Raw genomic sequence first — 57,671 nt, forward strand, 5'->3', positions numbered from 1 at the left:
AGATAATTTTGGTTTAATTGGTTTGAAATAAAAATTTTCTTTGATGGTTAATTTTCTTAATTCCTTTAAAATAAAATCGTAAATTGCATCTAGGTTATTCATAATGTATTAGATTGGTAGTCAATACAATATACGAAATTTTCGTATTATGAGTAACCTTTTTTATAATGCACTACGGGTTATATATACGATTTTCTAAAAGCAAATGATGATGCATTTACAACAGAATTCGGTTATCGCTTAGAAAAGTTTTTCGAGCTGGGATTGAAAGAAATAAATATTCCTTATATAACAGAATCTGAATTAAAAAAGCAATTGCCAGACAAATCAAACTTGTTGACTTTGTTATTCCTTACCAAAACATATATATAGAATGTAAAGCGACCGAATTACAAGCATATCCCTACGTAAATCCTTCAGACGAGCTTCTTTTCAACTCTTTAAAATCTTCCATATTCAAAGCTTATTTTGAGCAGATGGTAAGCGTCGCAAAAAATATGAGCTTAAAATATGACAACTGGGGAATTATTATAACTTATAAAGAATTTTATTGGAGTCATTTTAAAAAGCTATACGATATAGGTGCTAAGAATTATGAAAATGTCGAGACGTCACATATACCTCCAGAAAATGTATTCGTTATCGATATTTACACTTGGAATATAATAGTACAAATTATAAAAGATGAAAAAATTACACTCTTAGATATTTTGAAAAAAGCAAAAGCAAATAATTCAGATCCTCAAACAGCTAAAATGCTTTTTAAAATGCATCTGGATGATTATAAGTCCTCTACGCTTAGCTTAAAATATTTCGAAAATGTGAATCCATTATTTGAGATTAAAAATCCAAATTAGACCTATTGACTTTTTTAACAAAATATTTTAAAAAAAACAAAATCAAAAATGAGCACACTTCTACAATTTATAAAAGATGTAAAGTTAGATTTTACCCAAGCCTTCTTTAGTGAAAGTTCCGGTCAAGAATTAAATTACACGAATTTTGAAATTGCTCCAAAAGATTTTCTAAGATTTGCGAAACTTGATTTTGCAGAAAATGATAATAGAGGATTTATAAACTCTCTTACAAACTCAAAAAGAGCGATTGATTGCCAAATTGAAGAAGTGTTAACATCTCTATCCTTAAATGCCGGACGGGAAAACAAACACATTGAAAAGTTTATAAATCAAATCTATAAAGATTCTGACACACATTACAATTTGAAAATAATCCACTCTTTAAATTTAGCGCCAACAATTCTAATATCTAAGACAAGAAATATTCGTAATAAATTAGAACACTTTTATCAATATCCAACAAATAGTGAGGTTCAGGAGGCGCTTAATATCACAGAATTATTTATTAAAACAATAAATGGTCAATTCAGAAATTTATTGGGAGAGTTTACTTTGAGTGATGAAAAAAATTACAATTATAAAAAAAAATGGAATACAATAAATGGGTTAGGATTTAGAGTAACTGCAAATCTAAATAATCTTCATTTTGAAGTATTAAAAATAATTAACTCATCAATAGTTGACAGGATTATAATCAACAATCAAAATTTTGAATTTTTATACTTGTTGCGTCTAATATTTTCTACAGGTGATTATTTTGAACTAACCAATAGCATTAAACTAATGTTAGAGGCCATCAAACACCCTGTACCATTAAAACACGTTATGTAAGCCATCGGCTTCATTTGTATAGCCGAAAACTTATAGATTTCTGCATCAAACAACAGGCGGGTACACTTATTCTTAAAAATCAGGAAGACAAAATAGGAATTGCAAAACAACAGGAATTTGTGCTTCGCAACTGGAGCTATTATGAATTGCAGACCAAAATAAAATACAAAGCAGAAAAAGCAGGTATCGAATTGATCATCGGATAAAGAAAATAATGAGGGTGCTTGTAAACCCGCAGGGTGAGGTCTTGAACACTCACTAAATACTTAATAGTATATACAACGGCGTGGGCTTCTTTTTTATAATATAGAATAGAAAATTCATCAAGGAAGAAACATTAAACGTTAGAGAAATGTTGGGTAAAGGTCGCTGTTTTTCAGCCTTGTGTTGCCCAATTCATCTTTGTATTGGTAAAGATTTAAACCACATAACTAACTGTCAAAGAAAGTCGTGGCTATTGCACTGTATGCAATAAATTTACGATTTTATTTTATTGATTATATACTCGACAAACCAGTTTGGCATATTCTCTTGGTCAACGTGTAAAGTCATCACTTTATTATCAACTTCCGCAATCATCCTCATTGTGTTAGAATTATCAAAAAGATAAACCCGGTCTGCCAGCTGAATAGCGTCAAAGACATTTTCTAATGTTGATTTATATCTTGATATTACTTTTTCTTTATCTACTTTGTGACCACCTTTTGCAACTCTGTTTTCTACGCGAGAAACATTGATTTCAGGATCGTCAATACATACAAAATAAAGATAGATTCTATAGCCCCTTTCTCTAGCCAGCTTAAGTTCATTCAGTTTGGAAGAATGACTCATAACACTTTCAAAAGAAAAAGTGTTTTCATTTTCTATCAACTCTTTTCTGATAAAAGACGATATTAAAGAAGCTTCATAGCTATGTGTATCTTTTGATTTATCAACTATAATATTTTCTTCTAAAGAAATGTCAATAGAATGATTTGATTCTTCTGCTTTACTAAGAAGTGTCACAGAATCGTCTTCTTTCAGAAAGTCATTAAAATCGTTCTGGCTTACTTTTAAATTGAATGTATCCAGGTCTAGGAAACCTGTTTTAAGAATTTCTTTTTCTATTTCATCGGAATTGATGTAAACTCCGGAACTATAATTATGCTTTTTAAACTCCTCATACAAACTCGACTTTCCTGAACCATTGGGACCACAAAAAAGGCGAAGTTTCATTTTTACAGACATAGCTTACTACCTTTTCTAAGACCAGGCTTTTCAGAAGTAATTTTATCCACTTTCCCCTCTGCTACCCATTTATCTTTGAGGACAGTATAAATTACACCATCTTTGATAACATTATACGGAATGTCTAAAACTCTTGATGCTCTCTGTGCATTAAGTGATGCTCTCCTTGCTGTTCTCCTCAAACTTCTGTGACCAGAAGCGGAGATTATCCTTTTTCTGATTTGTTTTCTTTCTCTATTAGTCATTGCAAGTATCTTTTACTACACGAATATACAAAATATTAGTGATATTATTTTTTTGAGCTGAATTATGGAATTTCTCTTTCCCAATGTGATCCTTCGATAATAGGAATGTCATCTTCAGGTATTATTAAAAAATGTTTAGGAATTGGAAGAATAGGATTAATAAGTGAAGTAACCACATTGACAGTCTCGTCAAAATACCAATCTTTATCTGATCTTGTATAAGATTGAAAATAATGACAATAAATCCAACATAAAGTATTGTCTAAAGTATTAAAGTTTTCCATAGTTCCTAAAATTTTCTCTAATCTAGCTTTTTCGACTTCTGGCCCGTCAAAAGTTTCAATACCAATATAAATTATACTTCCTGTTTTGTTATCAAATTGTTTAATAGCGCTATAAATCTGCTTTTTTATGTCTCTTGCTTTTGCATTAATAGAAGCTTCCGCATCGCAATAACATTGCACACCAAAAACATTTGCAATTTCTGCTAAATAACTATTATTAACATTACCCTCGCCCAAAAAAAACTGAACACTTTTAGTTCCGCACGTAAAGCTCGAATAGTCTACAGCTTTTCCGGCTATCAGTTCCAAGAGCTGTGGAGAATGATTTTTTACATAATATTTTTCAAGATTTTTATTGATTTTGACAGTATCTACTCTAGATATTTTTATATCAACTTCCACATTTGAAACTATGGTTATTTCATTATCCATAGTAGGAATGATATCGATTAGTAAATCCTTCAGATAGGTATCTGATAAAGATTTTAGTTCGACGTGGAACTTTATATCAAGCAGGATATTGTTTTTTAGCAATAGATCTTTAACTTCATTTATAAGTGACAGTCTTTTTTGGGTTTCATTATAAGTGTAATCTGCTGTTTTGCTTTGTCTTTTACATTCGACCTGCCAGCTTTCATTACCTTTTGTCATTAAAAAATCCGGTTTTTTTCCAGTTTCTCCTTGTTTTTCTTCAATAATAGTCGCTTTCCAACCATTTATTATCCATAACAGACCTGTCAAAATTTCAAAAAGAATAGCATCTGCTTCAGAAGATCTTTTACGAAGTAAATCCCGCATTTTCTTATCAATACCCTCAATAGATTTTACTAGCTCTAGATTTTTCCCCAATCGTTTAAATATCGGCAAAATACGCGCACCTTGAAAGTACTCATACTTGTGGTGTTCATAGATATAGGTGTAAGCAAGATATAGATACCAACCCATTTTGTCGTCTTCAATCACAACACGAGGTGAGCTTGCTATATTGGTCGAAATGTCTACAGGCTGTAAACAGCCGGATAGATAGCTTTCGATAGTATTCTTCTTTTTAAGCCAATCAGATTGTGAAAGATATGAGCGAAACCATTCGTATGCTGCAATAATATCCTCGTCATCACATTCAACTGTCGGGAATCTTGAAAGAGGGATTCGATTCACATTTTCCATATTTTAATAATTAGCGACAATTTTAATTTCATTACTCTTGACCTCAAATGAAGAAATCAAACCCTGGTTGTTAAGATTGTTAACAAACTCACGATTGTGGCTGTTTAAAGGGATTGTAGGTCTTTTTCTGCTAACAGCGATATCAGAATAAGGATAGGGTAAGGTTTTTACCATATTACTAATTTCTTCGCTAGATAGTTTGCTAAATTGAATGTTAAGCAGTTTTATTCTATTTTCTAACGAAGTGGTATTTTTAAATAATCCCTCAAGAACCTGGTATTCTAAAGGAATATAAGAAGAGTTTGAAAGTATGGCGCAGACAATAATCGAAATATCCTTACTATTGATAATTACATCAGAATCAAGCATTTTTATGATTTCAATTTTAGTTTGATGATTTATTTTAGTAAAATTGCCTAACAGTAAAATAATATCTTTTTCGTCCAAAGGATATTTTTCAAAATCTTCAATGAATTTATTTTGATGATTGGCTATAAGGTCGATATGTTGATGGGGAAATTTTTCTTTCAATAGACTATAATTCTCTTCAGATAGGGTCAGAATATTTTCAACCAGATATTTCACCTTTTCAATACTCAAATTTTCGAAGGCAAGCTGGTCTCTTGTGTATAAACTATTTTCCAGCAATTTTTTATAGCTTTCGTCTGACAAATCATTGCAAAGTAGAATATTTTTTCTAAACTCTGCATAACCAAAATCTCCCTCCTTATCCATTTTTTCCTTCGAAAGCTCAAGATAATTTTCACCATTATTCAAAAAGTCTATCAGGGGTTTTTCCAAAGAAGAATCCCAATCAATATAATAATCAATTACATTTTCCCAATTTGGCGCAATTTTATTGGACTCCACCAGCATTGTTTTTATTTCCGAATCTTCAATATCTGATATACTGGAGATTTTAAAGCTATATTTATTTATCACATCCTGTTTTAATTTTTTTTCCAAAATATGATTATTCAGAAGTATAAGAAATGACTCTTCTGGTTCTTCAGAATTTCCTTCTAATTTTAAAAATACATTTTTAACATATGTACTTATATATCCTTTTACATAGCCAATAAGATGTTCGCACTTTGAATGAAGAACAGAATTAAAATGAGCTTTTCCTAAATCGCCTGCTTGTATATCTTTACTGTACTCAAGCATCATAGCTTCTATATTTTCCGCATTTATCTGATAACTATCATTTTCATAAACATAATCGAACAATCTTTTGGTATCATCTTTAACAGGATCTAAATCCGAAAATTTCACATCTAATTTTTTAAACAGCGAAGAGACCTTTTCAAAATAGTCAATTTCATCAGTATTCTTTATCATCGACAAGAAATATGGCTTTTCTTCAATCAAATCCTTTAACAAATAATTATTTTGAAATTCCACGATATCTTCGTTCGGAACAAACTTTATCAAAAGCTCTAGATAAAAGTTCTCTTTTTCCTCAGTATAATTGCTATCATTGTATAGATAATCGATCAATCCCAGCCAAGACTTACAAATGGACGACATAAAAATTTCTTTCGGAAAATCTTCTCGGTGTATATACGAATCTATAAATACGATAGATTTTTCCTTCTCGTTGCCCAATAAGTTTATGATACTATCATATAAAGATTTATATTTAGTATGATTTTTAGCAAGAAAATCAAGTAAATCAAAATTCAAAATACTGTCTCGTCTGAAGTATTTTTCGGGAATTTTACTAATTATAGTCTCAACATTTGTCAAGTTATAATCGAACGCTAGAAACTCTCCACTCTTGACTTTCTTCTCGAAAATGAAATCTTCTTTGGTCAAACTTACCTCGTGGAATAAAGAGATGTAATCATTATAATTTTCATTGAGATAACCATTTATCAGTAAATTACGCATCAAAGGACTCCCGGCAAAAACATCTAAATAAGTATTTATATCAATTTCTTCAAAAATCTGCTTTACATCCCAAGATTTGACTTCTTGTCTTTTGTTTTTGAGTTTTTCAATCTCCAATTTGAGAAGTTGAACCTTATCGTTGGTTTTATCTAAAATAAATTGTTCTCTTTCCGAATAGGTGAAATCTGAACTTATCTCCCTTTCAATATCAGAAAATTTGAAATCTAGTTTGGATGTTGTTTGGCTGTATCTATAAGAATCATATCGTGTATAGACGTTGTAAGTGACATTATCATTAATGATATAATTTTCGAAATTTTCGTCATCTGTAAGTTTGTTAATGGGAGCCTCTATAAATAAAGTTGCGTTTTGTGGTAAAAGACATAGAACAGCATTAATATAGGTAATTCTTAAATCTTTTACACTTTTAATAACTTCATCTTCAATTTTTTTGATATCTTTTTCATTCTTTCGAATCTGTTCATCAATTTCTTTTATTATTCCTGAAACATATTTGCCCTTATTATTTATAAATTGATAAAGCATTCCTTCTCTTCTGTGTAACTTCATAAAATCGTTAGGATACAGATTTTTGTAAGTAATGATTGCAAAAAGTTCCTCCGGCTTGGTTACAAATTCTGGGTTGAGGGCCTCTCTGTATAAAACAAATTCGTGGAAGATATTGATGAGCAAACGCATATCTATATCATCAATAAAAGTGATGACGTCACTGATAAATTCTTGGGATAGAACAGATTCCAATTTTGCTTCCCTAATAAGCTTGGATAACTGTTCATCGGCGTTGGATGGATTAATGAAGGGTATTATCGGAATTATATATTCAAAAAACTTAACCCTTTCGTTCTTATCTTTAAACATATCATCCTTAATTGCATATAAAAAGTTTATCTTCTCGTAACCTCTTTTACTTTGGATGGACTTGGAATTATTCAGCAGAATATTTATTTCTCTAAGTTTTGTGAAAATATCCGTGTTCTCAAATCTGTCTAAGTCTTCAATCACGATTACATTATAATCTGTCCTTTCAAAAAAGTAAAGAATCTCTTCCAAATGTTCATTAAAAACAGATTTATCAATATTATCGCCTAATTCAACTTCTCCCTGAATATTTAATTTATTGATTTTGGAATTGCTGAATAACCGAACAACGGTTTTAGAAAACATTCCGATTCCAAAAAAGAATATAAGATATACTAGTAAAGCTATCCAATCTATATTTGTCCATGCCAAGATCCAAGTATCCGGATTAATTTTCTTTATGTAGTCAAATTTGAAAAGTATGAAAATACTAGAAATCCATAAAACCAACCCAATAGCTATAGACCAGATTTTCCCGGTTGTATTGTTAATAATACGCTTGAATCTTGAATCAGGAATTTCATCTGGCTTTACGTGATAGAAAATCTGTTGCAGTATGCTTACTTCGAGTAATCTTTCCATATCATCCGTATTATTAGAATCATTGAAAGATGCTAGAGAAATATTGAGATATTTATTTTCTGGATTTAGATGCTGAAATGTTTTGATAATGGTACTTTTGCCAGAACCGTAAGCGCCTGTAACAGCAATGTTAGTTATCGCAGGTTCATCAATTGCATTTTTAATAGCCGTAAGATAAGGCTGAACTCTTGCAACTTCTTTCTCATCTGTCAGCACTTTAGCTGCTAAAGAACTCAAACTCTTTCTATCTGGTGCCTTTTGATCTTCTTTTAATCCTATTTTATGAAGTATAGATTTCAGCATACATAAACTTTTTATCTAAAACTCAAAAAACATTCCTTTGACAATATATAACTAATTGTCAGAAAGTTATATAATTAGTAATTATAAACCTGCCATTATGACTCGCTTTTCAGATTTAACTTATAATTAAGCGGAATAACAAATTCAGTTACGTTCTCCCAATATTTACGGTAGTCCCATTCCAATTTAAAATTAATCGGAAATTTTGAATCAATTATTTCGAAATTTAATTGTTCAACATATAATTATTTTTTAATTCAGATTTTTATAAATTCTTGCTAACTTCCAAATTAACGCATTACGTCAATCTGATTATAGCTTGCGTAAACTATTTCTACTGATAATATAAAATTTACATCTATTATTTGATTGCTAGGTAGTTATATTTATATCATCTTATATATTCTTTGGATTGAGGAATGAAATAAACTCCACTGCTCACACAAAAATTGAAACATCAACACACAGTAAGTCGACCATCAAAACATATTTCTTAATTTCATAATTAACATAGTAAAATCTTCCGCTTTTTTTAATCCAAAGTTGTATCATCCTAGTCTATTTATCCAATATTTTTCATTCAATCTTCGCCATATTTTTTTCTTTTCACCAGCAATTTCTTCTATGTATCTACACAAAATCGATAGTTTTTTATTCTTTAAAAAAATTATTTCCAGAATAAAAAAACGAGTTCCGAAGTTTTTTTCACCCTTTTCCCAGAAAAGGCAAGAGAGTCTAGGTAGTATAAAATGTAAATTTTGTACGTACAAAGACACATCTTGCTATATAGTTTTCATAAATTAGAAATTATATTTTAGTCTACCTTAATTTAGACTAGTGGTCATAGATGATTTTAGTCTAGTTTAGGTCTGTTAATAATTGGAAGATTAGATAGCGAAGAACTTTTGTAAGAGTGTGAAAATTCAAGTGTATTTATATTTTTTTCGAGAGTAGACTGCCAATTCAAAATAGGTCTTCCAAGTGAATTTTTCCACTCTGTTTCTTCCCATTTGTGAAATTTTTGAATCAATAGATCATCTAATTTTTCTGAATAGTCTTTTAAAGTTCTAGCAAAATCCATAAACTGGTTTAAGCTAGGATATTTGGAAGATGAATTCTCCCCGACAATTGTCGACTCTAGAAACTGATCTAATTCTTCAATCGGGTTTTCAATAGTTTCAAGAGTCTTTGGTGCTACTTTGGGCAATTGATTTCCTTTTAGAATGAAACGATTCGGAAAACCACGATTTCTATTGTAATCTAAAAGTCCTAAAACTTTGAGTTTATTCTTCGCAGTAATAATCGTTTGTCTGGAAAGTCCAAGTTCTCTTGCCATTTGATAGTCTGATAACTCAATTTCCTTTCGCAGATCTTCACATTTATAAAGGATAAAAGTGAAAACCACTATGGTATTTGCACCAATTTTATTTTTTGAATTTAAATCAAAAATTTTTTCAAATAAGTTTGCATCAAAAGTTTTAGAATTTTTCATCGTTTAAATCTCGTCTTAGATTGGTTTTCAACTTCGCTGGTTTGTTGATTAAGATATTCATTCAAATCTTTAAAATCTGAATATAAAACCCGACAATCTTTCGCATTTTGTATCTCACTACAAATGATTTCAACAGCACAATTCCCAGCTTCATCATTATCTAAATAAAGCTCCACTTTTTCATATTTTCCGAGTGAATTTTTAATATTATGAGTCATCGAAACGGAATTCAAAATGAGATAATCAGAAGGTTCTTTTTCTAATTCATTTTCTAAATTTTTAAATGAAAGAAAATCGAAAAAGCCCTCGAAAATCCTAACTGAATTTGAATCGTTTTTAATTGTCGAAATATTTTTTTTGCCCAAACAAATTTTGGAGTATTTGTTACGAATTTCGTAACCGCCAGAATCGTTTTTGAAACCAATTCCGAAATAGTTTTTGTCGTTCATAGAGTAATGAATTTCGTGTAAAAATTCGGTTTGATTTTCAACTTTTCTTTCTTTTAAATACTCCAAAAGTGCAGGATGCTGAATTTCTTTTACATCAATTATCTCATAGTTCTTTGAAAGATTTTCTAATTTACTATAGGAAATATTTTGCTGATGAAAAGAAGAAAAATCCTTATTTTCTGCCCAAACTAAAACTTCACTTACTGATGCATTCAAATATCTTTTCATAAAATCAATATTTTTTCCGCCGATTCCTTCAGAGTGCAAATACCAGTAGTTTAGATTTTTATTAATTTTAAAAGAGGCGTGGTTCTCTTTGGCAAATGGATTGAGAAACCACGCTTCTTTTTCCGATTGTTTCGTGGGAAGGTGTCCGAGAGAAAGGAGGACTTCTTCCAACGGGATTGTATTAAATTGTTTGCAGTTCATTTTTAAATTTTTCTGTGATTTTTGTTAAAATACTTACCTAATTACCAAAATCCTGATAATCAAAATATTCAATTCAATTATTCACCCTACCTTTAATCACCTACTTACCAAAATTTTATTTTATAGGTAGTTTCAGGTAGTTCTAAATAATTGGACATACCTAAATAATAAATTGGTTTTCATATACTTAAAAAAATTTAGGTAAGTAGGTAAATGATTGTATTGTATTAAAATTAATTTGTGATTTTTGACCGAATGAGGTAACCGTATATTTGCCTTTGCGGATGTTTAACTCTAGGAAATTTGAAAGACGATAAAGCTCTTCCGATTTTCAAATGATTGAGGCGAATTCCGTGAGAATTAAGATCAATCATTACTTCTGTCGCGGTTTTAAATTCTTCCAGATTGTAAGATGCTTCATAGAATTTACTCACCATTTCCTGTTCTAAAGTCATTTGTGTGAATCGCTCATTGCGTTTTTCATTTTCGGAAATATCTGCTAAAGTGAGTTCAGGATTGTAATTTTATCGTTTGTAAGCGTTGAAATAAGCTTGAGCCCAAACTTTATCAATATCAATTTCAGATGAATAATTGAAGTTGATTTTCTCGATGACTTCAAAAATAATCCAACGAACACTTCCGGATTCATCTGTTAGAAAATCTGTTTTGTTGGTAGAACCAACGAAACTGCAAATTCTTTCCAGATATTCGGCTTTCCTTGCATAAGGCAATCTTTCGTTAATATGCGTTTTTGAGATCATCGCTTTCAAAGAATTGATATCAGCCTTTGCCAAAACCGAAAGTTCATCTAAATTGATAATCAAATTTTTGCACAATTTGATTCTACTATCTTTATCCAAACCAATATCTTCCGAGAGGTAATTCGTTAGTTTTTTAGGAATAAAAAATCTTAAGAATGTTGACTTTCCACTATTCTGAATTGTATTTGCCAAAACCAAACAATGCTTATTGATTTTCTCTTTTTCCAAAGCACATAAGACCGCTCTGGTAAACCATTTTTCAACGTGATACAAAAATTTTTCATCATCGTTCGTCTTCACATAACTGCATAATTTTGCGATATGATCTTCACCATCCCAATCCTTCAAGCTTTCAATATATTCTGAAATAGGATTATACTGTTCTATCAAATGGCTTCTGACCAAGATCTCCAATTTATTAATCGGTATATTAATTCCAGATTGAATGAGCTCTATAAACAATGAGTTTAAATTTAGATCTACCCATTTTTTATCTTGTATCAATTTGATTTCAAACTCCAGAGAGATGGTGTTAAATCTTAATGAATACTTCGAATTGAGATAATTTAGAGTGCGATCAAAAATGGTTTTGCCTTCTGTACCATTTTGATACAGAGTATTTTTCTCTTCCATAAAAACATCTGGGTATTGTGGAAACAGAAACAAATAATTATTATATTTGTACTTTACTTCCAAGTAAAACAAAGATTTTAAGCCTAACTACTGCTATAGTTAGGCTTTATTTTTTGCGTAAAGAAAATTCTATCGCTTCTTGTTGAATTTCATCATTTGATTTATGACTGTTTTTTAACAACCATTCGTCAATTTTTTTGCGTTCAAAAAAGAGAACTTTCCCGTTGGGCTTAGAAAAAGGAATACTGTGCGAATGAACTAATTTGTAGATGTAGGATTTCTTAAATCCAGTGTAATCTGAAAGTTCTTCGACATTCAGAATTTCCTTTAAACCGAAAATATGTCTTTCAATTCGGTTGAGTTTGTGGAGAATGATTTCGTTATTTTCCATTGCTTTCGTTTAACAAATTTAATGAAGCAAAAGTCACCATAGAAAACCATAAAAACAATAGAGTCAAACACTTAAAGGCGAAATAAGAATGATATGGATTAATCTGGAATGTTCAAAAGTCTAAAAAAGAATAATCTGGATTAAAATAGATTCAGTACAGTTTTACCAACTAAAATATTACTCTACCTAAAAATATATTTTTTACAGTTCAATATTTAGTTCCGGGATAATCTCAGCAGCTTCTTTCATTTTACTATCCACAATTTTTGCATAAATCTGCGTGGTTCTCAATTCTCTATGTCCTAATCTTTTGGAAACTGTATAAATATCTGCTCCATTTTCCAGAAGTAAGACAGCATTCGTATGTCGAGCTGAATGAAAAGTTATATGTTTCGGAACCGCAGCACGATTGCACCAACGGATAATTTCTGTATTGTAGGTCATTCCATATTTCAAACCTTTAAAAACTCTTTCTAGTGGATCTTGTCTTTCGCCCAACAATTCTCTGGCCTGTTTTGAGATATAAAGATATTCTACACCCTCTGTTTTTTCTTGTCGGAAATTGACTCTGGAAATATCACCTTCATCACGGACTTCTTTCCAAATCAAAGTATTGATATCCGACCAACGTAATCCGGATAAACACGAAAAAAGAAAAGCTTTTTTCAAAACCGGATATTTACATTCCGCTTTTGCTAAACGTTGTAATTCATCAAAAATCAGATATTCTCGCTGGCTTTCAGCCTGCTCAAATGATTTTATTTTTGAAGCATAATTTACCGTCAAATATCCATTATCGAAAGCATTTCGAAGTGCAGCTTTAAACTTGTTGAAATATGAATATTTAGAATTTTGAGAAAGTGGAATTTCACTTCTAGTAAGAGCGTCCTTTTCAAAATATCGGTGAACTTTTTTGACAAACTTTTCATCAATTTCATCGAAAGTCATATTCTTTGAAACGATTTTTTTTAGATGTTGCAAAGTAGAATACCAGTTGCCGTAATTATTAGAAGAATCTTGCAATCGTTTTTCATCTGTCAACTCTTCAAAATATGTTAAAAAAGTTCTTTTACTTTTCACCGTATCTTTTAAGTCGTAACGTCCTTGGACATATTCAGCTTTTTTGATTGCCAAAATACTTTCGGCAAGAGCCATAGCTTCTTTATTTTCTTTTTTTTCCTTAGGCGTTTTAGGTTCGGGGTGCAAATATAGTTTCAAGTACTCAAAATCCCGCAAATGAATTCTTTTTCCTTGTACATTGGTGGAAGAACCTTTGTAATACTCAATGAAAAGACTAATCCTTCCATCAGCTAAATTTTTCTGTTTTAAAGTGATATTCATACATTTTATTTGAGGTGTACATTTGTACACCTCGTGGCTAATTTTAGTAGCTCAAGGTGTACACCAGGTGTACAAATATATAAATAAACTCCAAAAAGAGAAAATAAAAATTATATAAATATCTGATAGTCAACTAAAAGGCAGAAAAAGAAATCAAAGAAAAGCTAATTTATTTCCCGATACAAAACTTAGAAAAAATATTCCCCAAAACTTCATCATTACTAAACTCACCAGAGATCTCACCAAGATATTCCAAAGCATTTCTAAGTTCATAAGCCAAAAGTTCTGTTGTAATCTGAGAACTAACCGCTTCATCGACTCTTTTAACCGAATTAAGAGATTTTTGTAAAGCTTCATAATGACGTTGATTGGTAATAACAACATTTCCTTCTTCAGATTTCAAATGTTCAACGTAAGATGATAATTCATTTTTAAGGTCCTGAATATTCTGATTTTCAACAGCTGAGATTTTAATAAAATCAAACTCTGTAAAAATCTCTTTTCTGAAAATTTGTTCTAGTTTTTCATATTGAGTTGGAATTACTTCATCAATTTTTGTAGCACAGATAATCAATTTCAAATCTTCTCTTAGCAAAGATTTAATCATTTCGATATCTTCCGAAAAATCTTCTGTCCCAGCATCTGCGAGATAAACCAAAATCTCCGCATTTTCAACTTTTTCCTTAGCTTTTTTTACACCAATTGCTTCAATTTCGTCAGCAGTTTCGCGTAAACCAGCAGTGTCAATTAATCGGAAAGCATGACCTTTGATATGGAGAATTTCTTCAATCGTATCACGAGTGGTTCCTGCGATGTTACTTACAATTGCTCTTTCTTCTTTCAAAAGTGCATTCAGAAGTGTGGATTTTCCGGCGTTAGGTTTTCCAATTATTGCAACGGCAGTTCCATTTTTAATTGCATTTCCGTATTGGAAACTCTCAATCAAAGAATTTAGTTTATCTTCTATTTTATAAAGTAACGATTTAAGCGCGGTTCTATCGGCAAATTCAACATCTTCTTCGGCAAAATCAAGTTCTAGTTCAATTAATGAAGTAAAGTTCAATAAATCATTCCTCAGGAATGAAATTTCGTTCGAAATTCCACCTTTTAATTGATTAAGAGCTACTTTTCTGGACGCTTCGTTTTCGGAGGCAATCAAGTCAGCTATAGATTCAGCTTGAGACAAATCAATTCTGCCATTCATAAATGCACGCATTGTGAACTCTCCTGCTTTCGCCATTCTTGCCCCATTTTTAATTAAGGCTTCAAGAATTTTTTTACCAATGTAAGGCGAGCCGTGGAAAGAAATTTCTACGGAATTTTCTGTAGTGAATGTCTTTGGTGCATGGAAAACAGAAATCATCACTTCATCAATCGTTTCATCTTCATCTTTAATAAAACCGTAATGAACTGTATGAGAATCTACTTTCTCCAGATTCTTCCCTTCAAAGATCTTGTTGACAATTTCAAAAGACTGATTCCCGGAAACTCTGATGATTCCAATCGCCCCGATTCCGTTAGCTGTTGCCAGCGCACAAATAGTGTCCTGATTCATGCATACAAAGTTACGTGATTAATATTCAAATCAACTTTAGAAAAAATAAAATAAAAGGTTTGAAATTATTAATAACTCCAAAAACTCCATTGATTTCCGTTATAAAAAGCCAGTGTTTCGATTCCTCCATCATTCAGTAAAACCATCATTCCTGGCGCAGGATTGATAATATTTTTGTAAGAAGAAACGGTTGGTAAAACCATAGCCTTGGTATTAGATTCTAAAACCAAAATTCCGTCTGCAGCAGAAGTATTAGCACCAATAACAACTTTAGCATTGGTATTTTCTTTGGCTGTTGGCTGAATTCCTAAATATGAAGAAACATTAGCAGTCTGAATGCTCAAATCAACCCAAGTAGTACCGTTGTAATATTCTACTTTGGCAGCAGTAGGTGTAGTTGCATTCAGGATCATGCTTCCTGGCGTGTTCAGTCCTGTTTTATCTGTAATGTACGGAAGAATAATTCCTTTATTCTGAGTGCTAGAAAATTCTAAAAGAACAGAAGTCTTATCCGTAGCTGTACCAACATTATCTCCAATTATGACCTGCGAAAAACTGAGTTTACAAATTGTAAACACCAAAGCGGTTAAAATCTTTTTCATTATTACGGACAAGTTTTTTTATTGAAACACTTCCAACCAATTGCTGCATTCACGTAAACTTTCAAACAGTTTTCAGTTGTATCATACACCATCATACCTTCAACTGGATTAGTAATATTAGCAAGACCTGCTGTACTTACTCTACTAATAACAAAAGGTTTTTTATTAGATTCTAATGCAATATAACCTCCTTTTCTTACCATTGGCCAGTTATCAGAACCAGTCTCAGAACCTGCTCTTGCCAGAGAAGTAATTCCCATTTTTGTATCAGAAGTTGTTCCAGATGTCATTGCATTTTCTAGGCAATAAAGAGATAAAGAATTGGTACTATAAGCTGAGAAAGCAACATCACTATCTCCAGATAAAACCTGTACAAATCTTACTGCACTTGTATAATTGGTTGATGTAATTCCAAAATCACTCAGTTTGAATGTTAAAATTCTGACATCCCTAGTCGTACCAGAAAAACCAGAACCACTATTGTAATCATGTGGACAATTACCTGCATAATAAAAACTCCAAAGAGCCTTTCCAGAAGGTGATACAGAAGAAAAATTAACATCTTTCTGAACACCTACAGTATTACCATTGGCATCAGTAAATTTAAAAACATCGAAACTTGAACTAGGCGCACCGACCTGCGTTACGATAATATCAGGAATATCATCTGTGATACAATTTGGATTAATATCAGCCAAAACATTGACCAAAAAAGTTAATTCTTGTTTAGGAATATTGAAAACTGCTGTACTTAAATCCAGACCATTAATTCCATCTCTTAAATAATAACCTAAAGAAATACTACAGCTTAAGGAAGGCGTATTAGTTTGATCTTGAAGAACACCATTCACATACCTTGGAATACCAATCAAAAAGTTGGTAGCCGTGCTAGTTGTATTAATTGATGTTGGAAAAGATCTGTAGCTTTCATTCACAAAACTGACTCCATTAGCTGTCAATCTTGCATTATTGACACCCGTAGAATAGGTCACTCCTCCAACCGTAAACCCAAGAAGATTATTGGTATCTTGTGCAGTAACATAAGTTGCCGAGTTATTTTGGGAAGTCCAATAAGTATTGTAATCACCGTAGATGACACTTGGTCTCAATTGTGAATACATTAAAGAACAGAAAAAAAAAGTAAGAATTAAACATACTTTTTCATTAAAATTTTTATTCATTTTCGCTCATTTTCATTATAACAGCCGCCTTCAGCAATGTGTGTTAACGACAAAATTAGGGATAATTATCGAGAATACAGTTTAATTATGATTTAAATCATTATAATCATTTGCTAAAATATATTATCAATTTAAATTAATTTAATCGAAACTAAATAGCATCTCGCATTCAACAATTTTAAAAGTTAAACCCATTTACAACTTGTAATTCTTATCTTTGTCCGAAATTTTTTAAGACAATGAATGCATTTATAGAGGAGCTAAAATGGCGCGGACTTTTTTCTGATATGACGCCGGGAACGGAGGAACAACTGGATAAAGAAATGACAAAAGCTTACATTGGGTTTGACCCAACTGCAGATTCTTTGCATATCGGAAGCCTTATCCAAATCAAAATTCTTGCCCATTTCCAGCAGCACGGTCATCAGCCGATTGCTTTGGTTGGAGGCGCAACAGGAATGATTGGTGACCCTTCCGGAAAATCTGCGGAACGTAATCTTTTGAGCGAAGAAACACTACTCTATTATGTGGATTGTCTGAAAAATCAATTATCCAGATTCTTAGAATTTGATGGAGAAGGCGATAACAAAGCCATTCTTGTCAACAATTACGATTGGATGAAGAATTTTACTTTCCTGGATTTTGCAAAGAATATTGGAAAACACATCACTGTGAATTATATGATGGCAAAAGATTCTGTAAAAAAACGTTTCTCCGGAGATTCTGGAGTTGACGGTATGAGTTTTACAGAGTTCACTTACCAGCTTTTACAAGGTTATGATTACCTTCACCTTTACCAAAACGATGGTGTGAAGCTTCAAATGGGAGGTTCTGATCAGTGGGGAAATATCACAACCGGAACAGAATTAATCCGAAGAAAAGCGCAAGGTGAAGCTTATGCTTTAACAGTTCCCTTGATTACGAAGGCTGATGGATCCAAATTTGGAAAGTCTGAAAGTGGTGAAAATTATTGGTTGGATGCAAAGAAAACTTCACCTTACAAATTCTACCAATTCTGGTTGAATGCAACTGATGACGATGCAGAAAGATTCATTAAGTTCTACACTTTCCTTCCAAAAGAAGAAATCGAAGCTTTGATTGAAGAACATAAAACTGCAGCTCACGAAAGAAAACTTCAGAAAAAACTGGCAGAAGAAGTTACAGTTTGGGTTCACGGACAAGCAGAATATGAAAAAGCTTTGAAAGCTTCTCAGATTCTTTTCGGACAATCTACAGCAGAGGATTTGGTAAGTCTAGACGAGGAATTATTCCTTCAGATTTTTGATGGTGTTCCTCAAAAAGAGATTTCAAAATCAGAAGTTGTTGGAAGCAATATTGTAGATTTGATTTCAGAAAAATCTGGTTTCTTAAAATCTAAAGGTGAGGCTAAAAGAGAATTAGCCGGGAACTCTATTTCTGTCAATAAAACCAAAGTTAGCGAAGATTATTCGGTTTCCGAAAGTGATTTGATTGATGGCAAATTTCTTCTTCTTCAAAAAGGAAAGAAAAACTACTTCATTGTAAAAGCTATTTAACCCTCCAATCTTTAATTATATTTTACTTACATTTTAATAAATGGTCATTATTATTTTTATCATTGTACTTTGGTACTCCGGTTTGTTTTTTCAAACATTTTTCCTGCACCGTTATGCAGCGCATCAAACCTTTAAAATGTCAAAATTTGGTGAGAAATTATGTTATGTTTTGACTTGGATCACCCAAGGTTCTAACTATCTTTCCGCTTATGGTTATGGAGTAATGCACCGATTGCATCACGCTTATGCAGATACAGAAAAAGACCCACATTCCCCAAAATACGATGCGAATCTTTTTGCAATGATGTGGAGAACTAAAAAAATCTACCAACAAATCAATGAGCAAAAAGCAAAAATAGAAGACAAATTCACCAAAAATGTTCCGCAATGGAAAGCTTTTGACAGATTCGCTAGCTCGTGGGGTTCCAGAATTGGATGGGCCGTTTTGTACACGCTATTCTTCTATTTCTTCGCAACTGCTTGGTGGCAATGGTTATTGTTACCGGTGGCTTATATGATGGCGCCAATCCACGGTGTGATCATCAATTGGTTTGGTCACATCTACGGTTATGTAAACTTCAAAGTGTCTGATACTTCCAAAAATCTTTTAAGATTTGATTGGTTGATGATGGGAGAAGCTTATCATAATAATCATCACAAACACGGTGGAAGAGCAAATTTTGGAGGTGTGAGATGGCACGAGATTGATGTTACGTATTGCATTATGATTCTTCTAGACAAGATGAAATTAATCAAATTGAATCCTGTAGCAGTTGTAAAAAGAGAAATTTAATTTTAAAATAAATATTTAGTCTGGGCATTTTGTCTAGCCTATTTTTTTGATTGTTGAATTGATTTTGCAAATCAGAAAACAAAAATACCGTTGAAAACTCAACGGTATTTTTGTTTTAAATATAAATTTCTATTAGATTTTTATCAAACCTAATTCAATCAATCTTTCTCTTAAAAACTCTCCTGCTGTTGTATCTTCGTACAGTTTAGGATGATTTTCATCTACACAGTTTTCTAGTGCATTCAGCGACATTTCGCTTACAGGATGCATAAAAAATGGAATTGAATATCTTGAAGTTCCCCATAATTCTCTTGGCGGATTGACTACTCTGTGAATCGTAGATTTCAATTTATTATTCGTATGTCTTGACAACATATCGCCAACGTTTATCATCAACTCATCGGGTTCTGCAATAGCATCAATCCAATCGCCATTGTGATTCTGAACTTGAAGTCCTTTTCCTTGAGAACCCATCAATAAAGTAATCAAATTAATGTCTCCATGAGCAGCTGCTCTTACCGCATCATCTGGCTCCTGAGTAATTGGTGGATAATGGATTGGTCTAAGGATCGAATTACCTTCTGCAATTTTATCATCAAAATAAAACTCATCCAAACCAAGATACAAAGCCAAAGCTCTCAAAACATATTTCCCTGTTTTTTCTAGCATTTGGTAAGTTTCCTTCCCTACTTCATTGAACTTTGGAAGTTCATCCACGATAACATTATCAGGATATTCGGTTTTGTATTTGGAATCATCAGACACGTATTGTCCGAAATGCCAAAACTCTTTCAGGTCTCCTTTTTTAAAACCTTTTGCTGTTTCTTTACCGAAACCAACATAACCACGTTGTCCTCCAATTCCTGGGATCTCGTACTTAAGTTTGGTTTCTGTGGGAAGTTCGAAGAAGTTTTTAACTTCTCCATAAAGATCGTCTACGAGTTGGTCGTCTAGGAAATGTCCTTTTAAGGCTACAAAACCAATTTCTTCGTAAGCTTTTCCGATTTCATTTACAAATTTCTGTTTGCGTTCCGGGTTGTCCGAAAGGAAATCACGCAGGTCTACACTAGGTATTTTGTCCATTTTAGAAATTTTAGTACCGCAAAAATACAGTTTTTATATCAACACAAAAGGTATTGATAAAAAGTACTCAAGATTCTGAAATCTGTTATTTATCTTTGCAGAATGGAATTACAATACCTCGTAAGAGAACCTCAAAATATTACACCGGAAACACCTATTCTTTTTATGCTTCACGGATACGGAAGTAACGAAGAAGATCTTTTCAGTTTTGTTCCGACTTTGCCAGAAGATTGGTTGGTTGTGAGTTTCCGTGCACCTAAAGATTCTAGCTATGGCGGTTTTGCTTGGTTTGAAATCAACTTCAATGATCCTCACCAATTCATAGATGAAAATGAAGGTAATGAAGCTGTGAAACTGGTGATGGAAAACATTATGTCCGTCACAAACCGATACGGCTTAACAAAAAATCCAACGCATCTTTGTGGCTTTAGCCAAGGTGGAATGATAGTTTATTCTTTGGCATTGCAATATCCAGAGCTGTTCAACAAAATTGCTATTCTAAGTTCTTATCCGGAAGAAAAAATGTTGCATAACATTGTGAATGACAAAAAGAAATATGAGAAATTACGCTTCTTCGTTTCGCACGGTTCGGATGATGCAATGATCCCTTTGGAATGGGCAAAAAAAGGTGCAGAATTGTTGTATGACCTGAGTGCTTACTTCTCTTTCCGAGAGTATATGAACGGACACGGTGTGAATCAGAAAAATTATCTTGACTTGATGGATTTTTTCAAAAAATAGATTTTGGCATTGATTTTGAAAATATCCTATCAACACAAAGAAAAAAGGTTGATAAAAAGAATCCCGACTATTAAAAAGATAATCGGGATTCTTTATGTTTTGAATTAAATTTAAAATTAAGAATTCATCAAGTCTTCGATTTCATCAACTGTAATTGGGATATTTGCCATTAGATTGAATGGTTTTCCAGAAGATTGAATCACGTAATCGTCCTCAATCCTTACTCCAAAACCTTCTGCTGGAATGTAGAAACCTGGTTCATTGGTAAACACCATATTTTCTACAAAATCATCAGTTAAGATTCCATAATCGTGCGTATCCAATCCCATGTGGTGAGATGTCCCGTGCATCATATACTTTTTGTAAGCCGGCCATTTTGGGTCTTCGTTTTGAACATCAGCTTTGTCAATTAATCCTAATTGAAGCAACTCCGAAGTATAAACTTCGCCCATTTCTTTATGGAATCTATACCAGTTATTCCCAGCAACCAATCTGTCTTCAGCCTCAACTTTACATCTTAAAACCGAGTTATAAATCTCTTTTTGTCTATCAGAATATTTTCCGCTGACAGGGATTGTTCTTGTTAAATCACTTGAATAATTTGCATATTCCGCACCTACATCCAGAAGAATCACGTCGCCGTCTTTACACTGCATATTGTTGGAGATGTAATGAAGAACATTCGCATTGTTTCCGCTTGCGATGATTGGTGTGTAAGCGAAACCTTTGCTTCTGTTTCTTACAAATTCGTGGATCAGTTCAGCTTCAATCTCGTATTCCCAAACGCCTGGTTTTACGAAATTGAGTAATCTTCTGATTCCTTTTTCTGTGATGTTACAAGCATTTTGAATCAATGCTAATTCTTCTGGTTCTTTGATACTTCTCAAACGTTGAAGAATTGGATTGCTTCTTTTGTAATTGTGCATTGGGAAATCTGCCTGCACTTTTCTGATGAAACGATCTTCTCTCAGTTCAGTTTCAACAGAGTTTCTGTAATGTTCGTTTTTGTTCAGATAAACATTTTCTGCTTCGTACATTAGACTTTTGAAGACTTTATCAAAATCTGTCAACCAATAAACGGTTTTGATTCCTGAAACTTCATAGGCATTTTCTTTGGTCAACTTTTCGCCTTCCCAAACTGCAATATGATCGTTGGTTTCTCTCAAAAATAAAATCTCACGATTCTCTTCCAAATAAGCATCTGGGAAAATCACCAAGATACTTTCTTCCTGATCTACTCCACTCAAATAAAAAATATCACGATGCTGTTGAAAAGGCATTGTAGAATCTGCACTGACGGGATAGATATCATTGGAATTGAAAATGGCTATAGATTTTGGTAATAAAGAATCCGCAAACTTTTTTCTGTTTTTCACGAAAAGTGAACTTGGGATTTGCTCGTATTTTGTTGTCATTTAAAATGGATATTATAATTAAACTTTTAAAAATTAATTTAAAGCGTTCCAAATTTACAAAACCTAAAAAGATTAAAATTAAAATTAAGGCTTAATTTTTTCATAAATTATCAAACCACAATTGAATTAAGATTTAAATTAATTTCTAATTTTACTTTTATGAAAAACCTGATTTTACTTTTCACTTTTGTATATACAATGATACAATCGCACTTTTCGAATCATCAAACTACCACAAAACACAGAAGAAAATAAAACTATATCTTGCTTCCAATCTTAATGGTTGGAAAGCTGATGATCCTCAATTTGAATTTAAGACAGGCTTCGAGAACCTCAGCCTGGCAAAACGTGATGCAAAAAAGATTGCAACGGAAAGCGGGAAATAGCTCCGAAAAATTCAAAATAAAAACACTAAATTTGCAACATTTATGGAAAGTAACAGACAACGCAAAGTAGCGCAGATTATTCAAGAAGATATGGCAGAACTCTTCCGCAAACAGGCATCGGAAAGCAAACAGAGCTTTTTGGTTTCGGTTTCTGATGTGAAAGTGACAGCCGATCTTAGTATCGCAAAAATATACCTTAGCATTTTCCCTGCGGAGTTGCGCCAACCAATTTTGAAGGAAATCAATACCAACAATTCTTTTTACCGTAATTATATTGGACAAAAAATGGGGAAGCAAGTACGTATCATTCCTCAATTGTCTTTCTTTATAGATACAAGTCTTGACGATGTAGAACGCATCGAAAGAGAACTGAAAGGTGAAGGCGACAATCCTATTCTTTAATTTTTTGCGAGATTGAAAAATGCTTTTTACATAGCATCCCGATACCTGATTTCTAAAAAAGGAAGTACAGCGGTTACGTTTATCACATGGTTAGCAGCTTTTGCAATGGTAGCGGCTGTAGCAGCAATGTTTATCATCATTTCAGTTTTTTCTGGTTTAGAAGAGCTGAACAAAGACATGATTGCCAATCTACACGCGGATCTTACTATAAAAAGTAAAACCGGGAAAGTTCTTCCGGACATTAATAAAATCAATCAATCTCTGAAAAACAATCCAGACGTTGCTCATTTCTCAAAACTGATTGAAGAAAAAGTTTATCTAGGATACAAAGACAACGGTGAAATTGCTTATTTGCGAGGTGTAGATTCAGCGTACACCCACGTGAATCCTATTGATGAAAATATCTATTACGGAAAATATCCTGACTTCAAATATAATAATGAAGTCATCATGGAAAATGGTCTGGACAACAGACTTTCTCTTCCGGTAAACTCTACTCAAGATTTCGCAACGATTCTAATGCCTAAACCTGGAAAAGGAATCATCCAACAGGAAAACGATATTTTCAACAAAAAAGATATCTACGTAACCGGTGTCTTTCCTGGAAATGACCAACTAGACAATTACATCATTGCGCCGATAGAACTAGCTCAGGAATTATTGAGTCTTCCAAAATCTGCTTGTTATCAAATCGTTATCAAACTTAAAACACCTTCAAATTCTGAATTGGTAAAATCAAAACTAATGAAAGAGCTTGGAGATCAAATTATTGTTAATACAAAGTCTGAGGAAAATGCAGCATTCTGGAAAATGATTAATACAGAAAAGTTGATGATCTATTTGATTTTCGGATTGGTGATTTTCATTACAACATTCAATTTAGCTGGAGCAATTACGATTCTTCAGTTAGATAAAAAAGAACAAGCAAAATCTCTTGTAGCACTTGGTTTTAATAAAACTAATCTTAGATTAATCTATTTTTTCACAGGACTACTTATTGTATTTTTCGGAGTTATTTGTGGGCTTCTGATTGGCTCGGTTATTTGTTTTACACAGATCCAGACAGGATTTTTCAAAGCAAGTGAGAGTCTGGCTTTCCCAGTTAAAATTGAATTGATTAATTATTTCATTGTATCAGGAATCGCCTTATTCTTTGGATTGAGTATTTCTATAATTTTCTCAAAGGTTAACAAAAGATATCTTTCTGATAACTAAAACTAAATCATTGGTTTCAAAGTTCACCAATTTGTTATTAAACAATAAATAATGTTGTAAGAATTTGAAAACAGATATTTTTATCTATTATTTTCACTTTCACAAAAATACAATTATAATTACAATAATTATTTAAAAATTCTATCTAAACAAAATAAACAACACTCTATTGTTGATAATTTAATGTAATATTAATAAAATTATTCAATATCTTTACCGCCCTTAATTTTTTGAAATGAAAAAAACTTTCCTTATTTTATTTGCTGGGATTTTTGGATTTGCAAACGCCCAGGAACCGGCAAACTATTACAGTACTGCAACCGGGCTTACTGGATTCTCATTGAAAACCAAACTTGGAGAAATCATCTCTGCAGGTTACAAAACCAAAAGTTATGACAATCTATACACCGGTTATCCATCTTCGGATACAGACAAGTTTTATGAAAACGACGGTAGTGTTTTGGATATCTATTCTGAAAATCCAACAGGTACAGACCCCTACAATTACCAACATGGCGTAAAGAAATGTGGAAACTATGCCAACGAAGGAGATTGTTATAATAGAGAACACTCTATTCCTCAAAGTTTGTTCAAGCAAGCTAGCCCAATGGTTTCTGACATCCACCATATTTTACCAACTGATGGTAAGGTAAACGGTATGAGAAGTAATTATCCTTACGGAAAAGTAAATAACCCAACTTGGACTTCTAAAAACGGTTCAAAAGTAGGTCCTAATGCATCTAGTGGCTATTCAGGTACAGTTTTCGAACCAATCAACGAGTTCAAAGGGGACGTCGCAAGAGTCCTATTATATTTCGTCACAAGATATCAAACAAGATTATCTAGTTTTTCTAGTGGCAACATTCTTAATACAAGCAATGTTAGTCAAGGACTTACTACTTGGGAACTAAATCTTATGTTGCAATGGCATCAGCAAGATCCAGTTTCCGAAAGAGAAATCGTAAGAAACAACGCTGCTTATGTTTATCAAAACAACAGAAATCCATTCATAGATCACCCAGAATGGGTAACTGCAATCTGGGGACCTGCTCTGGCTGTAGATGATGCATCTTTTTCTAAAAATCTTACTATCGCCCCAAACCCTGTAAAAGGAAATATTATAAATATATCTGGTGATAAGGATCTGAAAAAATTCAACAAAGCAATGATTTACAATATGATTGGACAAAATGTTCAAACTATTGAAAATCCTTTCCAAAATGGAAATACAATTACTTTGAAAAATCTTCCAAAAGGAGTTTACATCTTAAAAACCGGAGAGCTAAACACGAAGTTTATTATAGAATAATTAACTTAAACTTATTATACGACAAAGGCAGTAATTATTTTCTGCCTTTTTTTATTTTGAAACTATAACATTCTAATTTTCATTTATTATCAAATAAAATTACTTATTTGACAACAATTACAAATCTATACTGTTAAAAACTTAATGTTTTATTTATCCCAATTATTAATACCTTAGCCAACCCTAATTAATTTTAATGAAAAAAATAACTTTACTTTTAGGACTTGCAATCTCCTCTTTGGCATTTTCGCAAGCTCCTGCAACTTATTACGACGGAACTACTGGTCTTACAGGTTTCACACTGAAAACAAAACTCAGCCAAATTGTAACAAGTGGTCATCAGGACAAGGGCTACAACTGGACGGTATTTTCTTCTGCTGATAGAGACAAATATTATGAAAATGATAACTCTGTTTTAGATATCTATTCGGAAAATCCAACAGGTCCAGATCCTTACAACTTTTCAATGGGTACTAACCAATGTGGAAATTATAATGGCGAAGGTGTTTGCTACAACAGAGAACATACAATCCCAAAGTCTACATTCGATGATGCAAGACCAATGCACAACGATTACAATCACCTGTTGCCTACTGATGGTTATGTGAATGGGAGAAGAGGTAATTGGCCTTATGGTGAAGTAGGAACGGCAACTTGGACTTCTAAAAATGGATCTAAATTAGGATCTAGTAAGCTTAATGGTTACAACGGAACAGTTTTCGAGCCTATCAATGAGTTCAAAGGTGATATTGCCAGAATCTATTTCTATTTTGCTACACGTTATGAAAGTCTAATCCAAGGCTTCAATTACGACATGTATGATGGAAGCAAAACCAAAGTTTTTGCAGAACCTTTCTTAGCAATGCTTCTAAAATGGAATCAGCAAGATCCTGTTTCTCAAAAAGAAATTGATAGAAACAACGCTGTTTTCTCTTATCAAGGAAATAGAAACCCTTACATCGATCATCCAGAATGGATCACAGAAATCTGGGGAACTGCACCTTTGGCTGTAGATGATGCTTCTTTTTCTAAAAATTTGACAATTGCTCCAAACCCTGTAAAAGGAAATGTAATCTCTGTAACTGGAGACAAGGATTTGAAGAAATTCAATAAAGCATTTATTTATAATATGGTTGGACAAAATGTTCAAACTGTTGAAAATCCTTTCCAAAACGGAAATACAATCACGTTGAAAAATCTTTCAAAAGGAATTTATATTTTAAAAACTGGAGAATTGAATACGAAATTTATCGTTGAGTAATTGTCTTAAACAAATATTAAAAACTTGAAATCAGTTGCTTTGGCAGCTGATTTTTTTTTACCTTGAAACTTCAAAAAATTTAAAAATGAAATACAGTAAACAGCTTTTCAAAAAGCTTTTTTTCTTCGCATTGATTCTCAATTCTTTATTATTTTTTGCACAAGATAAACCTTATTGGAAAGAGATTCAGGAATTCAAAACACTAGATGCAACTAACGGAATTCCAAAAAAGCCTATTTTATTTGTAGGAAGTTCATCTTTTACTTATTGGCAGGATGTAAATGATTATTTTCCCGGAAAAACTATTATTAACAGAGGCTTTGGAGGTTCCCGGTTGTTGGATTTAAATAATTATTCCGAAGAACTTTTAGCACCCTACAATCCTAGACAAATCGTGATTTATTGTGGAGAAAATGACATTGCTACAGATAATCCAACGCCGGCAGAAGTTTTGGAAAGATTCAAAACATTCTTTGGAAAGATTCGTCAAAAATACCCTAAAGTTCCTGTTGCTTATGTTTCTATCAAATATTCTCCAAGTAGAGAATCATTATGGCCAAAAATGAAAGAGCTTAATGATGGTATCGAAGCTTATCTTAAAACGAAAAAAAGAGCAAAATATATAGACATCACCAAAGTGATGAATGATGAGAATGGAAAAATAAGAACAGACCTATTCAAAGAAGATATGTTGCATATGAAACCAGAAGGTTACCAACTTTGGACAAAAGTAATGAAGCCTTATTTAAAATAAATTTTCAAAATCCCACATCAATTCCTTAATTTTCAAACAATTAAGGAATTTTTTATTTTTAGTTTGTATTTATTCTAAATTAAATTATATTTGCAATTATGATTCAACCAATTATAGCTTTCAAAATTGCTCCCCTTGCTCCGGCTTACAGAAATGATGAAATGATGTATTGTGATAAGAAAAAATGTTGCAAAAAATTCAAGAAAGGAAAGCGTTGCAAAAAATGTCCTGGAAGAGCTAAAATCAGCTAAACATCAGCCAAACAATCAAAGCAATTAATGCTAAAAATATAAGAACAGAAGTCATCTTGGAGAGGTTGACTTCTTTTTTTTGTGGCTTTTGGAACGATTCGGAAGGATTATTTAATGAGTCTTTTTCTTCAGAATTTAATTCCGATTCGGCTAATTCTGTAATCGTAATTCCTTGAACGATTGTTTTATGAAGAACCGTATTTGTAGCGTGGAGTAAGATTTGAAATTTTCCTTGAGAATCAAATTCTTTAATTCTAATCGTTCGTTCACCATTCGGTTTTTCTAATCCAAAAGGAACAATTTTCACCAAGTCAGCATCATAAGTATTCCAATAAATAGTAATTTCTTCACCTTTTATTGCTCGGATTTTACTCGCGGAAAAATTCTTGATTTTCGGAGGAAGAATACTTTTTACATTTCGTTTTTGACTATCAAGATTCTGGTCATAGAGTCGTCTTCTATCTGTATCAGTCAGAGTTTCATAAGCTTCCTTGATTTCCTTGAACCTATCTGAGAAAAACTCATCATTATCATTTTTATCTGGATGATATTTCAGAGACAATTTCCTATAGGCTTTTTTGATGTCTTCCGCAGAAGCATTTTGAGTAATTCCGAGAAAGTAGTAGTAATCCTTCACAAAGCAAATTTAACGATTTCAAAACTTTTCTTCAACAAAAAAACGGAAAGCGTTCACTTTCCGTTTTTCTAACAATTTAATTTAAGTTTCTAAAAAATTATTCTGCTGTTCTTGGTTTGCAGCATCCTCTTCCGAATTGCGTTCTCACTTTTTCTTTCAGCGAGTTGTATTCCTCGTCATTCATTGTTCTGATTCTGTCTGCAAATCCGAATGGCGTTCTTTCTTTTACATCATATTCATCGAAGATTCCTCTTACAAATGCTTTTCTTTTTTGTGCTTTTTTGGCGATGATTGCTATGGCTGCTAAACCTGCGATTGCTAAAATTCCTTTTTTCATTTTTTTTAAGTTTTACGTTTTACATTTAGGAAGACGCAAGTCTAAATCTTTTACTTTAAATAATTTTTTTCTGTCAAATATTGATTAGAAGTTTATTAATCGATTTTTCAAAAAACTTTTAAATAATTTTGCTTATTTTGCGGTGTGGAAAAAGATGGCCAAATAGAAATTCGAGTTTCTGGAAAGATTGGAAATGTCGAAATAACTCCTGATAATTTTGATATCAAGGAGATAATTTCTATTTTACAAAATGTAGAGGACTTATTATATTCTGGAGATAAAAAAAATCGACCAATAATTTCATATGATATTCAGCAAGGTTCTGTAAGAAATATTTTTAAAACAGGAATACAGTATATCGTAAGTTTTAATGCTGTTCTTGGTTTAATATCGAATACAGGGTCAATTGATTACTTAGATATTGATACTGCAAAAGCCATCGAAAATCTACAAGAATTAGCTATTAAAAAAGATTTTTCTTTTGATATAACAACATCAATTGATAAATCGAACATCATTCATATTGATAAATTTACAGAATATAAAAGAACAGAGGCAATTTGGGCTGATGCAGAATTTTATTTCTACGGAAAAATAACAAATGCAGGAGGAAAAGATAAAGCCAATATTCATTTATTAACAGATGAGTATGGAACAGTAAGAATTCAAACTCCTATAACATTTTTAGAACAGCAAGAAGAAAACATTCTTTATAAGTCATTAGGAATTAGAGCAAAAGGGAAACAGCATTCAGAAAATGGAGATATTGATTTTACGAATCTTGGTTTTATTGAATTAATTGATTACAATCCTATTTTTGATGAAGACTATCTTAAAAACTTGAGAACAAAAGCAAAAAACTCTTGGTTAAGCAAAATTAATCCTGATGAATGGCTAAGACAAATACGTGGTAATTATGAAAGTTAGTAGCGTTTTATTAGATACAAGCTTTTTTATCCGATTTTTAAATGATGAAGACCCATTATTTAAAAATGCAATGGAATATTATAAATATTTTCTGCAAAAAGAAATTAAAATGCTTATTTCAACTATTTCAATAGCAGAATATTGTACAGGAGGTTCTATAGATGAACTTCCATTAAAAAATCTTGCAATAATTCCATTTAATTTAAATCATTCAATAAAGACTGGAGAAATTGCAAAAGTAGTTTTTACAAAAAAGGGAACGTTAAAGCTGAATGAGCGAAATATCATACCAAATGACTCAAAACTATTTTCGCAAGCCGATATAGAACAAAGCATTGTCTATTATCTTTCATCTGACACCAAAAGTATAAAAATCTATAATTTACTTAAAGATGAAAATCAATCTTTACATTTTAATTTTATAGATTTAAATATTCCTCCTAATGAATTTTTTGGTTACTTAGATTTATAACAAAAAAGTCTTGCAATCGCAAAGCTTTTATCTTAATTAGTTTTCATAAAGTCGAAAGCACCTTTCCGCAGGTGGATTCCATATTCCAGCCACGCTTTCATACAAGCTAGAAAATTTGCCCAGCCTTCGGTTTGACCGATTGCCCACTTTATGCCTTTTTCATCACTGCTATGCCCTTCTTCTGCAACTTTTATCAATGTGTTATTTTCAGCTAACTGTTGTAACTGAATCGTCACAACAGATTTTGGATCCCAGACAAAAACAATTTTTTCATTGGGGATTATTTCTTTTGTGGTTAATGGATAAGAACCATCAAATTCTGGGAAAGACCAGAAAATTTCCTTATTGGTTTCCATTCTTCCAGAACCTTTGGAAATAAAATAATTTTGCATTATTTCCGGATTAATCATCGCTTCAAAAACTTCCGAAACAGATTTCTGAATTCCGATAGATGCTTTTGCTGTTATTTTTTCCATAAACTTATCCTTCGTAGCCAGAATCTTTACTGTAATTTACCATCCAATAAACACCGTATTTATCTTTGAAGCTTCCGAAATAATCGCCCCAAAACTGGTCTTTCATTGGCATTTCTACTTCTCCGCCAGCAGAAAGTCCGTTGAAGATTCTATCAGCTTCTTCTCTGCTTTCTGGGAAAATGGAAATGTAATTTCCGTTTCCTTGATTCAGTTTGCGTCCCATAGACGGAACAATGTCAGAAGCCATCAAAAGGTCTTCCCCAATAGGTAAAGCGATGTGCATCACTCTGTTTTTCTCATCCTCAGAAAGATGTTCTGTTCCAGGAGCATTCCCCATTTTCATCACACCTCCGATGAATTCTCCACCGAAAACGGATTGATAAAATTTGAATGCTTCTTCTGCTTTACCATCAAAATTGAGGTATGAATTTAACTTTGGCATTTTTTAATTTTTAATGATTATTATTAAAAGGTCTCGCAGATTAAGCTAATTTTGCAGATTAATGCAAGAAAAATCTGCTGAATCTGCATAATCAGCGAGCGAAATTTAGAAATTATTAATGTTCCTGAACTTTCTCCGGGTCGTCGTAATTAATCATCCATTGGATTCCGAATTTGTCTTCCCACATTCCAAAGTAAGCTCCCCAAAACGTGTCCTGAAGTTCCATCGTCACTTTTCCACCTTCGGAAAGTTTATCGAACAATTTCTTAGCTTCTTCTTTGGAATCAGCTTTTATTGCGATTGAAAAATCGTTTCCGTTTTTGTACTCGCCCATTCCCGGAAGAGAATCGCTTCCCATAATCACAGTTTCCGCAGAAATCGGAAGAGAAACATGCATTATTTGGTTTTTATACTCGTCTGCCAGCGGAGGCATTCCTTCCTGAGGAGGCATATCGCCGAAACGACTCCAAAATGGAACCTTAGTCCCAAATGCAGATTCATAGAATTTGAAAGCTTCTTCGCACTGACCGTGGAATGTAAGATAAGGATTGACTGATGCCATAGTTTTATAGTTTGTTATTGAGTTTTAAATTAATTTTCAGAAAGATTTTTTATCACTTCCAATCCTTTTTTGAAGCCATTGTCAAACATATCTTTGAATTCATCATTAGAATCAACTTCGATTGTAAGTGTTGTTTTTCCATTATTTTCTTCGAGATAATAAGCTTCAAGACTTCCGTTCCAAGCTTTTACTTTTTCAGAATCCACATCTTCTACGCCATCAACCATTTCGCCAAGATGTTTAAAAATCAAATATTTCGGTTCTTCCATTCGTTCTATCGTGCTGACCATGCCATTTTTCTTGCTAGAATCCGTAAAATAGGTTTTCCTGCCAACTTGCCAATCGGTTACCATATTAGAATCGGGACTGAAATAATAAGTCCATTGAGAATAGGTTTTCTCATTCCATAAGATGTCCCAAACTTTCTATTGGTGCATCAATCTCGATTTGATATTTTAATTTTTCTATAGTGTTTAATTTTTATGAGTTATAAGCGTCTTCGATATCTTTGATGATGATTTTCTTCATTTTCATCATTGCTCCAAAAGCTTTTTGGGCTTTCTCCACTTCGTGAGTATTAGTCAGTTCTATCAATCTGTGAGGAACAATCTGCCAACTGAACCCGTATTTATCCTTAAGCCAACCACACATACTTTCCTCACCTTCTTTCGTGAATTTGTTCCAGTAATAATCGGTTTCTTCTTGGTCTTTTGTCATTATGGTCATAGAAGTTCCTTCGGTAAACTGAGCTTTGTGGTCGTGAGAACTGTCCATCGCCATCATTACATAATCATTGATAATAAATTGAGAATGCGCCACATTTCCTGCAATATCCCCCTGACCTTCTTCATATTCCATCACGCCTTCAATTTTAGAATTAGGGAAAATATTGGTGTAATAATTCAAAGCTTCTTTGCATTTTCCTGCATTATTTCCTGTGAACATCATTACTGGAGAAAACTTCTGTTTTGCTTTTTCTGCACTCAGATATAATTGCCACGAAATCCCATATTGGTCTTCTACCCAAGCATATTTTTCGCTCCAAGGGTAAGAATCCAATTCCATCATCACTTTTCCATTTTCAGACAATTTTTGGTAGTAAGTTTCTACTTCTTCCGCAGAATCGCACATCATCATTAATGATAAAGTGAGATTGGGTTTGAACATTGGGCCTGCATTCAGGAACATTAACTTTTGACCTTCGATTTCTATATTGATGACCATTGGTGTGTCAACAGTAATCTTTGAATTCTTGAAAATAGAAGTGTAAAACTTTGAAGCTTCTGCTCCATTCTGGTTGAACCAAAAGCAGGGAAATATGTTGTTGTTCATGATGTGGATTTGTTGTTTTGTTGATTTGTAAAACCGTTTTTTTTTTGCAGTTTAACAATTTAACGGATACGCGATTTAGCCACTATAAACTTTCCGAATAACTCTTGAAATTATCTAGAATTGCTTGCCAACCATCTTTTTGAAATTCTAAAGGATTCTGATTTTCAGGGTCGAAGTTTTCTGTGACTTTTGTTTTGTTGTCTGATAATTTTTCGAAAATCACTTCAATTTCTCGTCCGTCTTCGAAATGATATTTAACGGATTCATTGTCTTTGACCTCATCATAAATTCCAACTAACTCGAAACCAAATCTTCCGTCCTTAGCCTGCATTCTGACTTCTAATTTCCCTCCGACTTTCAAATCGTTTTTTGCGGAAGGACATTCCCAGCTTTCGTGAGCGAAGTTCCAATTCACAATATGTTCAGGATTATTAAATAATTTCCAAACGTCGCCAATTGGTTTATTGATTTCTACAGTTACTGTCAATTTATTCATTTGAATTTGTTTTATTTCAAAGTTAAATTTATTTTGATTCCAACAACTTGCCTTAGGACAATAATTATATTTAAAAACAAAAAATCACTCGTAAAAGAGTGATTTTCAATATTTTTATTTTTTAAAGTTCAATGGATATTTCACATTGCTGTAACTGTCAATACTTGCTTTCAGCGAACCAACTGCGAGTTCTGCTTTTATGAGAACAGGCACTCTGTTCTGGTCATTGGTCACCCACATTGTAACGCCTTCTTTCTCCTTAAAAACTCTTCCGCTCATTACAGAAGGAATGATTTTAAGACAATTAATTTTACCAAATTTGGTCGAGAGATTCTCCGTTCCTGCCACTTTTAACTGGAAAGGAAATAACTCGTCATCTATCCAGACATTCAGCTTTACAACGCTACCTACTTTTAGGTTATCTGCCGGCAAGTTTCTCATGTAATAGAAACAAGACAAAATATCCTGAACATTATTCGGAACTTTGACGGTTTTTGCAGGTCTGTCTGTATGTTTTTTGTCGACTAAAACCAATGTATTATTAGCAGGATTAAAAGTACTTTGCAAATGCTGTGTATAACTTCCTTCCGAAACATTTCTTACATAGAAAAGCGGTTCTTTGTTTTCATTAATATAACTTTCGTAAACATCTTCTACCTTGAAAAAAGCCTTCGCTGCCCCACTTGTTTTACCGACACCTCTTACATAAAATGCAGACTGACCTTTGTAAGATGTCTTAGTTGTGGACAAAGTCGCATTACCTGCCGTAATAAAACCATAGTGAATTCTAAAACTCAAAACCTCTCCTGCATTGATATTATCAAACTGAGCCGAAGCCGTCGCAAAAAAGAAAACAGTGAAAAGAAAAAGAAGATTCTTCATTAATTATTTTTTATAGAATTCTAATGTCAAATTATCTGCCAAAATTAAAAACAAAACCCTTCGCAACAGAAGGGTTTTGAAAATATGTAAAGAAATTACATAATATTAGTTCCGTCTGGAATAACTGCATTTTTCTTAACAACCACAATTCCGTCTTTTATAGAATGTGTGTCGTAATCGCCATCAGGATGGTGTTTGCCTCCTATAATTCTTACATTGTTTCCAATATAACAGTTTTTGTCAAGAATTACTTTGTCGATGTAACAATATTTCCCAATTCCCATACTTGTTTTTCCCTGCACTTCATTATCCGTAACTTCTTGAGCTGTTTGGTAATAATCTGCTCCCATTACGTAGGAATTTACAATGGTAGTTCCTCTGTCCACTCTTGTTCTGTTTCCGATGATGCAATTTTCAATTTTATCTGCTAAAATGATACATCCGTCTCCAAAAATAGTCTTACTCACGTAAGAACCGTTAATTTTTGAAGGTGGAAGCATCCTCGCTCTCGTATAAATCGGATTGGAACTGAATAAATTGAATTGAGGCATATCCTGTACTAAGTCTAAGTTAGCTTCATAAAACGATTCAATTGTTCCTATATCTGTCCAATAACCATCGTATTGATAGCTTAATACATTTAGTTTTCCAATCGAAGCCGGAATGAAATCTTTTCCAAAATCATCGCCTTCGTGTTCAGCAAATAGTTTTCTCAAAACATTTTTTGTGAAAACGTAGATTCCCATAGAAGCAAGATATTCTTTACCTTGAGCTTTACTTTCTTCACTGGTTTCAGATTTCCAATCTGCTAGAACGTCCAAACTTGGTTTTTCTGTAAAAGCAGTGATATTACCTTCTTCATCTGCTTTCATTATTCCGAATCCTGTAGCATCCTTAGCATTTACGGGTATCGTCGCAATGGTTATATCTGCATTTTGATCTTTATGAAACTCTATCATTTTCTGAAAATCCATTTGATAGAGTTGATCGCCAGAAAGAATAAGAATATATTCATATTCATACTTTTCCAGATGTTTCATGGTTTGTCTTACGGCATCTGCTGTTCCCTGATACCAATTTTCATTTTCCACATTTTGTTCAGCAGCCAAAATATCCACAAAACCCTTGCTAAAGATGTCAAAATGATAGGAGTTTTTAATATGAGAATTAAGAGAAGCAGAATTAAACTGCGTGAGTACCAAAATCCTGTTAAGTCCAGAATTGAGGCAGTTCGAAATAGGAATATCCACTAATCTGTATTTCCCTGCAATTGGAACTGCCGGTTTGGACCTCGTATAAGTCAATGGAAACAATCTCGTTCCTCTTCCGCCTCCCAAAACTATGGAGATTACACTTTCTTTCATAAATGTGATGGTTATATATTAATTTTCTATTATTATATATTATAAAGCTAAGAAATATTGCCAAATATTAAGCCAATGTTAACAAAAATATTTCTTAATTAAGATTTAAATCAATAATTATACATTTCCAAGTATTTCTTTGCCGACTTTTCCCAAGAAAAATCAAACGACATATTACTATAAATCAATTCTTTCATCAAATCTTTCTGGCTGTAGATATGCAATGCTCTTTTGATAGCGTGCACGGCATCGTCTGCTCCGGGAAAAGTAAAATTAAGTCCCGCTCCACCTGTTGAGATATCCTGAACTGTATCTCTCAAACCACCAGTGTAACGCACGATAGGTATGGTGCCGTAACGCATAGAATACATCTGATTTAAACCACATGGTTCCACACGACTTGGCATCAGCAGGAAATCTGCCGAAGCATAGATCTGGTGCGATAAATATTCTTTATAGCCAAGATCCAATGCAAAATTAATATTAAACTGACTCTGCAAAGTTTTCAGTTCGTTTTCTATTTGTTGATTTCCTGATCCCAAAATAATAATATTAAGTGAGCCATTGGTTTCCTGAATACTTTTCCGGACAATTTCCGGCAAAAGATCTGCTCCTTTCTCACCAGCAAATCTCCCTATAAATCCAAAGAGCGGAAGATTCGGATTCAGGCCATATTCTGCACAAATGACTTTTTTATTTTCCCATTTGCCTTCTTGTGCGTAATCTTTACTATAATTGAATTTTAGCATATCATCCGTTTCCGGATTCCAGACTTCTGTATCAATACCGTTGATGATGCCAAAAGCTTTCTGACGTTCTTGGTTCATAAGAGGTTCCAAGCCCTGGAAGCTGTAAAATAATTCTTCCAGATAGCCGCTGGAAACAGCATTGAAGGCATTACAACATTTAATCATCGCAGCCATAGGATTGATTCTCCCGTTCCAATCTAAAAGTCCCCATTTCCAACCGTCAAAATGCGGAAGAAAACTAGACATCTGCCAATCCATACTTCCCTGATATTCGCCATTGTGAATGGTTCCAATAGTTTTGACGCCCTTCAGAAAACGAAATTCGTAGCAATTATCAATCATAAAAGGAACAAGTCCTGTGTGATAATCGTGGCAATGCAAGATATCCGGACGAATCTGCATCGCACTGAGCCAATGCAAAACACCGTGCTGAAACGCTATGAACTGCTGACTCTCATCCCAATAACCGTAAACATTTTCTCTGTCCAACAATCCCGGAATCTTTACCAAATAAAGGTCGAACCCCAAAACATTGCTTTTCTCTTTGAAAACCTGAACCTGATACATATGAAACGACTGATGAATAAAACCATCAAACACAAGCTCAAAGTCGTGGTTGTAGAAAAACGGTTTGTTGTACCAAGGCATTATCACGCTAGCATCCAATCCCATTTTGTTTTGATACTTGGGCAAAGCTCCTACCACATCTGCCAGTCCACCGACTTTTGCGACAGGATAACATTCCATAGAAAGGTGAAATATTTTCATAAATCTTTTTCTTGCTAATTATTTTCTTCGTTTCAAAAAGTCAGCAATTTTTGACTTCTTGATGACTTTATATTGTTTCAAAATCAATCCTGATAATGGCGGTAATTTGATGATAATCGAATTTTTCCTGTTATTCCAGCCTTCATCTAATCTTTGAGAAATAACCGCTTCTACCCCGCTTCCGCTGTATTTTCCTTCATCAGAATTTAAAATAACTTTCCAGCTTGTATTTTCATCAACACCAATTCTGTAATCAAAACTGTTTGGGGTCAGATTCAGAATGGTCATCAGAACTTCTTTATCGTTTTTACTTTTCCTCAAATAAACAAAAATCGAGTTATCTCTGTCGTCGCCATCAACCCATTCGTAGCCATAAGGAGAGAATTGAAGTTCATATAAAGACGGATGTGTTTTGTATATCAGATTCAAATCCCGAACAAACTCCTGAAGGTTTTTATGAACAGGATATTGAAGCAAATGCCAGTCGAGGGAACTTGTGAAATTCCATTCATTGGTTTGGGCAAACTCGTCTCCCATAAAAAGCAATTTAGTTCCCGGATTTGTGAACATATAGACATACATTGCGCGGAGATTGGCAAACTTTTGCCATTCGTCGCCCGGCATTTTGTAAATCAGACTGCTTTTCCCGTGCACAACCTCATCGTGAGACAACGGCATCATATAATTTTCATTATACATATAGGTGCTCGTGAAGGTGATTTTGTTGTGATGATATTTCCTATTGATTGGATCTTCTTTGAAATAATCCAATGTGTCGTGCATCCAGCCCATCATCCATTTCATCCCAAAACCGATTCCGCCATCGTGGACAGGTTTGGTCAACATCGGAAAATCAGAACTTTCTTCTGCAATGGTTTGAACATCTGGAAATTCTTTATAAACTGCGGTATTGAAATCCTGCAAGAACTGTTTCGCTTCCAGATTGACGTTTCCGCCGTAAATATTTGGTTCCCATTCGCCTTCGTTTCTAGAATAATCTAGATGTAGCATAGATGTTACTGCATCTACACGCAGTCCATCAGCATGATAACGGTCAAGCCAAAACATGGCGTTGGAAATCAGGAAAGATTTAACTTCGGGTCTTCCGTAATTGAAAATGTAAGATTTCCAATCGGGATGAAAGCCTTTTCTCGGGTCTTCGTGTTCGTACAAAAATGAGCCGTCAAAACGATGTAATCCATTAGCATCCCCCGGAAAATGAGACGGCACCCAGTCTAGAAAAACACCAATATTATTTTTGTGAAGTTCAGAAATCAAGTACATCAATTCCTGTGGTCCTCCGAATCTGGAAGTCGCCGCATAAAACCCCGTAATCTGATAACCCCAACTCGGGTCATAAGGATACTCCATAACAGGCATCAATTCTACGTGCGTAAAATTCATTGCTTTGAGATATGGAACCAATTTATCCGCTATTTCACCATAACTTAAAAATCTATCTGGATTTCCTGGATCGCGCATCCACGAACCGAGATGCATTTCGTAAACAGAAATCGGAGATTCGAGGCTGTTGTATCGCCAACGTTTCTGAATCCAATCCTGATCCTGCCACTCGTACCAAGTGGTGCAAACTGCAGAACCTGCCTGCATTGCATTCTCAAAACAAAGTGCATAAGGGTCGGCTTTTTCCAACAATATTCCTTCTGTAGTTTGGATTCCGTATTTGTAAACTTCTCCAAAATCTAAACCAGGAATAAAACCTTCCCAAATCCCGGATTGGTCCCAACGTCCTGCTAACTTATGCGAAAATGAATCCCAATTGTTGAAATTTCCCATTACAGAAACCACGCTAGCATTAGGTGCCCAAACCGCAAAATAAACACCGGATACGCCATCTACTTCAATCTTGTGTGAACCGAACTTTTCATAAAGCCTAGTGTGTTTCCCAGAACGAAAAAGGTAAATGTCAAAATCGGAAAATAAAGAATAGGGCTGAACCGACATAGGGCTAATTATAATTGATAGTTGATAGTTTATAATTGATAAATGTATCTATTATTACTTGCTTACCAAGATAACGAAATAAATCCTTATCCAACAAATAACATTTTGTTAATTAGTATTAAAGTTATTTAGAGCCTGTTTAAAAAAAATATAAAACCACAAAGTCACAAAAGAAAAATTAAAAAAGAAAATCTTTCAAAGAGCAAAAAAGCTAACTTATGAAGCCATTATCCTTATTTGAACTTTTGATAATCTTAAGGAAAATTTAAACTTTTGTGACTTTTGTGATTTTCGAAACAATTTAAACAGGCTCTTATATGGGAATTTCTTTACTACTTTGATATAAGGCGAAATTTCTTTGCCCCCGATCCTAAAGTCTATAATTCTGTCTTAATTATTAGGAACTTTCTTTATCCCGACCCTAAAGGGAGGAAATTTCTTTGTCCTGACCCCTAAAAAGAGAAAATTTCTATAATTCAGTTTCAGACTGTGAGGAATAATAAATAAAAAAACACCCCATCTGCAAGAGGACACCACTCTAAGGGAGGGGAATGTTGGGTTGTAATCTTTTTAGATGTTTGGGGAGTGTCTAATCCTTTGCTATTTTCTTTGCCCAGAGGTAAGTCCCGGTATGCTTGTGCTCTTCTGGGATGTTGTTTTTATGTGATGTATAACTGATAGTGGCTATAATGATTGCCCAATAGGCATTATTGGGAATGCTAAAAACCCAGTCTTGAGCGGGTATGTTTTTGTTTTTTTCTAGATTGAACGTGATGGATGAGAGTATCTCTGCTACTGGATTGCCCATGTTTGGGTCTATCGTAAATGCATGAAAATTGAGGGTTGCATGGGTGCTATTTTTGGGTAGTTTGATTTGTTTTCCAAGGTTGATCTCTGGGAGAGCGACTGTCATGGTGTGATCCTGCGCAAGATTATATTCTGGATAAAAACTGGTAGCTCTCTCCCATTGCCATTGGTTGTTGAATACAGTACCAACCAAAGCCTGCGGGTTGTGGTATCTCTGGAAGATGTTCCCCTCTTGATCTTTAGATTCTTGAATTGTGAGTCTTAATCTTGTGCGATGGTTGACAGCAAAGCATTGGTAGTTCCTGATGTATAACTTTTCTGTAATAGCATGTCTTACGAGACTATCTTGACTGCTGTTTACCCCAAAACCTTTTGCAGATGCTTCTGAGTTTTTTGATTGATTACTACTGCCAGATCTTAGGCGAACATGTGCCTCCCCAGCTCTATTGACGAATACTATTTTACCTAATGCACCGCTAAGGATTCCGTTTTTGTTGAGTCTTGCCATAGTTTTAGTTTTTATTGACTGTTGTTTCTGTATCCTTTCTGTACTCTTTGTATATCCACTGTGTATAACAACACCAATTAGGGTACAGTACAGGAGCATTACACCTCCATCATTCTATTGGACTCTATTGGACTTGTATTGGACTTGTATTGGATCTGCTCTGAAAGAATATGAGACAAAGAGCAAAGATTGTAGTGTAAAGTTAATTAATTTTTGGATATAGTTTCCATTTTTATAGAAAATCCAAAGAACTTTTGATATTGAGTTTGTTAACATCTGTAATATGGGTATATATTTCGGTAGTTTTAATATTGTTATGCCCAAGCAATTCTTTGATAATTCTAATATCGGTACCACTTTCCATTTGATAATAGTTGCCATAATAGTTTTTTGATGAGACTGCCTACTTTCTTTTTGTCTACAAGCCAAATGATGAAATCTTCCAGCTGTTTTTGCATAATCTCTTCTGGTTTAAATTTGGAGGAGATTTTAAGAAAATAATTTAGATTTGACACATAATTCTTAATGCTATTTTGAGAATATCACTGTATTGTAAGAATGGTTTTGAACTGTTCTGAATAATTTTTTTCCATTACTAAATATTTTTCAGTTGCGTATAACCAAATATAATAAAAAACAACAATATGATAATCAACAATTTATATAAAACACAAAAAGAATTAGCGCAACTGTATATATTTTATATTGGCGCAATGCTTATATTTGAGAGTTAGCAGAAATGTCAAAATTCAACACTAGTAACCATTTAATGAAAATTTTTAAATTAATATTTTTTTTAATTATCTGCATAATTTCTATAATATCGTTTAATCAATCATTTCTTATTAATAATGGTGATTATACTAGAATAACAAGAGTTCTAAGAATCGATTATCCATTGTGGAGTGAAGTAACAAAAAAAACATTTTCGATAGATCACAGTATTCAAGATTCATCGATTAATTCCACATATCAATTAGTATGTAATATTATTACAAAAGCTCACTTATTTTGCAATCAAGATTCTATAAATATAAATACAATAAAAGTTACTTTGTACTTACTATTTTTATCTGGTTGTTTTTTCTTAATATATAAGAACAAAGAATACTTATACAGTTTGATAATTATTCCTATAGCAATGGTTTATCATACAATATTAAACTCATTTTATCAAGAAGCTATTATCTACGCCATTTTGCCTTTGTTTATTTATTCAGTAAAAGAAAAATTGAATATGCTATTCCTAATACTAGCTATAGCGATTATCCTAGCTAAACCCCAAATGATATTAATTAGCTTTTATTTTTTAGCAATTGTAATATACTCTAAAAATAGTTTGAGAATAAAATATTCATATTTCACTATTTTAATACTAACAATATTATTTTCATTCAAATTTCAATCGAAAGAAAATCAAGATGCAAATAAATACAATAGATACTACAATGGCATTGGATATTCTACACAAGATGTGTTCAAGTGGCCAACAAAAAATTTTAATGAAAGAATAAATTATTACTCAAAGAACAAACTAACACTTATTGAGAAAAGTAAAGAATATTTTGATAGCGATATTTATTCGTATGCTGGTAGTACTACATATCCAGATTTATATCTTCTAAGAGAAGAGTGGAGTTAAGTTTTTAGTACAACTTTTTGTAATATATAGTCGCAACTTGCTTTTCCTCTTTTTAATTATTTTTTCAAAGGAATCGGAGAATCTTCAATTTCGTTGCACTTTTTTACTAATTTAATTCCAAGGAAAAACAACTTGCTGTGTTCAGGATTTCTTGAACTAAAGTTCTTCGAAAGCCCACATTTGGCTTCGCCGAATCTTCGATTTCGCCAATACATTTTCCGTTAGCTGTAGTACGTCCAAAAATCACGTTCCTAAAAGAAGATTAGCAACTAGAAGAAATTAATCTTAAATTTGTAATTATGAAAGAAAAAAATCTTTACATAATTGCAGGTTGTAATGGAGCTGGTAAAACAACAGCTTCCTTTACAATTTTGCCTGAAATTCTAGAATGTAAAGAGTTTGTAAATGCTGATGAAATTGCTAAAGGTCTTTCTCCTTTCCAACCTGAAAAAGTAGCTTTTGAAGCTGGTAGAATAATGCTGAATAGAATTGAAGAACTTTTTGAACAGGATGAAAACTTTGCATTCGAAACCACATTAGCAACTAAAACCTACAAACAAAAAATTATTCAAGCTCAAAATAAAGGATATAACACTACTCTATTATTCTTTTGGTTGCAAAATTCTGATTTAGCAAAAGAAAGAGTCAAAATTAGAGTTCAAGAAGGTGGACATAATATCCCAAAAGAAGTAATTGAGCGAAGATATTTAAATGGGATTATAAATCTATTCAAGATTTATCTTCCAATTGTCGACCAAGTTTTGATTTTTGATAATTCTGAAGGTAAACACGATTTAATTGCAGAAAAGAATCTCAATGAAGAAATCAATATCATCAATCAAAAAAAGTATAACGAATTAAAAAACTATTATGACAAAAGAAACTAAACTTGAAAGACGAAATAAAATCGTAAAAGGGCTTGAAAAAGCTTACGAAAAAATGGTTGAGTTCAAAAAGAAAAATAACAGTGAAATCGTTATTATTAAAGAGAACAAAATTGTAAAGATAAAACCATAATTCGTACTACAGATAGCATTGGTAACCGTTGCACAACTCCCTTTTTCTGAAAAAACTAAAAATAAATAACCTCTTTTAAAGCAATTTAAGAGAGGTTTTTTGTTTTTGTTTGAGTTATAGTTTTGGAATTTCGGGGTGCTTAATTTAAGATTATGGTGGTCGTATATGGAAGATTTGGGAAAAAGCAAAATATTCCCTTTTGGAAGTTCTAAAATTTGGGATTGAATGTTGATTTTGCGCGTTGGGAACTTGAGGTATTTCTTCAGATTCTTTTGCTCTAGCATTTGAAATAATAGCAACAGCCAAAAGAATACAAAAACACATCACTAAATTTGGACTGACTAACAAGGATCTTGAATTCAAAACAATTTGATTATCAATAGTAAAGTTTAAAATTAGTCAAAATGCGATCGGCGACCAAGTCCAAATCAACAGTCTGACACTTTACAAATTCATCAGTATTTTATCGACACAATTTCAAATTGCTTTTCCGCTTTGCCCAATTTCAATGTCACGCGATCGCCGACCTTTCTGTCCATAAAAATTTTCGCAATAGGAGAGGTAAACGCTATTTTTCCTTCTGCAACATTTGCCTCATCGACACCCACGATTTGATAGTGCTGGATTTTGGGATCGGAGTCAACTTTAAAGTACACTTCAGCACCGAACCTAACTATATTTTTTGGTTGTTTGGCAAGGTTAACAATTTTCGCAGACGAAATTCGATCGAGTAGCAATTGCAGTTTCGCATTGATTAAATTTACGGCAATGCGATTTTCATTCTCGTCCGAAATCATGGTATTGTCGCACTCGTGAATCATTTGATCACGTTCGGCGAGTAACTGACCGTATCCGAACTCGGTCACGAAGTTTACCGTACCGGGCGGTAAATCGGCACGCGGGCGGAATCATCGGGAATTCCTCCTGATCACCCTCTTTCACAAATCCTCTACTCATATATTCCGGTTTTACATCTATTCTGTTACACTTAAAATTATTGATAAGTGTTGAGTTTGAAAAATTTATCTAATAAAATTAACAGTTTTAAGGCTATAAAGTTTGCAAACCTTTTTCGAAAAGCACTTAAATACAAAGCACGCACTGCAGGCAACAGCCGCTGAGCCGCAATTGTTTCATTGTCTGCAATGTAAATATAAATTTTTTAGGTAACTTCGCATTCTATAGACGCAACTTTCTTGGAAAAACGCAAATGCGCAAAGCCCCGAAAAGATACCTGCCATTTTTAAACCAACTTTTGATATGAATGAACTTGAAAAGCTCGTTAGTAATCGCTCCTTGAAAAGACCGGCTTAAGCAACGGTGTTTAAAAACCCGTCTGCAATTCAGGTAAGATTGCATAAAAGTCTTTGTTAGTAATACTTCACACGGCGTTAGTTTTTAATGGCGAGTCTGCGATAAGCACATATCTCGATCAGAATAATTTCAAAATATGCTCGTTAAGGGGCAAGGGTACAATCCGCCTTCACAATACCTTTTTCTGGACGAGAAAAGAAAAATTCAAAATAATTTGATTATCAATAGTAAAGTTTAACGTTAGTCAGAAGCTTACATTCACACTACCTGTAATTTGTTTCATCTTTTCCCTATTTTGTTTAAGCTTAGAAATGTATCATCAAAGTAATTTTGCATCATAAATTATTTAAAATCATAAATTAAAATTTAATAAGGATGAATCTATCAGAAAACATTTCGGGTAAAGTAGTAGTAATTACAGGAGCGAGTAGCGGCTTAGGAGAAAGTACTGCACGCCTTTTAGCGGCTAAAGGAGCAAACGTAGTTTTAGGAGCCCGCAGAGAAGAAAGCCTAAACAAAATTGCTGAAGAAATTAATAAACAAGGTAACGGTAAAGCAGTTTATCTTAAAACTGACGTAACCATTAAATCCGATGTACAAGCTTTAATCAATAAAGCCATCAGTGAATTCGGCAAACTTGATGTCCTTTTGAACAATGCAGGATTAATGTCAATTGCTCCTTTGAGTGAAGTTAAAGTCGATGAATGGGAAAGAATGATTGATATTAATATTAAAGGAGTACTTTATGGAATAGCAGCGGCATTGCCTATTTTCGAAAAACAAGAATCGGGACATTTTATTAATATTTCATCTGTAGCGGGTATTAAGGTATTTAGTCCAGGAGGTACGGTTTACAGTGGTACCAAATTTGCCGTTCGAGCTATTTCCGAAGGCTTACGACACGAAGTTGGCGGAAAAATTAGAACCACAACCATTGAACCTGGGGCTATTGATTCTGAATTGAAATATGGAAGCTCTCACAAAGGAAGTGTAGATTTTGTAGTAGATTTTTATAAACAAGCCATCCCTTCCGATTCAGTGGCAAGAGCCATTGCTTATGCAATAGAACAACCTGCAGATGTTGATATTAACGAAATTGTTATTCGCCCTACACTTCAGGAATTTTAATAATTCAACAATTAAACGTAATTTTAATATTAGGATAAGACATTCTTCTTTTGTCTTATCCTAAATTTTTAAAATATGCTTATGATTCATTTTGATAACATAAAAGAATACAACAGATTTATTGGTTACAACGACCCAAAGAAAGACCTAATAGATGTGGTCAAGTATAACGACTGTGAAAGTATTCGTTTGTTATGTGATGGGCTTACATCAGACTTTTATATGATGGCATTTAAACGCAATATGACAGACTTAAATTGGTTCGGAAATACTGAGTATGATACAACATCGGCCTTTCTATATTTTATTAAACCTAAACAAATTCACAAATGGAATGTAGATAAACGATGGGAAGGTTACCAAATTTTGATTTCGCCCATACTTCTCCAAGAGTACAATATTGACTTTAGCTTTTTTCAGTATAACATTAAAGAAGCCTTGTTCCTAACTAATGATGAACAAAACCGAATAGAAAATTTATACGAACAAATTTTTGAGGAATACCAAAAAGACAACTATGACATGGCTCTCTTGTTGGCCTATTGCAATCTGATATTTACCTACATCGGCAAATGCTATAAACGTCAGTTTGAAACCAGACAGCCACTTTATAACAAATTAGTTACAGAATTTAAGAAGTTACTGAGCGATTACTATTCAAACGGACAGCAAGGAATGCCTAATGTTCATTATTTTTCAGATAAATTACATTTGTCTTCCAACTACTTTGGCGACTTAATCAAATTCAACACAGGTAAAACTCCTTCAGAGATTATTCAGGATAAAATAATTTCAGAGGCAAAAAAGCATTTGGAAATATCAAATAAAACCGTTGCTGAGATAGGGTATGATTTAGGCTTTGATTATCCCACATACTTTACAAGATTCTTTAAAAAACAGACGGGAATAACACCCACAAAATATAGGGAAAATAAAGCCAGCAGGTAATAACTAAGCTTTCGTCTAGTCCGCAGGACAGAAGATGAAAGCCCGTTGAACGGAAGCTTCGGGAGCTTTTTTCAACATTATGGGTTTATCGACGGAAAATTTTAGAGATATACAGGAGACTTTCAGAAAAGTCTCTTTTTTTGTACGTCTTTTTCATTAATTTTACAAAGAAACTGATTTATGCGTTTGGGAAAGCTGCCGGATGTTTAGTTCAACAGGCGTTTGGCTAGATTGCGAATTTATAGTAAATTCACTATCACGTTTCGTAAGAAATATTATCTTTAACAGAAAATAATCAGTTCGAAGTTCGCCACTGCGCCAAGCGCCAAAACGTTGTAAACAATTATGAATCCGACTGTAGAAAGAATCATCAATCAATGTAATTCAAAGGAGAGGCTTGAATGCGTTGAAAAATTGGATAATGAAATAGACCTTTATTCTCTAATGGAGAATTATAATTGGGATGACGGGTTTGAAATACCTTATACTGTCGTTACTCATAAGAAATGTGATTTAGGTTTAGCACTAATGTTGTTCTGGGAGTTTGATGAACCACAATTGTATTATGAAAACCCGCAATCGGAATGGCTATATAGTAAATATGAAACAAAGAGTGAGATTAAATTTAAAATAGAATTTTGTGAACAATTAATAAACGGTATAAGGAATGGGGAATTCAAAAAGGGCGCAAATGAATATGATACAGGTTTTTTTGGAGAGCACTTATATTTTGGTGATGAACGAAAAACTAAAATTAGAAAATTAAAAACCAAGAGAGCCCTTGAGAAATACGAAGAAAAATTCCTGAAACCTTGCTTGGCTGAAAAATAACTGTTTACAATAACCAGAGTTTCGTTGGGCTTGAAAAGCCAGCAATGAATTGAAAACTCATCAAAACAAAATAAAAAATAAAAAATGCTGAGATAAACTCCTGTTGAATGGAAGCTTCCGGAGCTTTTTTCAGCATTATGGGTTTATCGACGGAAAATTTTAAAGATATACAAGAGACTTCGAGATGAGTCTCTTTTTGTGTACATCTTTTTCATTAATTTTACAAAGAAACTGATTTATGCGATTGGGAAAAGCTACCGGAGGTTTAGTTCAGCACGGGTTTTGCAAAAGCGGGGCTGAAGTTCCCTTGCGTTGAAGATTTTCGCACTTTTAGACGCAAAAAACCATTTCATTTTTTATTTTTTTTTAATTTTGAAAAAACGAAAATGGTTTTTGCTCGGTTCAGTTTTTATAGAAATTTTAGTTTGTAAAATCCCCGCCTTCGCAAAGCCCTTTCCCGTTATATGCCATATTACACAAACACCGTCATAAAAAGATGATAAACAAAATTTTAACATTTCTTTTTTTAATAAATTTCTCAATAGTTCTAGCACAAAAAACCGTAAATGCGAAAATAATAATTGATGAAAATAATAATTTAAAAATTTCCGAAACATTTGCTTCAAAAAAAAATATTATAATCTTTCCAAATTACATTACTTTAGATAGTTCTGCAAAATTTTTAAGCAATGAAACTTCAAATCTGAAAAGTTATGATGTGAGCGATAAAGTTGATTATGTAATAAATATTGACAAATCAAATGCAAATAATGATTTTTTTATTACAACTATAAGATATTTAGGATTAGAGAAATCTGACTTCACAAAGGAAAAAAAATTTAATCTTAATATTTCTTCCAAAGACTATAATATCATTTTTCCTACCGAAAACGATTTGCAACGAAATTATATTGCTACACCAATAATTGTTGCGGGCAAATTTAAAAATTTTGAAGTTAATGGTTTTCAAGTTTACTATCTTGAAAAAGAAAACGGACTTTTGGAAGAAATCAAAAAAGCAACGGAAGGAATGTCTAAATCATTTGAGTTTTTTTCTAATTATTTTGGGAAAAAGGAAAAACCAAAAATTATATTTGCACCAATAAATGGACCAAGTGTAACTAATGAAAACATTATAATTTACAATAGTGCCATATTCAAAAATGACGCACCTAGAACAACTGTTTCGCACGAAATTGCCCATATTTGGTTTGGAGGGGATGGAATTATATTCAAAGAAAATTCTTTAACAGAGGCATTAGCAGAATTCCTTGCTTTTGAATATTTAAAAGCAACATATCATTCTGAGAATTTCAACAAATACTTTGAAGATTTAATTGGCTATAAGCAATTTATAACCGAAGGAAAAAAATCCTTTGTAGGATTTGCCAATCAAAATTTAGAAAAAAATGAAAAAAAATTATTTTCTTATAACTTATTACCACTTTATCTTTATTCAAAACAAAAAAACGATGCAAACTTTATCAATATAATTGGTGAATTTTATAAATATAAGAAATATGACAGAACTACAAGTTTAGATGAATTAAACTTCTTCCTACAATCAAAAGGTTATGAAACATTATTCACAGATAAAATTCCAGATTTTTACTTTAGCGAGTGTGGTAAATCAAAATTATGTATTAATTCAAACTCTGAAAAAATATACAATTTAGAAATTGAGAGCACAACTATGGACAACTTGAATACCAAAAAAAATATCAAAATTTCTAATAAAAGTCCTGAAATTATAGATATTAATAATATTAAGAAAATTACATTAGACCCTGAATACAAAATTCAACAGGTTTCAAGATTAAACGATATTTGGAATGCGGAAGACAATAATATTTTTAAAAGAAACAGATATTTCTCAACTGCCAAACTTAATCCCAAAATGTTAGAAATCTCAAACGAAATTGGTAACTACTTGAATTACTTAGATAATAACGAAATAACAAAAAATCTTGTTATTGATGAAAAAGACAAAGTTAAGTTTAAAGAGTTAAAAACAAAATATTTAAATTCAAAATCTATAATTTTATCAGGTGCTTCTAGTTCTTTCAGTGAAAAAAACAATTCTTTATATCTTAATTTTTCTTTTAATGACAAAGCAAATAATGATATTAATATTTTAAAAATGACCTTAAAATTAGATAACCAAAATCAAAAGTTAGAATCTCTAGAAACCGAAGAATAAAAATACGGCATATAATAACTAAGCTTTCGTCTTGTCCGCAGGACAGAAGATGAAAGTCCGTTGAACGGAAGCTCCGGTAGCTTTTCAGCAGTATGATGGTCCTCTTATGGGGATGTCGTTTTTAGAATTTAGAGGTGCAAAGCAGTTTTTTAGAAGGACTGAAGCATTCGCCAGATTTCTTCACGGCTTAAAATAGTGGGAAGTTTTTTGACTTTTGGAATCGCGGGAAGATGGAGGTAGCTGTAAGGCAAGCCTTCGGTTTTCAGCAAAAACCGCAGTCCGTAAACGGTATGTTTAAAGTACGACTGAGAAGGGGTTTTTGATCGCTTTTGAAGTTCAAAAAGGTAATCTTTGATGTCTTCCGGGTCTAATTCGGTAGGGATTTTACCGAAGTGAAGCGCTAAGGCTGCAACGTGACGGGAATAATTGTCGAAGGTACGCTTGCTTCTGCCCAGGATGGAAATATTTCTTTCGAAGCGTTGCAGGAGTTCGGCAAAACCGTTAACTTCGCTCGAGGCACGATTGAGAAATTTGTTCGTCCTTAAATCCTCCGGAGATTTTTTTTTGTAGCCATTTCATGAGTTTTTAAAAGGTTAATAAAAACAAAGTTACTAAAACGGCGAATGGGAAAAGCTACCGGAGGTTTAGTTCAACATATTCTACAAGCGGGGCGGAAGTTTTCATCGAATATATTTGCTATTTTCACTATATTCGCTAGTATAAAAGTTAGTTATATCAATCCCCGACTGCAGAAATACCTAACCGTTATATGCCATTTTAAAACCACGCTTAAAAACAAAAAATGAAATTAAAATTACTTTTTACATACATTATTTTTACTATTTTTTCACCAAATATTCAAGCGCAAAAAATAGATTTTAAATGGGAAAAAGATTCAATTAATGGAAAATTGATTGACAAAATTGCAATGAGTGTTCCTTTCACAATTGAAAATAAGACTTACAGATTTCAATTTGATTTAGGTGCAGATGTAACTTTAATTTATGATAAATGTTTTGAAAAAACAGAGTTAATAAAATCTAAGGAAATTACACCTAATGATTTTGCGGCAGGACATACTGTGTTTATCGTCAAAAATCAAAATTTAAAAATTGATAATTTTGAGATAAAAAACTATGATCTTCGAGGTTTATTAAATTTTGACCAGGGTGAAGTTTGCGGAGTGGTAGGCTCTGATATATTCAAAGACAAATATTTAACTATAAATTTTTCTAAAAAGGAGATTGAAGTATCTGATAAGCTAAAAAATAAATTTATAAAACAAATCCAATTTGTCGACGCAAAATATATTAATAACAAATTGCATGTACCTATAACAATTGACGATAAAACTTATTATTTTTTATATGATAGTGGAGCGAGTATATTTCCAATGATTACTTATAAAGAAAATATGAAGCAAATTATTGAAAATAGAGAGATTGTTGAAAATTTCAATTTAAAGAATTTTAACAATCCATTAATTTTAAGAGCTGTTGACATAAATAAAAACATTCAGTTAGGAAATAACAACTTTATGGTAAAGCAACTATGGTTCACAGACGAAGATTATTTTGGATTTAAACAACAAGATATTGATGGAATTATCGGAAATGATTTCTTTTATGACAAGATCATAGTTCTTGATTTTAAAAATAAGAAGTTTGGAATAGTAAATAATGATATTTAATAGCGTTTATATGCCATTTTAAAAAAAAGAAAATATAAAAATGAAAGAAAATTTAATTATTACATTTTTGTTTATATCGGTTTGCATTTTTGCACAAAAAAATGTAAAATCTGACAGCATTTTCTTAAATATAAATGAGCATAACACCATTTTTGTACAAGCAATTTTTAACAAGATTGACACTTTAAATCTAAATTTTGATACAGGAACAACGGAACTAATTTTAACTAATGATGTCCTAAAAAATAAACTAAAATTTTCACCAAAACTCTACAGCACTTTCTACAATTTGCAAATTGGAAACACAAATTATAAAACTAAAGTTTATGACGCTCAATTAACAGGACACGGAACAGACGGAAGATTTGGATGGGACTTTTTTAAAGATAAAATTGTAGAAATTAATTATGATAAAAATATATTAGTAATACATTCAGCATTACCAGAAAATGTGGCAAAAAGCAAAAAGTTTTCTAAACTAAAAATTGAATATTTTAAAGATTTGTTTTTAGTTTCTTGCGAAATTAAACAAAGTGGCGTCGAAAACAACGACCTTTTTCTTTTTGACACAGGATTTCAGAGAACTGCAATGTTAGACAGTGATTTATTAGCACAGGAAAAATTTCCAACCGAGAAAATGGCAATTATCAAAAAAGTGATTATGAAAGGTGCGCAAGGAAATGAAATTCCTGTGATCACGACTAATTTATCGTCTTTGAAAATTGGAAAATATAAACTTAAAAATGTTCCTGTTCAAATAACGACATCTAACAAACCGTTGAAGGATAAAAATATTCATATTTTAGGAAATGAAGTTTTGAAGAGATTTAATACTTTTATAGATTTTCAGCATAATTTTGTATATCTGAAACCAAATAATTTATATAACGAAAAATATACTGACCAAAAGAAAAATATGAAAAGAACAATTTTACAATTTTAGCAAGTTTTCTTATGAGTTATTCGTTTGCTCAAAATTATGAACAAATAGCGAAAGCAGAAGAATTTGTAAGCAAAAAAGATTTTTGTAACACTTATGAAACATTTAAACCTTTATTAATAGATAGTAATCAAGGTTCTATATACGACTATTACTATGCTTCTCTTTCTGCTGTCAATTGTAAAAAAGATGAAGATGCTTTAAACTGGCTTAATGTTGCTGCTGAAAAAGGTTTAGGATTGAAAGATGGAGAAATAGATTTTATTAAAAAAGATGAAAGTTTCAAGGAATTAAAAAGCACAGAAAAATGGGCTTCAATTATCAACACCATGCAAAATAAATTTGCAGATAAAAAATTAATTGAAAAATTATATGAAGGAGTGTATGATACCTTGGAGAAGAAACTTTGCTGACTTGGTATGAAGAGTTTCCAAAAAAGTATTCGGTAGAAAATATTAAAAAAATGAGAAGATGAAAAAAATATTTTATGTTTACTTATTACTATTTTCAGAAATGTTTTGTGCTCAAAATTCATCAGTTAATTTAGAACAAACCTTTCCTGAAAAAATACAAGGATATACCGTAAAAAATAAAAACGGACAATCTGTTTTTAAAGATGAATACAAGTATCTGGATTCCATAAATGTTTACGGCTATAATTATTCCTCCTATGACAATCTTACAATCAGAGGATTTCTAATAGAGCCGAAGGAAAAAGGCACATATCCGGTAATTATTTTTAATCGTGGAGGTAACAAAGAGCTGGGTGCGGTTACGATACCTACTTTGACTAATTTTCTAGGAAAGATAGCAGCTAAAGGGTTTATCGTTATTGGTTCACAATTGCGTGGAAGCGGTAGAAGTGAAGGAAAAGATGAATTTGGAGGAAAAGACATTGGAGATGTGATGAAGTTATTTGAAATCATTGATCATCAAAGTAATGCCGATCCAAAAAGAATCGGAATGCTTGGTGTAAGCCGTGGCTCTATGACCAATTTTTTGGTTCTGAAAGAAACGGATAGAATAATGGCAAATGCTACCATTGGTGGAATTGCTGACTTAAACCAAAAAGACAGACCGGAAATGTATGAGTTGTATAAAGAACTCATTCCCGATTTTGAAAAAAATCCTAAAAAGGAATTAGATAAGCGTTCATCATTACTTTCAATTCCATTAATAAAAAATAAAAATTTAAAGAATTTTATCATTCACGGAGCCAATGATGAACGAGTCAATGTAGATAATGCTTTCCTCTTATTTAATGCATTGAAATCTAATAATTTTTCGACAAGATTATTGATTTATGAAGATGCTAATCATGGCATCAACAATAATACAAATGACCTTATAGGTCAAATAATACGTTATTTTACGGTCTATTTGGCAAAATTATAATGTATCTCTAAATTTTCACAATCTACCGTAATGTTCTGATTATTAGATTTTTGAAATTTATATAGCGACCATATATTTATAAATATATAAAGTAAACCTTAGGAATGTTAAAATTCCCTTTATATGTTTGTCCACAGAAAAAAGTGGAATAAGAAAAGCTAAAAAGTAGGAAAATTCAAGGAACTTTCAAATGATTATTAGTAATGTGTATTTTCCGAATCAATTAACTGTTATGATGTTTTGTATGGTACAGAATTAAATATAGCTGATCATCATCAAAAAGCCCAATACCAGGGTGTATATGGCAAAAACAAATTACTAAATTTGGTTTGACTAATGAAGAAATCAATTTCGCAACTGATTGATTGTGAGTAAAAAAGAAAAACGTTAGTCAGAATTTAAAAAAAATATAACAATAAAATTTACTAAAGGAAAAAAATGAGAAACAATATTTACACTTTGTTATTATTATTTTTATTTACAGGCGTTAATGCTCAAGAATATTCAAAATTAATAAGTGAAGCAAACAAATTATATGAAACAAAAGATTATAAAATGTCTACTGATTTATATGATAGAGCTTTTAAAATTGAAAGCAAAAATCCAAGTCACTTATATAATGGCGCTTGTGTATCTTCTTTGGCAGGAAATACAAAAAAAGCATTTAAATGGTTGAACTTATCAATAGAAAATGGTTGGACAAATCTAAAGCACTTAAATTCTGATACTGATTTAGAAAATTTACATTCAAAAAAAGAATGGGGAAAAACAATTGAAAAGTTAGAGAAAAAACTAGATTTAATAGAAGCAAATTATGATAAACCCTTGCAGGCTGAATTATTGACAATTTATGACGAAGACCAAAAATATAGAAAGCAAATCCATGAAACTCTAAAAAAATTCAATGATGATTCTAAAGAAATGCAGGATCTCTGGAAAATAACACTTCAGAACGACTCAATTAACTTATTAAAAGTAAAAAAAATATTAGATGAAAGAGGTTGGGTTGGTAAAGACAAAGTAGGCGCACAAGCCAACAGTACATTATTTCTAGTCATTCAGCATTCAGATTTGGAAACGCAAAAAAAATATTTACCAATGATGAAAGAAGCCGTGAAAAATGGAAATGCAGATTCAGGTTCTTTAGCTTTGTTAATTGACAGAATAGAAATTCGAGAAGGTAGAAAACAAATATACGGAAGTCAAATAGGAATAAATCCAAATACTAAAACTGAATATGTTTTACCTGTAATTGATCCCGACAATGTAGATAAAAGAAGAATAGAAGTTGGCTTAGGTTCAATGTCTGATTATGTTAAAAATTGGAATTTAATTTGGGATGTTGAAAAGTATAAAAGTGACTTACGCGAATTAGAAAAATTAAATAAATAAAAAAACGTCTGCTAATAACAGTTTGCCAAACATTAGTAAGAATGTCACAAAAAGTAAAACAAGCAATGAAAAAATTAAAAATTTTACTTTTTCTCTGCTATGTCATCCAAAAACAATCAAAATAAATGAAAATAAGATTTTTTTTAATAATTCTTTTTATGTTTTCTTTTCATGCAATTCGAGCACAAGATGGAAATGAACTAACAATTGAGCAAAAACAATACATTAATAAATTTATATATCCACTTTCGACTTTTGAACCTTCTACCGACAATAATGAAGATTTGAAAGTATTAAATAAGTTTATTGGTAATTCCGATATTGTAGGATTAGGTGAATCAACTCACGGTTCGAGTGAAGTTTATAAAATGAAATATCGGATTAGTCAGTATTTAATTAAAGATTTGAATTTTAATATTTTCTCGCTAGAAGCAAATATGCCAGAAAGTTATCTGATGAATAATTATATAAGCAGAAATATAGATTCCCCAGAAGATGTTTTACGCGGAATGTATTTTTGGCTTTGGCAAACACAAGAAACTTTGGCTTTTGTTGAGTGGCTAAAAACACACAATGAAAATAATAATCAAAAAGTGCTATTTGACGGATTTGATATGCAATATTATTTCGGAGCGTTAAAACAAATTAGAGATGTATATTACGCTAATAATTATCCATTAGATGACATTAATAGTTTAATTAAAATATTAAAAGAAAATAAAAGAGGTAACAAAAAATATAAAAACAAAATTCAAAAAACCGTAAATTTATTATTAGATAAGGTTTCGCAAAAAGCCCTAGAAATGGAAGATAAAGAAAGTAAAAAAAGATTTTTACAAAATATTACTATCATTAGACAAAATATAAAAGTCGGCAGTTCACTAACGAGGGATAAATTTATGGCTGAAAATGTAGATTGGATAAAACAAAACTATAATCCAAGCAAGGTAATTATATCTGCTCATAATTTCCACGTGTCTAAAGAAAATCGTAGTTCGATGGGTTATCATATAAATGAAAAGTACCAAAATGATTATATTAATTTTGGTTTTGCATTTTACGAAGGAAATTACACGGCAAGTGTTGATGGAAAAATAGGAACATTTACATCGCAAACAGCACCAATCAGAAGTCTCGAATCTAATTTAAACTCTTTAGATATACCTTATTTCATTTTAGATCTAAAATCAATTAAGAAAGATAATAATGAATTGGGAAAATGGTTATTAAAAGATATTGAATTTCGTAAAACTGGTTCTGGAACCAAAAATGATGAATTTAGAAAAATAAATATTGCCGATTCTTTTGACTTTCTGATTTTTATAAATAAATCTTCACATTCAAATTTATTAGAGAATATTAAACTGAAAGACACATAAGATAATCGAGTAGACGGCTCCGCTCATAATTGAACGGAGTGCGCCTCTCACACCACCGTACGTAGGTCTCGTATACGGCGGTTCGCAAACCATCTTTCCAATCGCTCTTTACACCAATTGAAACTATTTCGTACTTTATGAAAAGGCTACAGATATTTCCGTTCCTTATCTAATTTCCGAAAGGATTTGGTTCAGTCCTTCCTTGGGTTGTGAGTCCTCCGATTTATTCATCGGCTCGTTGCTCCTAAGTACTATGACCTCTGCTGACTTCTTCGTTTTGCCAACTCGTGGCTACGAAGAGATCAGCGGTTTTTCCTCGCTTCAGAACATAGGTTCCCTTACCCGCAAAGGTTATTTTGCAGACAGCGTTTGGGTGACGAAAAGAAAATCCTGTGGCGGCCCCCGCTGCCCGAAAATGGCAATGGTGACCAGGTTTCCTTCTTTGCAACAGCGGCATTTATTGAGCAGCATCTTCCGGTCGAAATCCAAATGCTGAAGCTTGATATTCCTTACTTCCATACAGCGCAGTCCGCAACCGTAGATGAGGCCGATGAGCAGTTTGTGTTTCAGGAGTTCGGCGGTTTGAATCATGCGCCAGATCTCTTCACGGCTTAAAATAGTGGGAAGTTTTTTGACTTTTGGAATCGCGGGAAGGTGGAGGTAGCTGTAAGGCAAGCCTTCGGTTTTCAGCAAAAACCGCAGTCCGTAAACGGTATGTCTAAAGTACGACTGAGAAGGGGTTTTTGATCGCTTTTGAAGTTCAAAAAGGTAATCTTTGATGTCTTCCGGGTCTAATTCGGTAGGGACTTTACCGAAATGAAGCG

56 protein-coding genes and 5 pseudogenes (1 of these 61 running past the window's edge) are annotated in these 57,671 nt (G+C 32.6%); 27 read left to right on the forward strand and 34 right to left on the reverse strand.

Features of this window, described 5'->3' with window-relative positions; all coding sequences use genetic code 11:
* A pseudogene (locus tag DRF58_RS19245) lies at nt 1-102 on the reverse strand (IS982 family transposase); the annotation flags it as partial.
* 395 nt (nt 103-497) lie between these two features.
* On the opposite strand from DRF58_RS19245, the gene DRF58_RS11335 reads away from it, so the two are divergent.
* The 3 genes and pseudogenes from DRF58_RS11335 to DRF58_RS11345 form a co-directional block, all read left to right on the forward strand.
* Nucleotides 498-857, forward strand: a complete 360-nt coding sequence (locus DRF58_RS11335) for a hypothetical protein (RefSeq protein WP_123902400.1) — start codon at nt 498-500, stop codon at nt 855-857.
* A 48-nt stretch (nt 858-905) separates the two neighbouring features.
* Entirely contained in the window at nt 906-1,688 is a 783-nt protein-coding gene (locus tag DRF58_RS11340; RefSeq protein WP_116035540.1) for a hypothetical protein, read from the forward strand.
* Nucleotides 1,673-1,894 (forward strand): annotated as a pseudogene (locus DRF58_RS11345) (hypothetical protein); the annotation flags it as partial. The gene DRF58_RS11340 and the pseudogene DRF58_RS11345, both read left to right, overlap by 16 nt.
* Before the next feature lie 271 nt (nt 1,895-2,165).
* Here DRF58_RS11345 and DRF58_RS11350 read toward each other — a convergent pair.
* From DRF58_RS11350 to DRF58_RS11410, 13 genes are all read right to left on the reverse strand, one after another.
* Entirely contained in the window at nt 2,166-2,903 is a 738-nt protein-coding gene (locus DRF58_RS11350) for a zeta toxin family protein (RefSeq protein ID WP_245955412.1), read from the reverse strand.
* Nucleotides 2,904-2,905: 2 nt separating this feature from the next.
* Nucleotides 2,906-3,160 (reverse strand): hypothetical protein, encoded by a 255-nt coding sequence (locus tag DRF58_RS11355; protein WP_116035544.1) that lies wholly within the window; start codon nt 3,158-3,160, stop codon nt 2,906-2,908.
* A 62-nt stretch (nt 3,161-3,222) separates the two neighbouring features.
* Complete coding sequence (locus DRF58_RS11360) at nt 3,223-4,611, reverse strand: hypothetical protein (protein ID WP_116035545.1); 1,389 nt, start codon at nt 4,609-4,611, stop codon at nt 3,223-3,225.
* Nucleotides 4,612-4,614: 3 nt separating this feature from the next.
* A complete protein-coding gene (locus DRF58_RS11365) occupies nt 4,615-8,268 on the reverse strand; it encodes a YobI family P-loop NTPase (protein WP_116035547.1) in 3,654 nt (1,217 codons plus the stop codon).
* 853 nt (nt 8,269-9,121) lie between these two features.
* Nucleotides 9,122-9,760, reverse strand: a complete 639-nt coding sequence (locus DRF58_RS11375; protein WP_116035550.1) for a cyclic nucleotide-binding domain-containing protein — start codon at nt 9,758-9,760, stop codon at nt 9,122-9,124.
* Nucleotides 9,757-10,638: a toprim domain-containing protein gene (locus tag DRF58_RS11380; RefSeq protein WP_116035551.1), complete on the reverse strand. Its 882-nt coding sequence runs from the start codon at nt 10,636-10,638 to the stop codon at nt 9,757-9,759. The genes DRF58_RS11375 and DRF58_RS11380 overlap by 4 nt, the downstream gene beginning before the upstream one ends.
* Before the next feature lie 233 nt (nt 10,639-10,871).
* Nucleotides 10,872-11,093: a hypothetical protein gene (locus DRF58_RS18735; RefSeq protein ID WP_245955413.1), complete on the reverse strand. Its 222-nt coding sequence runs from the start codon at nt 11,091-11,093 to the stop codon at nt 10,872-10,874.
* A gap of 69 nt (nt 11,094-11,162) precedes the next feature.
* Nucleotides 11,163-12,032 carry a virulence-associated E family protein gene (locus tag DRF58_RS11385; protein ID WP_245955415.1) on the reverse strand — a complete coding sequence of 290 codons (870 nt, stop codon included), beginning with the start codon at nt 12,030-12,032 and terminating at the stop codon, nt 11,163-11,165.
* 106 nt (nt 12,033-12,138) lie between these two features.
* Nucleotides 12,139-12,423 carry a helix-turn-helix domain-containing protein gene (locus DRF58_RS11390; protein WP_116035552.1) on the reverse strand — a complete coding sequence of 95 codons (285 nt, stop codon included), beginning with the start codon at nt 12,421-12,423 and terminating at the stop codon, nt 12,139-12,141.
* 201 nt (nt 12,424-12,624) lie between these two features.
* Nucleotides 12,625-13,764: a site-specific integrase gene (locus DRF58_RS11395; RefSeq protein WP_116035553.1), complete on the reverse strand. Its 1,140-nt coding sequence runs from the start codon at nt 13,762-13,764 to the stop codon at nt 12,625-12,627.
* Between the two features lie 169 nt (nt 13,765-13,933).
* Nucleotides 13,934-15,319: a tRNA uridine-5-carboxymethylaminomethyl(34) synthesis GTPase MnmE gene (gene mnmE, locus DRF58_RS11400; RefSeq protein ID WP_116035554.1), complete on the reverse strand. Its 1,386-nt coding sequence runs from the start codon at nt 15,317-15,319 to the stop codon at nt 13,934-13,936.
* A 68-nt stretch (nt 15,320-15,387) separates the two neighbouring features.
* Nucleotides 15,388-15,921 carry a hypothetical protein gene (locus tag DRF58_RS11405; protein ID WP_116035556.1) on the reverse strand — a complete coding sequence of 178 codons (534 nt, stop codon included), beginning with the start codon at nt 15,919-15,921 and terminating at the stop codon, nt 15,388-15,390.
* Nucleotides 15,922-15,923: 2 nt separating this feature from the next.
* Nucleotides 15,924-17,102 (reverse strand): hypothetical protein, encoded by a 1,179-nt coding sequence (locus tag DRF58_RS11410; RefSeq protein ID WP_116035558.1) that lies wholly within the window; start codon nt 17,100-17,102, stop codon nt 15,924-15,926.
* A gap of 239 nt (nt 17,103-17,341) precedes the next feature.
* On the opposite strand from DRF58_RS11410, the gene tyrS reads away from it, so the two are divergent.
* Complete coding sequence (gene tyrS, locus DRF58_RS11415; RefSeq protein ID WP_116035559.1) at nt 17,342-18,637, forward strand: tyrosine--tRNA ligase; 1,296 nt, start codon at nt 17,342-17,344, stop codon at nt 18,635-18,637.
* A gap of 40 nt (nt 18,638-18,677) precedes the next feature.
* Complete coding sequence (locus DRF58_RS11420) at nt 18,678-19,430, forward strand: acyl-CoA desaturase (protein ID WP_116035561.1); 753 nt, start codon at nt 18,678-18,680, stop codon at nt 19,428-19,430.
* 132 nt (nt 19,431-19,562) lie between these two features.
* Here the strand turns inward: DRF58_RS11420 and DRF58_RS11425 are convergent, their stop codons facing one another.
* Nucleotides 19,563-20,513, reverse strand: a complete 951-nt coding sequence (locus DRF58_RS11425) for an isopenicillin N synthase family dioxygenase (RefSeq protein WP_116035563.1) — start codon at nt 20,511-20,513, stop codon at nt 19,563-19,565.
* Nucleotides 20,514-20,615: 102 nt separating this feature from the next.
* Between DRF58_RS11425 and DRF58_RS11430 the strand changes: the two genes are divergently transcribed.
* A complete protein-coding gene (locus DRF58_RS11430) occupies nt 20,616-21,254 on the forward strand; it encodes an alpha/beta hydrolase (protein WP_116035564.1) in 639 nt (212 codons plus the stop codon).
* 116 nt (nt 21,255-21,370) lie between these two features.
* Here the strand turns inward: DRF58_RS11430 and DRF58_RS11435 are convergent, their stop codons facing one another.
* On the reverse strand, nt 21,371-22,669 hold the full coding sequence (locus DRF58_RS11435) for an aminopeptidase P family protein (protein WP_116035566.1): 1,299 nt from the start codon (nt 22,667-22,669) through the stop codon (nt 21,371-21,373).
* Nucleotides 22,670-23,097: 428 nt separating this feature from the next.
* Between DRF58_RS11435 and rbfA the strand changes: the two genes are divergently transcribed.
* The 6 genes from rbfA to DRF58_RS18505 all read left to right on the forward strand — a co-directional run bounded on the left by rbfA (nt 23,098) and on the right by DRF58_RS18505 (nt 28,247).
* Nucleotides 23,098-23,457, forward strand: coding sequence for a 30S ribosome-binding factor RbfA (gene rbfA, locus DRF58_RS11440; RefSeq protein WP_116035567.1), 360 nt, complete (start codon nt 23,098-23,100; stop codon nt 23,455-23,457).
* Between the two features lie 12 nt (nt 23,458-23,469).
* A complete protein-coding gene (locus DRF58_RS11445; RefSeq protein WP_116035569.1) occupies nt 23,470-24,672 on the forward strand; it encodes an ABC transporter permease in 1,203 nt (400 codons plus the stop codon).
* A gap of 235 nt (nt 24,673-24,907) precedes the next feature.
* The gene (locus tag DRF58_RS11450) at nt 24,908-25,981 is read left to right on the forward strand and encodes an endonuclease (RefSeq protein ID WP_116035571.1); all 1,074 of its coding nucleotides are present in this window, start codon (nt 24,908-24,910) and stop codon (nt 25,979-25,981) included.
* 196 nt (nt 25,982-26,177) lie between these two features.
* Nucleotides 26,178-27,242, forward strand: coding sequence for an endonuclease (locus DRF58_RS11455; protein WP_116035572.1), 1,065 nt, complete (start codon nt 26,178-26,180; stop codon nt 27,240-27,242).
* A gap of 85 nt (nt 27,243-27,327) precedes the next feature.
* Nucleotides 27,328-27,996 (forward strand): GDSL-type esterase/lipase family protein, encoded by a 669-nt coding sequence (locus tag DRF58_RS11460; RefSeq protein WP_116035618.1) that lies wholly within the window; start codon nt 27,328-27,330, stop codon nt 27,994-27,996.
* A gap of 98 nt (nt 27,997-28,094) precedes the next feature.
* The gene (locus DRF58_RS18505) at nt 28,095-28,247 is read left to right on the forward strand and encodes a hypothetical protein (protein WP_168926419.1); all 153 of its coding nucleotides are present in this window, start codon (nt 28,095-28,097) and stop codon (nt 28,245-28,247) included.
* Here DRF58_RS18505 and DRF58_RS11465 read toward each other — a convergent pair.
* Together DRF58_RS11465 and DRF58_RS11470 are read right to left on the reverse strand one after the other, a co-directional pair.
* A complete protein-coding gene (locus tag DRF58_RS11465; RefSeq protein ID WP_116035574.1) occupies nt 28,240-28,884 on the reverse strand; it encodes a DnaJ domain-containing protein in 645 nt (214 codons plus the stop codon). The two genes, DRF58_RS18505 and DRF58_RS11465, sit on opposite strands and share 8 nt — an antisense overlap.
* 97 nt (nt 28,885-28,981) lie before the next feature.
* Entirely contained in the window at nt 28,982-29,221 is a 240-nt protein-coding gene (locus DRF58_RS11470) for a hypothetical protein (protein ID WP_027382479.1), read from the reverse strand.
* Nucleotides 29,222-29,365: 144 nt separating this feature from the next.
* Between DRF58_RS11470 and DRF58_RS11475 the strand changes: the two genes are divergently transcribed.
* Both DRF58_RS11475 and DRF58_RS11480 read left to right on the forward strand, forming a co-directional pair.
* Nucleotides 29,366-30,148 carry a hypothetical protein gene (locus tag DRF58_RS11475; RefSeq protein ID WP_116035576.1) on the forward strand — a complete coding sequence of 261 codons (783 nt, stop codon included), beginning with the start codon at nt 29,366-29,368 and terminating at the stop codon, nt 30,146-30,148.
* Nucleotides 30,138-30,620 (forward strand): hypothetical protein, encoded by a 483-nt coding sequence (locus DRF58_RS11480; RefSeq protein ID WP_116035577.1) that lies wholly within the window; start codon nt 30,138-30,140, stop codon nt 30,618-30,620. The genes DRF58_RS11475 and DRF58_RS11480 overlap by 11 nt, the downstream gene beginning before the upstream one ends.
* A gap of 32 nt (nt 30,621-30,652) precedes the next feature.
* On the opposite strand, the gene DRF58_RS11485 is transcribed toward DRF58_RS11480, so the two are convergent.
* From DRF58_RS11485 to DRF58_RS11540, 12 genes and pseudogenes are all read right to left on the reverse strand, one after another.
* Nucleotides 30,653-31,096, reverse strand: coding sequence for an SRPBCC domain-containing protein (locus DRF58_RS11485; protein WP_116035579.1), 444 nt, complete (start codon nt 31,094-31,096; stop codon nt 30,653-30,655).
* Between the two features lie 4 nt (nt 31,097-31,100).
* Nucleotides 31,101-31,538 carry a VOC family protein gene (locus tag DRF58_RS11490; RefSeq protein WP_116035580.1) on the reverse strand — a complete coding sequence of 146 codons (438 nt, stop codon included), beginning with the start codon at nt 31,536-31,538 and terminating at the stop codon, nt 31,101-31,103.
* Between the two features lie 115 nt (nt 31,539-31,653).
* Nucleotides 31,654-32,100: a VOC family protein gene (locus DRF58_RS11495; RefSeq protein WP_116035582.1), complete on the reverse strand. Its 447-nt coding sequence runs from the start codon at nt 32,098-32,100 to the stop codon at nt 31,654-31,656.
* A 29-nt stretch (nt 32,101-32,129) separates the two neighbouring features.
* The gene (locus DRF58_RS11500; protein WP_245955417.1) at nt 32,130-32,453 is read right to left on the reverse strand and encodes an SRPBCC domain-containing protein; all 324 of its coding nucleotides are present in this window, start codon (nt 32,451-32,453) and stop codon (nt 32,130-32,132) included.
* A 127-nt stretch (nt 32,454-32,580) separates the two neighbouring features.
* Nucleotides 32,581-33,432 carry a VOC family protein gene (locus DRF58_RS11505; RefSeq protein ID WP_116035584.1) on the reverse strand — a complete coding sequence of 284 codons (852 nt, stop codon included), beginning with the start codon at nt 33,430-33,432 and terminating at the stop codon, nt 32,581-32,583.
* Nucleotides 33,433-33,514: 82 nt separating this feature from the next.
* The gene (locus DRF58_RS11510; RefSeq protein WP_116035586.1) at nt 33,515-33,928 is read right to left on the reverse strand and encodes an SRPBCC domain-containing protein; all 414 of its coding nucleotides are present in this window, start codon (nt 33,926-33,928) and stop codon (nt 33,515-33,517) included.
* Nucleotides 33,929-34,042: 114 nt separating this feature from the next.
* Nucleotides 34,043-34,810 carry a DUF3108 domain-containing protein gene (locus DRF58_RS11515; protein WP_116035588.1) on the reverse strand — a complete coding sequence of 256 codons (768 nt, stop codon included), beginning with the start codon at nt 34,808-34,810 and terminating at the stop codon, nt 34,043-34,045.
* 95 nt (nt 34,811-34,905) lie between these two features.
* Nucleotides 34,906-36,174: a glucose-1-phosphate adenylyltransferase gene (locus DRF58_RS11520; RefSeq protein WP_116035589.1), complete on the reverse strand. Its 1,269-nt coding sequence runs from the start codon at nt 36,172-36,174 to the stop codon at nt 34,906-34,908.
* Nucleotides 36,175-36,284: 110 nt separating this feature from the next.
* Nucleotides 36,285-37,691 (reverse strand): glycogen synthase, encoded by a 1,407-nt coding sequence (locus tag DRF58_RS11525; protein WP_116035591.1) that lies wholly within the window; start codon nt 37,689-37,691, stop codon nt 36,285-36,287.
* An 18-nt stretch (nt 37,692-37,709) separates the two neighbouring features.
* Nucleotides 37,710-39,656, reverse strand: a complete 1,947-nt coding sequence (glgB, locus tag DRF58_RS11530) for a 1,4-alpha-glucan branching protein GlgB (protein WP_116035593.1) — start codon at nt 39,654-39,656, stop codon at nt 37,710-37,712.
* A gap of 589 nt (nt 39,657-40,245) precedes the next feature.
* Complete coding sequence (locus DRF58_RS11535; protein WP_123902401.1) at nt 40,246-40,971, reverse strand: hypothetical protein; 726 nt, start codon at nt 40,969-40,971, stop codon at nt 40,246-40,248.
* Nucleotides 40,972-41,203: 232 nt separating this feature from the next.
* Nucleotides 41,204-41,335 (reverse strand): annotated as a pseudogene (locus DRF58_RS11540) (tyrosine-type recombinase/integrase); the annotation flags it as partial.
* Between the two features lie 405 nt (nt 41,336-41,740).
* Between DRF58_RS11540 and DRF58_RS11550 the strand changes: the two are divergent.
* The 3 genes from DRF58_RS11550 to DRF58_RS18510 all read left to right on the forward strand — a co-directional run bounded on the left by DRF58_RS11550 (nt 41,741) and on the right by DRF58_RS18510 (nt 43,630).
* Nucleotides 41,741-42,613, forward strand: a complete 873-nt coding sequence (locus tag DRF58_RS11550; RefSeq protein WP_116035599.1) for a hypothetical protein — start codon at nt 41,741-41,743, stop codon at nt 42,611-42,613.
* A 299-nt stretch (nt 42,614-42,912) separates the two neighbouring features.
* A complete protein-coding gene (locus DRF58_RS11555) occupies nt 42,913-43,500 on the forward strand; it encodes a zeta toxin family protein (protein WP_116035601.1) in 588 nt (195 codons plus the stop codon).
* Nucleotides 43,484-43,630 (forward strand): hypothetical protein, encoded by a 147-nt coding sequence (locus DRF58_RS18510; protein ID WP_168926420.1) that lies wholly within the window; start codon nt 43,484-43,486, stop codon nt 43,628-43,630. The genes DRF58_RS11555 and DRF58_RS18510 overlap by 17 nt, the downstream gene beginning before the upstream one ends.
* A gap of 455 nt (nt 43,631-44,085) precedes the next feature.
* Here DRF58_RS18510 and DRF58_RS11560 read toward each other — a convergent pair whose 3' ends face one another.
* Nucleotides 44,086-44,451: a GreA/GreB family elongation factor gene (locus DRF58_RS11560; RefSeq protein ID WP_245955419.1), complete on the reverse strand. Its 366-nt coding sequence runs from the start codon at nt 44,449-44,451 to the stop codon at nt 44,086-44,088.
* 868 nt (nt 44,452-45,319) lie between these two features.
* On the opposite strand from DRF58_RS11560, the gene DRF58_RS11565 reads away from it, so the two are divergent.
* The 4 genes from DRF58_RS11565 (at nt 45,320) to DRF58_RS11580 (ending at nt 50,051) form a co-directional block, all read left to right on the forward strand.
* Entirely contained in the window at nt 45,320-46,072 is a 753-nt protein-coding gene (locus DRF58_RS11565; RefSeq protein ID WP_116035603.1) for an SDR family oxidoreductase, read from the forward strand.
* An 81-nt stretch (nt 46,073-46,153) separates the two neighbouring features.
* Nucleotides 46,154-47,020 (forward strand): helix-turn-helix domain-containing protein, encoded by an 867-nt coding sequence (locus DRF58_RS11570; protein ID WP_116035620.1) that lies wholly within the window; start codon nt 46,154-46,156, stop codon nt 47,018-47,020.
* A 345-nt stretch (nt 47,021-47,365) separates the two neighbouring features.
* Nucleotides 47,366-47,851: a DUF4274 domain-containing protein gene (locus DRF58_RS11575; protein ID WP_086048209.1), complete on the forward strand. Its 486-nt coding sequence runs from the start codon at nt 47,366-47,368 to the stop codon at nt 47,849-47,851.
* 496 nt (nt 47,852-48,347) lie between these two features.
* Nucleotides 48,348-50,051: a M1 aminopeptidase family protein gene (locus DRF58_RS11580; protein WP_116035604.1), complete on the forward strand. Its 1,704-nt coding sequence runs from the start codon at nt 48,348-48,350 to the stop codon at nt 50,049-50,051.
* A gap of 149 nt (nt 50,052-50,200) precedes the next feature.
* Here DRF58_RS11580 and DRF58_RS11585 read toward each other — a convergent pair whose 3' ends face one another.
* Nucleotides 50,201-50,536, reverse strand: a complete 336-nt coding sequence (locus DRF58_RS11585; RefSeq protein ID WP_228412638.1) for a phage integrase N-terminal SAM-like domain-containing protein — start codon at nt 50,534-50,536, stop codon at nt 50,201-50,203.
* 317 nt (nt 50,537-50,853) lie between these two features.
* Here DRF58_RS11585 and DRF58_RS11595 point away from each other — a divergent pair, with 317 nt between their 5' ends.
* From DRF58_RS11595 to DRF58_RS11620, 6 genes are all read left to right on the forward strand, one after another.
* A complete protein-coding gene (locus tag DRF58_RS11595; protein ID WP_116035608.1) occupies nt 50,854-51,741 on the forward strand; it encodes a pepsin/retropepsin-like aspartic protease family protein in 888 nt (295 codons plus the stop codon).
* A 40-nt stretch (nt 51,742-51,781) separates the two neighbouring features.
* On the forward strand, nt 51,782-52,684 hold the full coding sequence (locus tag DRF58_RS11600) for an aspartyl protease family protein (protein WP_116035610.1): 903 nt from the start codon (nt 51,782-51,784) through the stop codon (nt 52,682-52,684).
* 11 nt (nt 52,685-52,695) lie between these two features.
* A complete protein-coding gene (locus DRF58_RS11605; RefSeq protein WP_116035611.1) occupies nt 52,696-53,094 on the forward strand; it encodes a hypothetical protein in 399 nt (132 codons plus the stop codon).
* Nucleotides 53,095-53,152: 58 nt separating this feature from the next.
* Complete coding sequence (locus DRF58_RS11610; protein WP_116035613.1) at nt 53,153-54,076, forward strand: alpha/beta hydrolase family protein; 924 nt, start codon at nt 53,153-53,155, stop codon at nt 54,074-54,076.
* Nucleotides 54,077-54,514: 438 nt separating this feature from the next.
* Nucleotides 54,515-55,468 (forward strand): DUF6624 domain-containing protein, encoded by a 954-nt coding sequence (locus tag DRF58_RS11615; RefSeq protein ID WP_116035615.1) that lies wholly within the window; start codon nt 54,515-54,517, stop codon nt 55,466-55,468.
* 125 nt (nt 55,469-55,593) lie between these two features.
* Nucleotides 55,594-56,847, forward strand: coding sequence for an erythromycin esterase family protein (locus DRF58_RS11620; protein ID WP_116035617.1), 1,254 nt, complete (start codon nt 55,594-55,596; stop codon nt 56,845-56,847).
* A gap of 351 nt (nt 56,848-57,198) precedes the next feature.
* Here the strand turns inward: DRF58_RS11620 and DRF58_RS19250 are convergent.
* A pseudogene (locus tag DRF58_RS19250) lies at nt 57,199-57,321 on the reverse strand (IS91 family transposase); the annotation flags it as partial.
* Nucleotides 57,322-57,549: 228 nt separating this feature from the next.
* Nucleotides 57,550-57,671, reverse strand: a pseudogene (locus DRF58_RS19255) (phage integrase N-terminal SAM-like domain-containing protein) (its annotated part continues 127 nt past the right edge of the window); the annotation flags it as partial.

The organism is Epilithonimonas hispanica, assembly GCF_003385395.1.
Classification (GTDB): Bacteria; Bacteroidota; Bacteroidia; order Flavobacteriales; family Weeksellaceae; genus Epilithonimonas; species Epilithonimonas hispanica.

Coding starts and splice junctions, on each gene's coding strand:
- DRF58_RS11340 (WP_116035540.1), top strand. CDS start 906: ATGAGCACACTTCTACAATTTATAAAAGATGTAAAGTTAGATTTTACC.
- DRF58_RS11575 (WP_086048209.1), top strand. CDS start 47,366: ATGAATCCGACTGTAGAAAGAATCATCAATCAATGTAATTCAAAGGAG.
- DRF58_RS11360 (WP_116035545.1), bottom strand. CDS start 4,611: ATGGAAAATGTGAATCGAATCCCTCTTTCAAGATTCCCGACAGTTGAA.
- rbfA (WP_116035567.1), top strand. CDS start 23,098: ATGGAAAGTAACAGACAACGCAAAGTAGCGCAGATTATTCAAGAAGAT.
- DRF58_RS11505 (WP_116035584.1), bottom strand. CDS start 33,432: ATGAACAACAACATATTTCCCTGCTTTTGGTTCAACCAGAATGGAGCA.
- DRF58_RS11555 (WP_116035601.1), top strand. CDS start 42,913: ATGAAAGAAAAAAATCTTTACATAATTGCAGGTTGTAATGGAGCTGGT.
- DRF58_RS11335 (WP_123902400.1), top strand. CDS start 498: ATGAGCTTAAAATATGACAACTGGGGAATTATTATAACTTATAAAGAA.
- DRF58_RS11485 (WP_116035579.1), bottom strand. CDS start 31,096: ATGGAAAAAATAACAGCAAAAGCATCTATCGGAATTCAGAAATCTGTT.
- DRF58_RS11500 (WP_245955417.1), bottom strand. CDS start 32,453: ATGGTAACCGATTGGCAAGTTGGCAGGAAAACCTATTTTACGGATTCT.
- DRF58_RS11405 (WP_116035556.1), bottom strand. CDS start 15,921: ATGAAAAAGATTTTAACCGCTTTGGTGTTTACAATTTGTAAACTCAGT.
- DRF58_RS11365 (WP_116035547.1), bottom strand. CDS start 8,268: ATGCTGAAATCTATACTTCATAAAATAGGATTAAAAGAAGATCAAAAG.
- DRF58_RS11565 (WP_116035603.1), top strand. CDS start 45,320: ATGAATCTATCAGAAAACATTTCGGGTAAAGTAGTAGTAATTACAGGA.
- DRF58_RS11435 (WP_116035566.1), bottom strand. CDS start 22,669: ATGACAACAAAATACGAGCAAATCCCAAGTTCACTTTTCGTGAAAAAC.
- DRF58_RS11490 (WP_116035580.1), bottom strand. CDS start 31,538: ATGCCAAAGTTAAATTCATACCTCAATTTTGATGGTAAAGCAGAAGAA.
- DRF58_RS11390 (WP_116035552.1), bottom strand. CDS start 12,423: ATGGAAAATAACGAAATCATTCTCCACAAACTCAACCGAATTGAAAGA.
- DRF58_RS11395 (WP_116035553.1), bottom strand. CDS start 13,764: ATGAATATCACTTTAAAACAGAAAAATTTAGCTGATGGAAGGATTAGT.
- DRF58_RS11610 (WP_116035613.1), top strand. CDS start 53,153: ATGAAAAAAATATTTTATGTTTACTTATTACTATTTTCAGAAATGTTT.
- mnmE (WP_116035554.1), bottom strand. CDS start 15,319: ATGAATCAGGACACTATTTGTGCGCTGGCAACAGCTAACGGAATCGGG.
- DRF58_RS18505 (WP_168926419.1), top strand. CDS start 28,095: ATGATTCAACCAATTATAGCTTTCAAAATTGCTCCCCTTGCTCCGGCT.
- DRF58_RS11425 (WP_116035563.1), bottom strand. CDS start 20,513: ATGGACAAAATACCTAGTGTAGACCTGCGTGATTTCCTTTCGGACAAC.
- DRF58_RS11600 (WP_116035610.1), top strand. CDS start 51,782: ATGAAAGAAAATTTAATTATTACATTTTTGTTTATATCGGTTTGCATT.
- tyrS (WP_116035559.1), top strand. CDS start 17,342: ATGAATGCATTTATAGAGGAGCTAAAATGGCGCGGACTTTTTTCTGAT.
- DRF58_RS18510 (WP_168926420.1), top strand. CDS start 43,484: ATGACAAAAGAAACTAAACTTGAAAGACGAAATAAAATCGTAAAAGGG.
- DRF58_RS11560 (WP_245955419.1), bottom strand. CDS start 44,451: ATGATTCACGAGTGCGACAATACCATGATTTCGGACGAGAATGAAAAT.
- DRF58_RS11375 (WP_116035550.1), bottom strand. CDS start 9,760: ATGAAAAATTCTAAAACTTTTGATGCAAACTTATTTGAAAAAATTTTT.
- DRF58_RS11510 (WP_116035586.1), bottom strand. CDS start 33,928: ATGAATAAATTGACAGTAACTGTAGAAATCAATAAACCAATTGGCGAC.
- DRF58_RS11580 (WP_116035604.1), top strand. CDS start 48,348: ATGATAAACAAAATTTTAACATTTCTTTTTTTAATAAATTTCTCAATA.
- DRF58_RS11620 (WP_116035617.1), top strand. CDS start 55,594: ATGAAAATAAGATTTTTTTTAATAATTCTTTTTATGTTTTCTTTTCAT.
- DRF58_RS11615 (WP_116035615.1), top strand. CDS start 54,515: ATGAGAAACAATATTTACACTTTGTTATTATTATTTTTATTTACAGGC.
- DRF58_RS11535 (WP_123902401.1), bottom strand. CDS start 40,971: ATGGCAAGACTCAACAAAAACGGAATCCTTAGCGGTGCATTAGGTAAA.
- DRF58_RS11380 (WP_116035551.1), bottom strand. CDS start 10,638: ATGAACTGCAAACAATTTAATACAATCCCGTTGGAAGAAGTCCTCCTT.
- DRF58_RS11455 (WP_116035572.1), top strand. CDS start 26,178: ATGAAAAAAATAACTTTACTTTTAGGACTTGCAATCTCCTCTTTGGCA.
- DRF58_RS11570 (WP_116035620.1), top strand. CDS start 46,154: ATGATTCATTTTGATAACATAAAAGAATACAACAGATTTATTGGTTAC.
- DRF58_RS11450 (WP_116035571.1), top strand. CDS start 24,908: ATGAAAAAAACTTTCCTTATTTTATTTGCTGGGATTTTTGGATTTGCA.
- DRF58_RS11430 (WP_116035564.1), top strand. CDS start 20,616: ATGGAATTACAATACCTCGTAAGAGAACCTCAAAATATTACACCGGAA.
- DRF58_RS11515 (WP_116035588.1), bottom strand. CDS start 34,810: ATGAAGAATCTTCTTTTTCTTTTCACTGTTTTCTTTTTTGCGACGGCT.
- DRF58_RS11385 (WP_245955415.1), bottom strand. CDS start 12,032: ATGGAAGAGAAAAATACTCTGTATCAAAATGGTACAGAAGGCAAAACC.
- DRF58_RS11410 (WP_116035558.1), bottom strand. CDS start 17,102: ATGAATAAAAATTTTAATGAAAAAGTATGTTTAATTCTTACTTTTTTT.
- DRF58_RS11525 (WP_116035591.1), bottom strand. CDS start 37,691: ATGAAAATATTTCACCTTTCTATGGAATGTTATCCTGTCGCAAAAGTC.
- DRF58_RS11470 (WP_027382479.1), bottom strand. CDS start 29,221: ATGAAAAAAGGAATTTTAGCAATCGCAGGTTTAGCAGCCATAGCAATC.
- DRF58_RS11420 (WP_116035561.1), top strand. CDS start 18,678: ATGGTCATTATTATTTTTATCATTGTACTTTGGTACTCCGGTTTGTTT.
- glgB (WP_116035593.1), bottom strand. CDS start 39,656: ATGTCGGTTCAGCCCTATTCTTTATTTTCCGATTTTGACATTTACCTT.
- DRF58_RS11350 (WP_245955412.1), bottom strand. CDS start 2,903: ATGAAACTTCGCCTTTTTTGTGGTCCCAATGGTTCAGGAAAGTCGAGT.
- DRF58_RS11520 (WP_116035589.1), bottom strand. CDS start 36,174: ATGAAAGAAAGTGTAATCTCCATAGTTTTGGGAGGCGGAAGAGGAACG.
- DRF58_RS11550 (WP_116035599.1), top strand. CDS start 41,741: ATGAAAATTTTTAAATTAATATTTTTTTTAATTATCTGCATAATTTCT.
- DRF58_RS11595 (WP_116035608.1), top strand. CDS start 50,854: ATGAAATTAAAATTACTTTTTACATACATTATTTTTACTATTTTTTCA.
- DRF58_RS11460 (WP_116035618.1), top strand. CDS start 27,328: ATGAAATACAGTAAACAGCTTTTCAAAAAGCTTTTTTTCTTCGCATTG.
- DRF58_RS11355 (WP_116035544.1), bottom strand. CDS start 3,160: ATGACTAATAGAGAAAGAAAACAAATCAGAAAAAGGATAATCTCCGCT.
- DRF58_RS11605 (WP_116035611.1), top strand. CDS start 52,696: ATGAGTTATTCGTTTGCTCAAAATTATGAACAAATAGCGAAAGCAGAA.
- DRF58_RS11480 (WP_116035577.1), top strand. CDS start 30,138: ATGAAAGTTAGTAGCGTTTTATTAGATACAAGCTTTTTTATCCGATTT.
- DRF58_RS11495 (WP_116035582.1), bottom strand. CDS start 32,100: ATGGCATCAGTCAATCCTTATCTTACATTCCACGGTCAGTGCGAAGAA.
- DRF58_RS18735 (WP_245955413.1), bottom strand. CDS start 11,093: ATGACTTTAGAACAGGAAATGGTGAGTAAATTCTATGAAGCATCTTAC.